Here is a 55,699-nt window from a genome sequence, read left to right as displayed (position 1 = left end):
AAGGAAGCTGAATTTCAAAAAGCCCGAACATGGAAAGGGCGAGGATGAAGAAGATAACGGCCACCGTGCCGACCGCATAAGGCGATTGCAGCACGATCTGCAGGTTCTGGCCCGACCATGCAGCCGCAATGCCGAGCAGGCCAAAGGCCGCTGCCATGGCGACGACATAGGTGAGCGACAGGGCAAAGCCGCGGCGTGGCGTCAGCGTCTCGCCGGAGCGGGCGAGCGTGGCGCTCAGGATCGGATACATGGGCAGCACGCAGGGTGTAAAGGCCAGCAGCAGCCCGAAGACGAGGAAGCTTCCCACCACCCAAAGCGCGCCGCCATCTTTCAGCAGCGAAGCGATCATGCCGCCGGAAGCGGCTTCCTGCGAAACTTTGAAGCCGCCGGCGGACGCTTCCGCCGGCTTGTCGGAAGCAGGCCCGGATTGCGGCATTTCGGCAAACAGGCCGAAACCCGAGGCGGCAGCCGTGATCTCCAGCGTGTCGAGATTTACCTTTCGGGTTTCAGGCGGATAGCAGATCGAATCCTTCTTGCAGCCCTGATAGGTCAGCAGGATTTCGGATGCCGAACCGGGGGCGATGTGCGCCTTTGCCTCGCTGTAGTAAACTTCCGAGATCCCGAAATTGGGATCGTCCTCCTTCGTTCCTTCCACGGTGTTCAATGTGACAGGCGCATCGCCATTCGCGGCTTTCGCTTCGATATGGTCGCGATAGAGGTAGTAACCGTCGGCGATCTTCCACTCGAAGCTTACGCCACCGTCCGCGGAGGGGAGGGCTTTGAGGCGAAATGCCTCGTCGGCCTGCAACAGGTCTAATTGCTGGGCGGCAGCCGGAAAAAGGCCGGCAAGGAAAAGCAGGGTCGCAAGGGCGGTAATCAGTATTCTCAACGTTCAGTTCTCTCGCTGACTTTGATGCGGAAGTGTCAGGCGGTAAAAGCTTGCAGGCGGGCGATCAGATGCTCGGTCGTGAAATTGCCGACCGAACGGGTGTTGGCGTGTTCACGCCCGCTGCGCGTATCGACGATGAAAACGGTTGGCGGGCCATCGACCTTCAGATGCCGCAACAGGGCGCGATTGTCATCTGACATGGTGGTGATGTCGATCTTCAGCAGGCCGAAACCGTGCATCAGCTTCGCCACCCGCCGGTCCGGCAGGATCTTGTCGTCGATAACCTTGCAGAAGGCGCACCATTCCGCACCGACATCGACAAGCGCTACGGCCTTTGTCTTTGCCAGATCATCAAGCGCTGCCTGATACTGGGACAGGCTTCCGATAAGATAAGTGGCGGCGGGGGCGGCAGTCGGCGAGGAGAGCACGCCAGCGCCGGCGAGCGCCATCATGCCGCTGAGAAATGTCCGCCGATGAAGCGGCGTTTGTGCATGCAGGCTTCCGATGAGCCGATTTTCGGGATCAGGACGGGTATCGCACATGCTGTCAACGCTGCTCCTTTGGCCGGACCGCCGCACAGATGGGAGGGTGCTGTTGCGGGCGGGCTTCGCGGGGCAGTTTCCGGGCGAAGCTTAAGCCAGACTTAAACGCATGGGCTGCCTTACGGCTCCGAGCCGAGGCGATAGCCCAGCCCTCGCACCGTTTCGATGAGACCCGGCCCCAGCTTGGAGCGCAGGTGATGGATATGCACCTCGATGGTGTTGCTCTCCACCTCTTCCTGCCAGCCATAGAGCTTGTCTTCCAGCTGTGCCCTGGACAGGATCGCACCGGGATGGCTCATCAGGGACTGAAGGATGGTGAATTCGCGCCGCGACAGGCGCACCTGCCGCCCTGCCTGCTCGACCGTCTGGCTGGATGGCATCAGCATCAGGTCGCCCCATTTCAGATCTGCGCTGGAGCGACCATTGGAGCGGCGGGTCAGCGCCCGCAGCCTTGCCGCGACCTCGTCCAGATCGAAAGGCTTGCCCAGATAGTCGTCGGCACCGCTGTCGAGACCGCTGATGCGGTCGGCAACCGTGTCGCGTGCCGTCAGAAGCAGCACTGGTATCTGGTTGCGGGCTGAGCGCAGCGATTTCAGGATATCGAGACCCGATCCATCGGGCAGCATCAGGTCGAGGACGACGGCATCGAAGGCGGTCGAGTCCAGCGCAGCCGTCGCTGCCTCGCAGGTGCCCACCGCATCGGTGGTGAAGCCCGCAAGCGCCAGGCCCACTTTTAGCCCGTCGCGCAAAATGTCATCGTCTTCTACGATCAGCAGCCGCATCGCTTCCTTCCGCCAACGGACCTTCACTCGTAAGCTTGGCTTAAGGCAAGCTTAAGGAAACGCGATCTGAAGCCGGTCAGCGTTTTGCAACGGGTAGCAAATCAACTATCGTCGCGACACTGTTTGGATCTCAGGAGATCGGCGTGGGCATCAGCTTTGGATCGAAATACAGCCATCTGCGCCACGGCTTCGGTTGCCTGTGCCACAGCCCGATGGTTGCTGAAATCAACGCGCGGCTTGCCGGTGGCGCGTCCAGACGATCGGTGCTGAGGGGCATTGCCGCGGCAGTCGGCGCTGCGGCGGTTGGATTGCCTGCCTTTGCTGCGGAGGGAAAGCCGGTGCTTTTTAAGAATGTCAGAATATTCGACGGCAAGTCCTCTGCCTATATTGAAGGGCGCAATGTTCTGATCTCGGAAAATCGCATCGAAAGCCTTGTAGGGCAGGATGAGACGGTGACAGATGCCGATGTGATCGACTGTGCCGGCAAGGTGCTGATGCCGGGCCTCATCGATGCGCACTGGCATTCCATCCTTGCCGGCATCAGCCAGATCGCGGCGATGACGGCGGATATTCCTTATGTGCATCTCGTTGCCGCGCAGGAGGCCGAACGGACGCTCATGCGCGGCTTCACCACGGTGCGCGACGTCGGCGGGCCGTCCTTCGCGCTGAAGCGGGCGATCGATGAAGGGCGGCTGGCGGGCCCGCGCATCTATCCGAGCGGCGCGATGATCTCGCAGACCTCCGGGCATGGCGATTTCCGCATGCGCACCGATCTGCCGCGCACGGCGCAAAGCAATCTCAGCACGGCCGAGGCGGCCGGCATATCCGCGATCGCTGATGGCGTGCCGGAAGTGTTGCGCCGCGCCCGCGAGCAGCTCATGCTGGGCGCCAGCCAGCTCAAGATCATGGTGGGCGGCGGCGTGACGTCGACCTTCGATCCGCTGGATTCACTGCAATTCACCGAGGCCGAGATCAGGGCGGCCGTCGATGCGGCGAGCGACTGGGGCACCTATGTGTGTTCCCACGTTTACACCTCCGCCGGTATCCGGCGGGCGCTTGACTGCGGCGTGAAGAGCATCGAACACGGCCAGCTCGCGGACGAGGAAACCGTGCAGCGCATTGCCGATGCGGGTGCGTGGTGGAGCCTGCAACCCTTCCTGGCGGATGAGGATTCCAATCCCGGCGGAACGCCCGAGCAGCAGGCGCAGCGTCGCGAGATCGCGGAAGGCACGGTGCGTGCATTCGAGCTTGGCAAGAAGCACAACGTCAACATGGCCTGGGGCACCGATATTCTTTTCAACCCCAAGGGCACTGCGGCGCAGGGGCGGCATCTGGCCAAGATCGCACGCTGGTTCGACAATCATGAGGTGTTGTCGCTGGCCACCAGCCGCAACGCCGCCTTGCTGGCATTGTCTGGTCCCCGCAACCCCTATCGGGGTAGACTGGGGGTGATCGAAAATGGCGCCATCGCCGACCTGCTTGTCGTGGATGGCGATCCGTTGCAGGATATCTCCGTTATTGCCGACCCCGAAAACAGTCTGAAGCTCATCATGAAGGATGGGCGCATTCACAAGAACACGCTCGGAGCCTGAGGCGATCATGAAAAAGAAAGCAACGGCCGGCCTTGCGGCCTTTCTTGCTCTCGCCACGTCCTGTGCTTTCGCCGCAGACATATTGCCGGTCGAGGCGCCGGAAGCGGTGGATGCCGGCCGCCCGCTCTGGGCATTGCAGATCACCCCCTACATGTGGGCTGCGGGCCTCAAGGGCGACATTTCGCCATTTCGGCGGGCGCCGACGATCCCGGTCGAAAAGAGCTTCGGCGATATTTTTGACGATCTGAACTTTGGCGGCTTCGTCAATCTGTGGGCCCGCTACGATCGTTTCGTCTTTTCAGGCGATGCCATGTACACGTCAACGACGGATGCGCACAGCTTCGGCAGTATCCCGCAGCTTCCCGGCTGGACGGGCCCTTATCCGAGCAGTGCGGATGTGGACGTGGACACAAAGCAGTTCACCTCAACGCTGACCGGTGGCTATCGTGTCTTAGACGTTTCCGGCACAACGCTGGATCTGCTGGGCGGACTTCGCATCTGGCATGTGTCCAACCGGGTGAAGGTCGGCGGACTGGTCAACAACACCTATGTCTCGGCCTCCCACAAGGAAAGTTTCAGCTGGGTCGACCCGGTGATCGGCGCGCGGCTGTTCCATGGGCTGACAGACCGGCTTTCCTTCCACCTTCAGGCCGATGTCGGCGGCTTCGACGTGGGGTCCAAAATCACCTATCAGGCGCTGGCGACATTCAACTACATACTGACCGATCACCTTTCCACTTCCGTCGGCTACAAGGTGCTTGGCGTGGATTACCGCCATGATGGCCATGTCTTCGACACGAAGCTGCATGGCCCGGTTCTGGGCATGACCTACCGGTTCTGAAGCCTTACAATTCGATGCGCTGCCCGCTGGAGGCGGCGATCGCGTGGATGGCTTCCTCGATCGTCAGCGCGTCTGCGAAGGAGGGGTAAGCCTCCTTGCCGTCTGCGATGGCGCGCAGGAATTCCGCCGCCTCGATCACCTTGAGATCGTTGAAGCCCAACTGATGGCCGGCGGCCGGCGTGAACTGCCCGTAGGGCGGATGCGCCGGGCCGGTCAGGATGGTGGTGAAGCCTTGCGTGGCCGCATCGCCCTCGTTGCGGAACAGTTGCAGCTCGTTCATCCGTTCCTGATCGAAGCGGATCGTCCCTTGCGTTCCATGCACTTCAAACACCATGCTGTTCTTGCGCCCCCATGCCGAGCGCGAGGTGGAAAACAGGCCCTGCTGGCCGCCAGCGAAGGTGAGGATGGCGGAGGCGATGTCGTCATTCTCGACAGGGCGCGGCGCGCCGCCCTCGGGCGAAGGGCGCGTTTCGTGCACGGTGCGGATATCGCCGATAACGCTGGCGATCGGCCCCATCAGGCCAATGGCCATGGACAGCATGTGGCAGCCCATGTCGCCCAATGCGCCAAGCCCGGCCTCCGCCTGCGTGGCGCGCCAGGTCCAGGGCAGGTTGGGGTCGGCCTGATAGTCCTCGTCGACGAAGCCGCGAAAGTGGATCAGGCGACCGATGGCGCCGTCGCCGATCAGCCGGCGTGCATGCTGATAGGCGGGATTGCGGATATAGTTGTAGCCGACCATGGTGCGTCGGCCGCTTTTTTCGGCCGCTCGCGTCATGGCGCGGGCCTCGTCCAGCGTCAGCGCCATCGGCTTTTCGCAATGGACATGCTTGCCGGCTTCAAGCGCGGCAATGGCCATTTCGGCATGCAGCTTGTTGGGGGTGGTGATGCACACGATGTCGATGGCGGGATCGCTGACCAGCGCGCGCCAGTCGTCGGTGGCGCGGGCAAAGCCGAATTGTTCGGCCATGGCGGATGCCTTCTCGGCCGGCGTGTCGCAGAGAAGCTCCAGCCGTGGGGCCGGCACGTCGCCGAACACCGCCCTGACCGCGCCATAGGCCAGAGCATGGCATTTTCCCATGAAACCGGTGCCGATGAGGCCGATGCCGAGGGGGCTCATGAGTCGCCGCCGACTTCCGCCACCCGTACCGCGCGGCCTTCCTGCACGGATTTCAGTGCCGCCTCGGCCAGAAGCAGTGCCGCCAGCCCGTCGGCACCGGATGGCGAGGGGTCCTTGCCGTCGCGGATCGTGGCAATGAAGGCGGCGATCTCGGCTGCATAGGCTTGCGTATAACGGGTCATGAAAAAATCATGCAGCGGCGGCAGGCGGTAACCGTCGGCGGTGGCCAGTTCGACCGAAACCGGGCGCTGGTTCTGCGCCGAAACCGCGCCCAGCGAGCCGTGGACCTCGATGCGCTGGTCGTAGCCATAGCTGGCGCGGCGCGAATTGGAGATGGAGCACTGACGCCCCGAGGTGGTCGTGAGCACCACCGATGCGCTGTCATGATCGCCCAGACGGCCGATTTCCGGATCGACCAGCACCGAGGCCGCGGCATAGACGGTCTCGATTTCCTCGCCGAGCAGGAAGCGGGCCATGTCGAAATCGTGGATGGTCATGTCACGGAAGATGCCGCCTGAAGAGGCGATATAAGCAGGTGGCGGCGGGCCGGGATCGCGCGAGATGATCTGCACTATTTCGACCGTGCCGATGCGACCCTCGTCGATGGCTTGCCGCACCGCCTGAAAATGCGGATCGAAGCGGCGGTTGAAGCCGACCATTAGCCTGGCGCCGGTGTCTTCCACCGTCTTCAGGCAGGCTCGCACACGCGCCACGGAAAGATCGACCGGCTTTTCGCAGAAGATCGCCTTGCCGGCGCGGGCGAAAAGCTCGATCAGATCGGCATGGGTGTCGGTCGGCGTACAGATGACGACCGCGTCGATGCTCTTGTCGGCGGCGATGTCCGCTATGGAGCGCACCGGCGCGCCGTAGCGTTGCCCAAGGTCATCGGCGGCCTGCGCGACCGGATCGGATATTGCCGCCAGTCTGGCGTCGTGGTTCGAGGCAATAGCCTGCGCATGCACCTTGCCGATGCGCCCGGCGCCCAGAAGAGCGAAACTGATCGTCATGACTGTCCTCGACAAATCGGACGCCACCGGATTTATGCAAACCGCTCCGGCATTGCCCGCCTGAGTGAATTAGAATAAAAATTCCAAAATCACGGAATATGGATCGTGTCAAGGAGCAAGCGATGGACCATGACGATGCAGGCGCGCCGCATACGGTCGAAGCCTTCTATGAAAGGCTGAGGCGTGACGGCCACGACCTGCCCAGGCGGCTGCGCCAATGCGCCGATTACGTTGCGGCCCATCCGGACAAGGTGGCGGTGTCGACGGTCGCCGAGCTTGCGGAAGCGGCGGACGTGCCGCCTTCGGCCTTCATGCGCTTCTGTCAGGAACTCGGCTTCTCCGGTTTCTCGCACATGCAGAAGCTGTTCCGCGAGGAATATACCCAGAAATGGCCGAACTACGCGACGCGCCTGACCAAGCTGCGCGACAGCGGCAATGATACGCCGGCGGCCCTGCTGGCCGAATTCGCCGAGGCTGGCCGCAATTCCATCGAGAACCTTGCCCGCACCGTCGATGCCACCCTGCTCGACGAGGCCGTGGCCATGCTGGCACAGGCGCGCACCATCCATCTGGTCGGCAACCGACGCGCGTTCCCTGTCGCCTCCTATCTTGCCTATTCCTTCGAGAAGATGAGCGTACCCGCCATCCTGCACAGCGGTGTCGGCAATCTGAAGCTCGACCATCTGCTGGCAAGGGGCGACGCCATGATCGCCATCAGCTTCGCGCCCTATACGGCCGACACGGTCGAACTGGCCGAGGAGGCGGAACGGCGGGGCGTCGGGATCGTGGCGCTGACCGATCTGCCGACCAGTCCTCTGGCCCGGCTCGATGCGGTCAGGTTGTTCGTGTCGGAGATCGATGTCGGCGCGTTCCGCTCGCTTTCGGCGGCGCTGACGCTGGCCATGGCGCTGTCCGTCGCCGTCGGTGCGCATCGCCGCCGTCCCAAAAATGGAAAATGAATGTTGCTTTTTGTAGAAAATGGAATAATTATGTCATTTATGATCCCGGACCGTCCGGGATCGCTGCGCATGTAGCGGCTTCCGGAGGAGGAAGCCGGCATGCGGACGAAACGGGGAGGTTTCAATGAGAAGGACGTTTCTGGCACTCGCAGCGGCGGTATCGACCGCCTTTGCGGGTCTTTCCACGCCGGCTCATGCCGAGGGCGAGCGCTTCGTTCTGGTCAGTCATGCGCCGGACAGCGACAGCTGGTGGAACACCATCAAGAATGCCATCACGCTTGCCGGCCAGCAGATGAACGTGACGGTGGAATACCGCAATCCGCCGACCGGCGATCTGGCCGACATGGGCCGCATCATCGAGCAGGCGGCGGCTTCCAATCCAAACGGCATCATCTCGACCATCGCGGATTATGACGTGCTGTCCGGGCCGCTTTCCAACGCGGTGGCCAAGGGCATTCCGGTCATCACCATCAATTCGGGCACCGAAGAGCAGTCGAAAGAGATCGGCGCGCTCCTGCATGTCGGACAGCCTGAAAAGGCGGCGGGCCATGGCGCGGGCGAGAAGGCCAAGGCTGCGGGCGTCACCAAATTTGTCTGCGTCAACCACTACATCACCAACCCGGCCTCGGTGGAGCGCTGCCAGGGCTATGCCGAGGCGCTCGGCGTGGAACTCGGCTCGCAGATGATCGATTCCGGCCTTGATCCGGCCGAAGTGAAGTCCAAGGTGCTGGCCTACCTGCAAAGCAATCCCGACACCAACGGCATCCTGACGCTGGGTCCGAATTCCGCCATCCCGACGATTGCGGCGTTGCAGGAAAACGGTAAGGCAGGAACGATCCATTTCGCCACCTTCGATCTTTCGCCTGAGATTTCGGCGGCGATCAAGGACGGCACCATCGCCTTCGCCATCGACCAGCAGCCCTTCCTGCAAGGTTACCTGCCGGTGGTGATCCTGACCAATCTCGCCCGCTACGGCGTGGTGCCGGGCAACTCGATCAACTCCGGTCCGGGTTTCATCACCAAGGACAATATCGAGCTCGTGGAAAAGCTGGCCGGCGAATATCGCTGACCTCATGATGCGGGCGCCGGAGGCGATGCCCCGGCGCCCGCCTGCTCAACCCTGTTCTGAAGCGGTCCGGCGTACGCCCTGTCCGGCGCCGCGTCCGCACGGCCATTTCCGGAGGACGGCATGACCGAACAAGCCCCCCGACCCAAACCCGCCGCACCCGGTACGGCAGATAGCAGCGCGGCCGAGATCATCGCGGACGAGCGCGTCAGGCCGATCTCGCCGCTGCGCAAGGCGCTGATCCGGCCGGAGCTCGGGGCCATCTGCGGCACCATACTGGTCTTCGTCTTCTTTTTCGCCATTGCCCGCAACAGCGGCATGTTCGCGCCCGAAGGCGTCATGAACTGGGGCGTGGTGGCGGCGCAGTTCGCTGTTATCGCGGTCGGCGCCTGCCTTCTGATGATCGCCGGCGAATTCGACCTGTCGGTTGGTTCGATGATCGGCTTTTCAGGCATCATCATCGCGCTGTTGTCGGTGACGTGGCAATATCCGGTCTGGGTCGCGATCCTCGCCGCCTTTGCGATCGCGCTCGCCATCGGCGCGCTGAATGGCTACCTCGTCATCAGGACCGGCCTGCCGTCCTTCATCGTCACGCTCGCCTTCCTCTACATATTGCGCGGGCTGACGATCTTCATTTCCATCACCACGACGCGCCAGACCATCATTGGCGGTGTGCGCGAGGTGGCGGCGGGCGACCCGCTGGCATGGCTGTTCGGCGGCAAGGTGCTGGGCGGGCTTTTCGTATGGCTGGCCGATATGGGCCTGATCGGCAAGTTCGTGGCCGGGCCGCGCGCCGGCCAGCCGGTCGTGGACGGCATCCCGATCCTCATCATCTGGGCGCTGGTGCTGGTCGCCTTCGGTCACATCCTGCTCACCCGCACCCGCTTCGGCAACTGGATCTTCGCCTCCGGCGGCGATGCGCAGGCCGCACGCTATGTCGGCGTGCCGGTCGATCGGGTGAAGATCCTGATGTTCATGTTTTCCGCCTTCTGCGCCACCGTCTTCGCCACCTGTCAGGTGATGGAATTCGGCTCGGCGGCGGCCGATCGCGGCCTGCTCAAGGAGTTCGAGGCGATCATCTCGGTGGTGATCGGCGGGGCGCTGCTCACCGGCGGCTACGGCTCGGTGATCGGGGCGGCCCTTGGCGCGCTGATCTTCGGCGTCGTCCAGCAAGGCCTGTTCTTCGCCGGTGTGGAAAGCTCCCTGTTCCGCGTCTTCCTCGGCGCCATCCTTCTGATGGCCGTCATCCTCAACACCTATATCCGCCGCATGATCACGGGAGAGCGCTGAGATGACAAATCCGCTCATCGAACTGATCGACATCGAAAAGCACTTCGGGCCGGTGATCGCTCTGAACGGCGTGTCGATCTCCGTCCTGCCAGGCGAATGCCACTGCCTGCTGGGCGACAATGGTGCGGGCAAGTCCACCTTCATCAAGACCATGTCGGGCGTCCACAAGCCGACGCGCGGCCGCATTCTCGTCGAGGGCAAAGAGGTCGCCTTCGCCAGCCCGCGCGACGCCATGCAGGCCGGTATTGCTACGGTCTATCAGGACCTCGCCATGATCCCGCTGATGTCGGTGACGCGCAATTTCTGGATGGGGCGCGAGCCGGTGCGCAAGATCGGGCCGCTCAGCTTCTTCGATTTCGAGAAGGCGAACGCCGTCACCATGGAGGAGATGCGCAGGATGGGTATCAACCTGCGCGAGCCGGATCAGGCGGTGGGCACGCTGTCGGGTGGCGAGCGGCAGACGGTGGCGATCGCGCGCGCCGTCTATTTCGGGGCGAAAGTGCTGATCCTCGACGAGCCGACATCGGCGCTCGGCGTGCGCCAGACCGCCAATGTGCTGTCGACCATCGCGCGGGTGCGGGAAAAGGGCATCGGTGTCGTCTTCATCACCCATAATGTGCGCCACGCGCTGGCTGTGGGCGACCGCTTCACGGTGCTGAACCGCGGGCGCACGCTGGGCACCGCGCTGCGCGGCGAGGTGAAGCCGGAAGAGCTTCAGGACATGATGGCGGGCGGGCAGGAACTGGCCGAACTGGAGGGCTCGCTGGGCGGCACGGTATGACGAAAAAGCTCGATGTCATCACCATCGGCCGGTCGTCGGTCGATCTCTACGGCGCGCAGGTCGGCGGGCGGCTGGAGGACATGCGCTCGTTCAACAAATATGTCGGCGGCTCGCCCACCAACATGGCGGTCGGCACCGCGCGGCTCGGCCTGCGCTCGGCTCTGATCACCCGCGTTGGCGACGAGCATATGGGCCGTTTCATCCGCGAGCAGCTTGCCGCCGAGGGCGTGGACGTGCGCGGCGTGGCGACAGACCCGGAGCGGCTGACGGCGCTGGTGCTTCTCGGCATCCGCGACCAGCACCAGTTCCCGCTGATCTTCTATCGCGAGAACTGCGCCGACATGGCGCTGTCGGAAGACGACATCGATCCGGCCTTCATCGCCGAGGCACGCTCAGTGGTGGCGACAGGAACGCATCTGTCCTACCCGCGCACGGAAGCGGCAGTGTTGAAGGCTCTGCACCTTGCCCGCGAAAACGGCGCGCGCACCGCGCTCGACATCGATTACCGCCCGAACCTGTGGGGGCTTTCCGGCCATGGCGATGGCGAGAACCGTTTCATCGCATCGGATAAGGTGACCGCCAGACTGCAATCGACGCTTGCCCTGTTCGACCTGATCGTCGGCACCGAGGAGGAGTTCCACATCGCCGGCGGCAGCACCGACACGGTGGACGCGCTGCGCAAGGTGCGCGAGATCACCGATGCGGTGCTTGTGTGCAAGCGTGGGCCGATGGGCGCCTCCGCCTTCACCGGCGCCATCCCCGCAACGCTGGATGAAGGCGCTGCCGGCCCCGGCTTTCCGATCGAGGTGTTCAACGTGCTGGGAGCGGGCGACGGCTTCATGTCCGGCCTGCTGAAGGGCTGGCTCGACGATGAGGACTGGCCGACAGCACTGAAATACGCCAATGCCTGCGGGGCGCTGGCGGTGTCGCGCCATGGCTGCGCACCCGCCTATCCGAGCTGGCAGGAACTGAATTTCCTGCTCGAACGCGGCGTGCGCAATCCCGCTTTGCGCCATGACCGCGAACTTGAGCAGATTCACTGGTCCACCAACCGCAAGGGCGACTGGCCGGTGATGCGCGTCTTTGCCTTCGATCACCGCAGCCAGATGGAGGCGCTGGCCGACGAGTTGGGCATCGGCCACGAGCGCATCGGCATCTTCAAGCAGCTTTGCCTTGATGCCGCGCTCAAGGTCGCTGCCGGGCGCGGCGGCTATGGCATCCTGTGCGACGGGCGGCTCGGGCAGGAGGCGCTCTATCGCGCGGCGGGGCAGGGGCTGTGGATCGGCCGTCCGGTGGAGGTTCCGGGCTCGCGCCCGCTGGAGCTGGAGATAGGGCCGGACCTCGGTTCGGACCTTGCCGAATGGCCGGCCGAACATGTGGTGAAGGTGCTGTGCTTCTATCACCCGGACGACGACGAGGCGACGAAGCGCTCGCAGGAGGAAACGGTGATCCGTCTTGCCGATGCCGCCCGCGCCAACGGGCTGGAGTTCCTGCTGGAGATCATTCCCTCGAGGGTGGGAGCGGTGGGTGACGACACCACGGCGCGCGTCATCCAGCGCTTCTACGACATCGGCGTTTTTCCTGACTGGTGGAAGCTCGAACCGATGACATCGCCGCAGGCATGGGCGCTGGCATGCGAAGTGATCGAGCGCAACGATCCCCACACGCGCGGTATCGTCGTGCTCGGGCTGGAGGCGGAAATCGCGGACCTGCGCACGAGCTTTGCCGAGGCCGCGCGCTTCGATCTGGTCAAGGGCTTTGCCGTCGGACGTTCCATCTTCGCCGCCCCGGCGCGCAAATGGCTGTCCGGCGTGATCGGCGACGCGGAGACGGTGGAAGAGATGGCGGGCATCTATGCAGAGCTGTGCGCGGCGTGGGACGATGCAAGGCGCGATGCGCAGACAGGGAGCAGGCCATGAAGACGATCCGGCTCACGGCGGCGCAGGCGATGGTGCGCTATCTCGCCGCGCAGAAGAACGAGGAAGGCGAGGCGCTCATTCCCGGCTGCTGGGCGATCTTCGGCCACGGCAATGTGGCCGGTATCGGTGAGGCGCTTCATGCGGCGCGCGACACTTTCCCGACATGGCGCGGCCATAACGAGCAGGGCATGGCCCATGCTGCCATTGCTTTCGCCAAGGCGAAGAACCGCCGTCAGGCCACGGCGGTGACGACTTCCATTGGCCCCGGCGCGCTCAACATGGTGACGGCCGCCGCACTTGCCCATGTCAACCGGCTGCCGGTGTTGCTGATCCCCGGGGACGTGTTCGCCAGCCGCGCGCCCGATCCGGTGTTGCAGCAGGTCGAGGATTTCGACGACGGCACCGTCTCAGCCACTGACTGCTTCCGCCCGGTCAGCCGCTATTTCGACCGTATTGCGAGCCCGCGCCATCTGCTCACCGCCCTGCCGCGCGCCATGGCCACGCTCACCGACCCCGCCCGCTGCGGGCCGGTGACGCTCTCCTTCTGTCAGGATGTGCAGGCCGAGGCCTTCGACTGGCCGGAGACGTTCTTCAAGGACCATATCTGGCGCAGGCGCAGGCCGCGCCCCGATCTGGACGAACTCGAACGGGCGGCGGTGCTTGTGCGGGCGGCGCGCAAGCCGCTGATCGTCGCCGGCGGCGGTGTCCACTATTCGGGAGCCTGCGGGGTGCTGGAGGCATTTGCCGAAACCCATTCCATTCCCGTTGCGGAAACGCAGGCGGGCAAATCTGCCCTGCCGTGGGATCATCCGCTCAATTTCGGCTCCATCGGTGTCACCGGTTCGTCGGCGGCCAATGCGATTGCGGAAGAGGCCGATCTGGTGATCGGCATCGGCACCCGCTTCCAGGATTTCACCACCGGCTCATGGGCGCTGTTCCGCAATCCGGAGCGGCGCATCCTGTCGGTCAATGTCGAGCCCTATGACGCCGCCAAACATGGCGCGACGGCGCTGGTGGGCGATGCGCGCGAAACACTTGTTGAACTGGGGCAGTTGCTGGTGGGTCATCGCGCGCCGGCTCCGGATCTTGGCTTGCGCGAACGCTGGCTTGAGGCCGTGGCGGCGGCAACGGCCATGCCGGAAGGCAATGCGCTGCCTTCGGATGCGCAGGTGATCGGTGCCGTGCAGCGCTCGCTCGATGATGAGGCCATCGTCGTCTGCGCCGCCGGCGGCTTGCCGGGCGAACTCCACAAATTGTGGAAGGCGGCGCGGCCCAACGGCTATCATCTCGAATACGGCTTCTCGACCATGGGTTACGAGATCGCCGGCGGGCTTGGCGTAAAGATGGCCCAGCCGCAGCGCGAGGTCGTCGTCATGGTCGGCGACGGCTCCTACATGATGATGAATTCCGAGCTTGCGACCTCGGTGATGCTGGGCCGCAAGCTGATCGTGGTGGTGCTCGATAACCGCGGCTTCGCCTGCATCAACCGCCTGCAGATGGCGACTGGCGGCGAGAGCTTCAACAATCTGCTCGACACCGCCCGCCACGATGTGCCGAGCGACATCGACTTCGTCGCCCATGCGGCCTCGATGGGCGCGATCGCCGAGAAGGCGGATTCCGTCGCCGCGCTGGAAGCCGCCATGGCCCGCGCCCGTGCTTCGGATCGCACCCATGTCATCGTCATCGACACCGACCCGATGCCGACCACCGAGGCAGGCGGGCACTGGTGGGATGTGGCGGTGCCGGAAGTCTCCACCCGGCCGCAGGTCGAGGCGGCGCGCAGGGCCTATGAGGCGGCGCTGGCCCGCCGCGACGAGAACTGAACCTTTTTCGGAACCACACGCATGATCCTCTACGGCACCAATCCCATCGCCTGGTCGAATGACGACGACCATTCCATCGGCGCGCATATCTCGCTGGAAACCTGCCTGCAACAGGCCGGCGAGATCGGTTTCGACGGCATCGAAAACGGTCACAAATTCCCGAAGGAGCCGGAGGCGCTGAAGGCGGTTCTGGCCGAGCACGGCCTGCGCTTCGTATCAGGCTGGTATTCGCTGATGCTGCTGGAGCGTTCGGTGGAAGACGAAAAGAAGGCGATCCAGCCATGGCTTGATTTCCTCAAGGCCATGGGCTCGCCGATCTGCATCGCCTGCGAATGCTCCAACACCGTGCACGGCAACGACCATGTCGCGCTCAACGACCGCCCTAGGCTTGATGCCGGGGCGATGCAGCGCTTCGGCGCGGTGGTGGAAGAGGTGGCGCGGTTCTGCGAGGCGCAAGGCATTCTGCTCGCCTATCATCACCACATGGGCACGGTGGTCGAATCCGAGGCTGAGATCGATGCCTTCATGGCCGCGACCGGGCCGTCGACCCGGTTGCTGTTCGACACCGGCCACGCTTTCTTCGGCGGCGGCGATCCGGCGGCTATCATCGCCCGCCATATGGGCCGCGTCGTCCATATCCACGCCAAGAACGTGCGGCCCGATGTGATGCGCACGGTGCGCGAGGAAGGCCTGAGCTTTCTTGAGGGCGTGCGGCGCGGGGTGTTCACAGTGCCGGGCGACGTCGAAGGCGCCGTCGCCTTCGAGCCGGTGCTGGAAGTGGCGGCGCAGGCCGGCTACTCTGGCTGGGTGGTGGTGGAGGCGGAGCAGGACAGCGCAATACGCGACCCCGTCACCTATCAGAGCATGGGGCTGCGGGCGCTGAAAGATATGGCGCGGCGCACCGGACTGGACCAGAGCGGGACCACATGAAGATACTCGATGCCGCCCATCCTTTCTATCGCCCGCTGTGGCGGCGCATCGCCATCGTGGCGCTGGCCTTCGCGTGGGCGGCTTTCGAGCTGTCGAATGACGAGACCGTATGGGCGATGGTGTTCGGCGCCATCGGCCTCTATTGCGGTTGGGCGTTGCTGGTGGCTTACAAGCCGGTGATCGGGGATGGTGAGAAGAATGGCTGATCTGCTGCGCAAACCTTCCGGCACAGGCGGCAAGGTGCATGACATCACCCCCCAATCGGCCGGCTGGTCCTATGTCGGCTTCGGGCTTCATGTCCTGTCGCCGGGGGATCGGGCACAAGAGTTCACAGGCGAGCGCGAGGCTATCCTCGTGCTGGTCGAGGGCAAGGCGCGCATTGAAGTGGACGGGCAGGATTTCGGCCTGCTCGGTGACCGGATGGACGTGTTCGAGCGTAAAAAGCCGCATTGCGTCTATGTGCCGAACGGCGCGAACTGGCAGGCGGTGGCGGAAACGCCCTGCACGCTGGCGGTGTGCACCGCGCCGGGCAAGGGTGGGCATCCGGCCCGCCTGCTCACCGATATCGGCTTCGAGGAACGCGGCAAGGGCACCAACACCCGCTTCATCCATCCCATCGCCATGGAAGGCAGCGACGTGGCCGACAGCCTGCTGGTGACGGAAGTGTTCACGCCCGCCGGCCACTGGTCGTCCTATCCGCCGCACCGGCATGACGAGGACGATTTTCCGAACATGACCTATCTGGAAGAGACGTACTATCACCGTCTCAACCCGAAGAGCGGCTTCGGCATCCAGCGCGTGTTCACCGAGGACAGCGCGCTGGACGAGACCATGGCGGTCGCCGACGGCGATGTTGTGCTGGTGCCGAAAGGTCATCACCCCTGCGGGGCACCCTATGGCGTCGAGATGTACTATCTCAACATCATGGCCGGGCCGCTGCGCAAATGGCGCTTCCGCAACCATCCCGATTTCGACTGGATCGCCAGACGCGACGCCTGAAACCGGAAGGGGGAAGGCGAATGCCTTCCCCCTCCCTTCCGTATTTAGAGCATTTCTGCGAATCGCAGAAACGCTCCAATCTTCTTGCATGGGCCGCATTTATGCGACGCCAGATGTTTCCATCTGGCTGCAAAATGCTCTAGTGGCTGCTGTGCCCGTCTTCGGCACCATGGCTGCCATGATCGCCATGGTGCTCGGGCTCGCCGCCCATGGCATCGACCGCGAATTCCACGTCGACCTTGCCTGCCTTCTCGAAGGTGAGGGTGCCGGCGAACCTTTCGCCCTTTTTCGGCTGCGCCTTCAGGCCCATGAACATCAGGTGATAGGAGCCGGGCTTCAGCTCGACCTTTTCGCCGGGCGCGACTTCCAGACCGTCGGGCAGCTGGCGCATGGTCATCACGCCGTCATTGACGGCCATTTCATGGATTTCGCCCTTTTCCGATATGTCGGAGGAAACGGCGATCAGGCGGTCGGCTTCCTTGCCATGGTTGGTGACGGTCAGGTAACCGCCGGCCACCTTGGCGCCGGCCGGGGTCTCGCGTGACCATGGGTGGCCGATTTCAAGCTCGCCGAGCTTGTATTCATGCGCGGAGGCCGGGGCCATGGGCATTGAAAGCGGCAGCATGACGCCAAGGGCGAGTGCAGCAAGGCCGCGACGGGTGAGGGTGGCGCGTGCGGGAACGTGCGAACGGAACATTGGATCTTCTCCGAAACTGATGCGCAACTGATGGCGCGGAAAATTGCATGATGGGCGGCGACCTCGCGGGCGCCGGTTAGAGCAGTTCCAGAAAAAGTGCGAAGCGGTTTGTGTCAGGAACTGCGTAGAAACAAAGAGGCAGAGCATTGGAGGTGATCTTTTTCACCGGAAATGCTCTGAATCATGCAGTTTGCGGAGGTGCGCGGGGATTGGCCGGCGAGCGCCGGCGCGCAAAGGACAGATGATCCGGCACGCCGGTGCCGAAGCTCAGTGTCTGGAAGCCGAATCCGGTTTCGAGGGACACAGGTGCCGGCGGGCTGGCCAGCAGAGGTGCTGCCAGATTGCAGCCGAGCACGCAGCAATCCGGCATATGGGCAGGCTGCGATCCGTCAGGAAGCTCGCCAATGCCCTCATGGGTGCAGATGACATTGCCGAAGGCGTCGAGTTGCAGGCGCTGTGGACCTGCAGCCATGGCATAGGCGCCGAGCAGGGATTGGAGCGCAAGGAACCATGCTGCGGCGAAGGCCACGGCCATGTTCACTGTTTTGCGTCCTGCTTTCACCTGAGCCCGTCTCCGGCTGATCGATGCCAGACCTACCATAACCTGTCGCACGGGCAAGCAGCCACTTTGTCGCCGCTCAGAGCTTTGTCCACGCCCCATTTTTCTTCGAGGATTTCACGCAGGCTTCGATGAAGGCCATGCCCTCGACGCCGTCATGGACCGTGGGGAAGACGACATCCTTTGATGGCTTGCGCCCATTGCGGGCAGCGCGGATCGCGGCTGCCGCCTCGCGATAGATGTTGGCGAACCCTTCCAGATAGCCTTCCGGGTGGCCGGCGGGAATGCGGGTGAGCCGGTTGGCACTGGCAAGCGCGCCCGCTCCGCCGCGCGTCAGCAGGCGTTTCGGCTCGCCGAAGGGCGTGTGCCACAGATAGTTCGGATCGGCCTGCACCCATTCAAGCCCGCCCTTCGAGCCGTAGATCCTGAGCTTCAGCCCGTTCTCATGCCCCGGCGCGACCTGGCTCGCCCACAGCATGCCCTTGGCGGGCGGGGCGTTGCCTTTCGCCCTGAAGCGCAAAAGCACGTTGAGATTGTCATCCAGCAGGCGGCCGGGAACGAAGGCATCGAGATCGGCAGCGAGGCTGTCCAGCTCCAACCCGCTCACGAAGCGGGCGAGGTTATAGGCATGGGTGCCGATGTCGCCCGTCGCGCCGCCGGCTCCGGCCTGCTTCGGGTCCGAACGCCACGACGCTTGCTTGTTGCCTTCGGCTGACACATCCTCGGTCAGCCAGTCCTGCGGGTACTCGACCTGCACGAGACGTATGTCGCCCAGCGCACCCGTGGCCACCATCTCGCGTGCCTGCCGTACCATCGGATAGGCGGTGTAGTTGTGGGTGAGCACGAACAGTTTTCCGCTTTTCTCCACGAGTGCGGTAAGCTTTTTCGCTTCGGCCAGCGTGGTGGCCAGCGGCTTGTCGCAGATCACATGGATGCCGGCTTCCAGAAAGGCTTTGGCAGCTGGGAAGTGGTGGTTGTTGGGCGTGACGATGGACACTGCCTCGATGCCGTCCGGGCGCTTCGCCTCGGCCTTCGCCATCTCGGCATAGGAGGCATAGCTGCGTTCGGGGTCGAGCCCCAGTTCTTCGGCGGACGCTTTGGCACGTTCGGGGTTGGAGGACAGCGCGCCGGCCACCAGCACGAACTCTCCATCCATGCGCGCGGCGATGCGATGCACCCCGCCGATGAAAGCGCCCTGACCGCCGCCCACCATTCCGTAGCGAATTGGGCCGTAGCGTATCGGACCCTGAACCTTGTCGCTCGCCATGCCGTTCTCCTCCTCAGATGCCCATCATGGCGCGCAGCAGCTTGCGGTCGGTGGTGCTGGCGGCGAAATCGTCGAAAGCCTTGTCGGTCACGCGGATGATGTGGTCGCGGATGAAGGGTGCGCCTTCGGCAGCGCCGTCTTCCGGATGCTTCAGGCAGCATTCCCATTCCAGCACGGCCCAGCGATCATAGCCATATTGGGCCAGTTTCGAGAAGATGCCCGCGAAATCGACCTGCCCGTCGCCCAGCGAGCGGAAGCGGCCGGCGCGGTCGATCCAGCCCTGATAGCCCGAATAGACGCCCTGCCGCCCGTTCGGGTTGAACTCGGCATCCTTGACGTGGAAGGCGCGGATGCGCTCGTGATAGATGTCGATGAAGGCCAGGTAGTCGAGCTGCTGCAACAGGAAGTGCGAGGGGTCGTAGTTGATGGCGCAGCGTTTGTGCCCGCCGACCGCTTCGAGGAACATCTCGAAGGTGGCGCCGTCGAACACGTCCTCGCCCGGATGGATTTCAAAGCCGATGTCGACACCCTGTTCCTCATAGGCATCGAGAATGGGCTTCCAGCGCCGCCCGAGTTCGGCAAAGGCTTCCTCTACCAGGCCGGCGGGGCGCTGCGGCCACGGATAGAGATAGGGAAAGGCCAGCGCGCCGGTGAAGCTCACCGACACGTCGAGCCCGAGATTGCGCGAGGCTTTTGCACCCAGAAGCATCTGCTCCACGGCCCATTCCTGCCGTGCGTTCGGATTGCCGCGCACCTGCTCGGGCGCGAAGGAATCGAATTGCGCGTCATAGGCGGGATGCACGGCCACGAGCTGGCCCTGAATATGGGTGGACAACTCTGTAATCTCGACGCCTGCTTCGGCGCAGATGCCCCTGATCTCGTCGCAATAGTCCTTCGAGGTGGCGGCGCGGCGAAGATCGAACAGACGCGCATCGCCGCTCGGGATCTGGATGCCTTCGTAGCCGAGCCCCGCCGCCCATGCCGCGATGGCTGGAAGCGAGTTGAACGGGGCTTCGTCCCCGGCGAACTGTGCCAGGAAGATCGCGGGGCCCTTCATCGTGGTCGGCATGATTGTCTCCTTGCTCGCGAGGTCGCGCGGAACTGTCTTCACAGACCTTGCCGGCTTTTTCAATCGGTTCATATCGCGAAAGCCGGTCATTCCCTACGGGCGGGTGATGGGTTAAGAGAGGATATGGCTTACATTCCCGCTTCCGACCGCTATGAGACGATGATCTACAATCGCTGCGGGCGCTCCGGCCTGAAGCTGCCGGCGATCTCGCTCGGGCTGTGGCAGAATTTCGGCGATACGACACCCCATGCCACGCGTCAGGCGCTGGTGCGCAGGGCTTTTGATCTCGGCATCACCCATTTCGATCTCGCCAACAATTACGGGCCGCCCAAGGGCGCTGCCGAAACGGCTTTCGGCGAGATTCTGCGCACCGATTTTTCCGGCTATCGCGACGAGCTCATCATCTCGACCAAGGCCGGCTACGACATGTGGCCCGGCCCCTATGGCGAGTGGGGCAGCCGCAAATATGTGCTGGCCAGCCTCGACCAGAGCCTCAAGCGGATGGGGCTCGACTATGTGGACATCTTCTATTCGCACCGCTTCGATCCCGATACGCCGCTTGAGGAAACCTGCGGCGCGCTCGACCATGCTGTGCGGTCGGGCAAGGCGCTCTATGTCGGGATCTCGTCCTATAATTCGCAGCGCACCCGCGAGGCTGCCGACATTCTCAGGCAGATGGGCACGCCCTGCCTGATCCACCAGCCCAGTTATTCGATGCTGAACCGCTGGGTGGAGGATGACGGGCTGCTCGACACGCTGGATGGGCTGGGCATCGGCTCCATCGTGTTCTCGCCTTTGGCGCAGGGCATGCTGACCACCAAATATCTTGCCGGCATTCCGCAGGACAGCCGGGTGAAGAAGGGCGGACCGCTGCGCGAATCCTTTATCAACGAGGAAACGCTGGCCAATATCCGCGCGCTCAACGCCATTGCCGAACGGCGCGGGCAGACGCTGGCGCAGATGGCGCTGGCATGGGTGCTGCGGGGAGGGCGCGTTACGTCGGCGCTGATCGGGGCGAGCCGCGTCGAGCAGATCGATGATTGCGTGGGCGCGCTTGCGAATCCCGATTTTTCGGACGCGGAGCTTGCCGAGATCGACACCTATGCGCGCGATGCCGACATCAATCTGTGGGCGGCTTCAGCCGAGCGCGAGGGGCCTGCGCGCAAGTAAGTCGCGCGATTGCTTCCCCTGCCGGCAGGCGGTAGCCATTAAGCCACATAATTACTACATAGAGGGAGGCGCGTTGCGGAACTGTCCCTGCGCGCGGCCGGATAAGGCAGGGTTATGGCGGTAAGAAGCAGTCTCACAAAGAACCAGTCGTGGGTGCTCGAAAAGCTCGAGGCGGCCGGGGCGCCGCTCAGCGCCTATACGCTGCTCGACCAGTTGCGCGAGAAGGGGTTTCGCGCGCCCCTGCAGGTCTACAGGGCCCTCGATGCCCTGGTGAAGGAAGGGCTCGTCCACCGGCTGGAGAGCCTCAACGCTTTCGTCGCCTGCGCCGAGCCGCATGACCACAGCCATTCCATGACGACATTCGCCATCTGCGATACCTGCGGGCAGGTGGCAGAGCTTTGCGATCACGATGTCAGCCACAGGCTGGAAGACTGGGTGCGATCAACCGGCTTTGCGCCGAAGCATGCCGTCATCGAGTTTCGCGGCATCTGCGAAAGCTGTCGCAACAAGGCGGCCTGAGACGCATGGCGGCTGCCCCGCTCGCCCACGCGCCGTTCGCGGAATAATGGCAGGCGAAAAAGAAAAACAGGCGCGGGAAAGCGGTGCGCGGGTGGCCTATCTGGTCTGCGCGCTGTTTGCTTTCATCGCTGCCCTCTTCGGCAGTATCGCCGTCTATCTGCTCCTGACCACGGAAGGTCCGCAGGACATTGCCGGCATTTTTATCGGCTTCGTCTGGGTGTTCCTGTCGGTCATCGTGGAGATACTGGTGATCGCCCGCGCCGGCCTGTTCAGGCAGAGCGAAGAACCGGCGGAACCCTTGCCGGAAGATGCTTCGGAACGAAGCGTGTTTTACGGTGCCAGCTATGAAGCGAGCGCGTCGGCTGAGGCCGAGGTCCGCGACCCGCGGATGCGGCTCGGCCTCACCGTCTTCATGCTCGGTTCCGCCCTTTGCCTGTTCATCGTCGAGATCATGCTCTACCGCGCAGGGCGCTCGACAATGGTGGGCTTCGCCTTCTCATGCCTGCCGGTGATGTTCATGTGCTATTGGGCAGCGCTCAAATTTCACGAGCCGAGCGCGCCAGAGCGTGGGCCACGAGCCGGTCGATGATCTGCGGATAGCTGACCCCGCTTGCCGCCATCGCCTTGGAATACATGGAAATATCGGTGAAGCCGGGGATGGTGTTGAGCTCGTTGACGAGGATGCGCCTGTCTGCGGTCACGAAGAAGTCGGCGCGCGCCATGCCGTCGCATCCGAGCGCGCGGAAAGCTCTGGCCGCCAGCGCGCGCAATTCGTCTTCGACGCCTTCTGCAAGTTCCGCCGGAACCCGGATCGCGGCGCCGTCGGCGTCGATATATTTGGCATCATAGGTGTAGAAACCGTGGCTTTCGGCCGGTGCGATCTCCCCTGTGCGGGACACGAAAAGGCTGCCGTCCGGCGCTTCGAGCACGCTGCATTCCACCTCGCGGCCGTCGATGAATTCCTCGGCAAGCAGCTTGGTGTCGTGCCGGAAGCCTTCGGTCAGCGCGGCCTGATAATCCGTTTCATCGGAGACCTTGCTGACGCCGACGGAAGACCCCTGCCGTGCCGGCTTGATGAACAGCGGCAGTCCGAGTTTCGCCCTGAGGTCCGCGAAGGAGGGCGCCGCATCGGGCAGGATGGTGACGGAACGCGCGGCGGGCACGCCTGCTTCATTGAACAGCCGTTTGGCGATGTCCTTGTCCAGCGCATTGGCCGAGCCGATGATACCGCAGCCGACCAGCGGCACGCGCGCCACCTCAGCCAGTCCCTGCACCGCGCCGTCCTCGCCATGCAGGCCATGCAGAACCGGGAACAGAAGGTCGATTTTCTCGACCTCATGCGGGGTGCCGTTTTCCGGGATCGCAAGAAGGCGGCCTTTTCCGCCGGGCAGGAGGCTGATTTCCGTGCCGCTGTCTGGCTTTGCCAGCATGCCGTCTGCGTAGCTGCTCAGCAGCCATTGGCCTTCGCGGGTGACGAAAACCGGAACCGCATCATATCTGGCAGGATCGAGCGCCCGCATGACATTGGTGGCAGAGAGTACCGACACGTCATGCTCGGCCGAGCGCCCGCCGAAGAGAACCGCGATGCGCAATTTGCTGGAGGCCATGTCCTGCCTTTCTTGGTGAGGAATCAGCGTATAAAAATGCCGAACTGACTAAGAACAGATGAAAGAGACAGAAAAATGCCGCCACCCATCAAGGTCGACCTGGTCGCTCATGATCCGCAATGGGCAGCACTGGCGCGGGCGGAGGCGGAGCGCATTTCGGCGGCGGCGGGTTCGTGTGTGGTCGCCGTGCATCATATCGGCTCGACTTCTATTCCCGGCATCCACGCCAAACCTGTCCTCGACCTGCTGCCGGTGGTGCGCGATCTGGAGGCGTTCGATGCCTGCCGCCCTGCAATCGAGGCGCTGGGCTATGAATGGTGGGGCGAATACGGGCTGCCGGGGCGGCGTTACTGCACGAAGTCGGACCCGCAAAGCGGCCAGCGGCTGGCGCAGGCGCATTGCTATCTGGAAGGCTCGCCGGAAGTCATACGGCATCTGGCATTCCGCGATTACCTGCACGCGAATGCAGACATCGCCGCCGAATATGATCGCCTGAAGCAGGACTGCCGCGACGCGCATCCTCACGATTCGCACGCCTACTCGGATTGCAAGGATGGCTGGATCAAGCGCATCGAAGCGCAGGCGCTGCAGGAGTGCAGGCCGGCGTGAGGGCCGGCGCTCAAGGCTATCCCCTGCGATCAATGACTTTTGCGCCACCCGACATGCGGTCCCGATAGAGCGGCAGGAACCACAGCGCCAGCGGCCCGAAGACCATGCGGTAGAGCGCTTGTGTGAACTCCAGCTTTCGCCCGCTCGCCTGCACCACTTTCAGCCGCACCAGGAGCTTGCCCGGCGTGGCCATCAGGCGGCTGCTTTCAAAGCCCGGAAAATACCAGAGCAGCACCACGATCATCCACAAAAGGGTTGCGCCCATGAGGAGTGTCGGCGGCTGTCCGGCAGGCGCGTCCATGTATCCGGGAAGAAAGGCGGCTGCCAGAAACAGCGGCGACAGCGCCATCGTCAACATGAGAATGATGTCGATGACGCCGGCGGTGAGCCGCCTGAGCATCATGGCCTTAGCGCCCTTTCCGGCTCGAAGCTTCCATAGTCAATGCGCTTCGTCCCAGTTGTGGGCGGCGCGCGCATCCACCTTGAGCGGAACCGACAGCGCGCGCGCCGGCATCGGCGCGTTTTCCATCACCTCGCAGATCACGGGAATGGTTGCCTCGACCTCGTCGTCGGCCACCTCGAAGATCAGTTCGTCATGGACCTGCAACAGCATGCGGGCCGAAAGCTTCGCGTCTGCCAGCGCCGGCTCGATGCGCACCATGGCGCGGCGGATGATGTCGGCCGCCGTGCCCTGCAGGCGGGCATTGATCGAGGCGCGCTCGTTGAAGGCGCGCACCGAGGGGTTGGGCGAGCGGATTTCCGGATAGTGGATGCGCCGGCCGAACACGGTCTCCACATAGCCGTTCTCGCGCGCATAGGCCTTGGTTTCCTCGATATAATCGCGGATGCCGGGAAAGCGCTCGAAATACTTCTTGATGTAGGCGCTTGCCTCCTCGCGCGGGATGGAAAGCTGGTTGGCGAGACCGAAGGCCGAAATGCCGTAGATGATGCCGAAGTTGATCGCCTTGGCGCGGCGGCGCACTTCCGAGGGCATGCCTTCCACCGGCACGCCGAACATTTCAGACGCGGTGGTGGCGTGAATGTCGGCGCCTTCCGCGAACGCCTGCTTGAGCTGGGCGATGTCGGCCACATGGGCAAGCACGCGCAGCTCGATCTGGCTGTAGTCGGCCGAGACCAGCCTGTAGCCCTTGTCCGCGACGAAGGCTGTCCTGATCTTGCGGCCCTCGGCGGTGCGCACGGGGATGTTCTGCAGGTTCGGGTCGGAGGAGGAGAGTCGTCCCGTCGTGGTCGCGGCGAGCGCGAAGTTGGTGTGAACGCGGCCGGTCTGCGGATTGATATAGCCGGGCAGGGCGTCGGTATAGGTCGATTTCAGCTTGGTGAGCTGGCGCCAGTCCACGATCTTGCGCGGCAGCTCATGGCCTTCCGCCGCGAGATCTTCCAGCAGTTGCGCGGAGGTGGACCACTGGCCGGTCTTGGTCTTCGAGCCGCCTGGCAGGCCCATGCGGCCGAACAATATGTCGCCGAGCTGCTTCGGCGAGCCGATGTTGATGCGCTCGCCGATCAGGCCGTAGATTTCCTCCTCGATAGCCGCCGCACCCTGCGCCAGCTCGCCGGAAAGCCGCGACAATATCTGCCGGTCGACCGAGATGCCGCGCTGCTCCATGCGCGCCAGAACCGGAACCAGCGGGCGTTCCAGCCGCTCATAGACGGACACCAGGCCCTTGGCGGCCAGCCGTGGCTTCAGCACCTGCCACAGGCGCAGCGTCACATCGGCATCCTCGCCGGCGTAGCGGGTGGCCTTGTCGATGGCGACATTCTCGAAGCCGATGAAGCTCTTGCCGGTGCCGGCCACCTCGCCGAACTGGATGGTCTTGTGGCCGAGCCATTTTTCCGCGAGCGAATCCATGCCGTGGCCACGCGCCGCCCCGCCATCAAGCACATAAGAAAGCAGCATGGTGTCGTCATAGGGGGCGATATCGACGCCGTAGCGGCTCATCACGACCAGATCATATTTGAGGTTCTGGGCGATCTTGAGCACCGAGGGCGCTTCCATCAGGGGCTTGAGTGCTGCCAGCGCCTCGCGCACCGGCAGTTGACCTTCCACCGGGCCGCCGCCCAGCAGGTCGCCCGCGCCTTGCCTGTGGCCCAGCGGCACATAGGCCGCGCGGCCCGGCCGCGGGGCCAGGGAAAAGCCGACCAGTTCGGCCTGCATCGGGTCGAGCGAGGTAGTCTCGGTGTCGAAGGCGACGACGCCCGTCTCGAAGGCCTCTGCGATCCAGTCCGTCAGCGTCTGAAGATCGGTGATGGTGTGATAGGCGTCGACGTCGATCTTTTCCGCCGTCGCCGCCTCGGCGCGCCGGTCGGCGAGCCGGGCAGGGGTGTCGCCTTCGTCCGCCGCGGGAGCGGTTTCGGTTCCGGCTTCGTCCGTTGTTGCGGACGCCACTTCATCCATGTCCGGGCCGTGGGCGGTGTCAGCGCGCTCGACCGGCACATCGGCGGCCTCGACCTCGCCGGCTTCCGTGCCGGTTGCCTCGGCCACGCGCCGCGTCAGCGTGGTGAACTCCATCGCCTTCAGGAAGGCGACCAGCTTCGGTCCGTTGGCGGGTTCGAGCGCAAAGTCGTCCGGCACCTCATTCACCGGAACGTCGCGCTTCAGCGTCACCAGTTCGCGAGACAGGCGGGCTTTCCCGGTGTTCTCGATGATGGACTCGCGGCGCTTCGGCTGCTTGATCTCGCCGGCACGGGCAAGCAAGGTGTCGAGGTCGCCATATTGTTCCAGAAGCTGTGCCGCGGTTTTGGGACCGATGCCGGGAATGCCGGGAATGTTGTCGACCGAGTCGCCCGTCAGCGCCTGCAGGTCGATCATCTTTTCCGGCGGCACCCCCCATTTCTCGATGACTTCGGGGATGCCGATCTGATGATCCTTCATCGGATCATACATCGAGACGCTGGGGCTGACGAGCTGCATCAGGTCCTTGTCCGAGGAGATGATGGTGGCGTCGGCGCCCGCTTCCTCGGCCATGCGGCAGTAGGTGGCGATCAGATCGTCGGCCTCGAAACCCTCCATTTCCACGCAGGGCAGGTTGAAGGCGCGGGTTGCGTGGCGGATCAGCCCGAACTGCGGAACGAGATCCTCCGGCGGCGCCGAGCGGTTGGCCTTGTATTCCGGGTAAAGCTCGTTGCGGAAGGTTTTCGAGGAATAGTCGAAAATGACGGCGAAATGCGTCGGCGTTACCCCGACATCGGTGTCGCGCGCGTCGCGCATCAGCTTCCACACCATGTTGCAGAAGCCGAGCACGGCATTGGTCGGCAATCCGTCCGATTTACGGGTCAGTGGCGGCAATGCGTGATAGGCGCGGAAAATGTAGCCCGAGCCGTCGACAAGAAAGAGATGATCGCCTTTTTTCATGCCGCATGGATAGCGTGGCGGGGCGTTGCGGTCCATCGCAAAGGCGGGTTATGCCCCGCCGAGCACGCCATTGCTGACAGAGGATGGCTGCATCACAGGCATGTTACAAAGTTGTAATCTTTGTGCCCTTGAATCGCCATCTTCCGATCCACAAATAGCATGCATCGGCAGTTTTCGCCGAAGTCCGGAAACAAGGCCCGTCCCCCGCCTTACCGGACGAATGCGGCAGCCTATCCCCCTCTCCGGGCTGCCGCACCGTTTGAAGTAAAGCCGCCGTGGTTCCCCCCTCCGCCACGGCGGCGCTTCTTTTTGCTTTCGGCCGCAGATGTCGTGCCGGCGCCCCCAACAACTGCCTTTCCGTTTCGATCCGACAGCTTTAGGCTGCGCGCAGAATCGAAAGGCCTGAAAACATGTCCAAACTCCCCCCCGTTCTTGCCCCGGTCCTTGAGCGACTCGACCAGTCTCTGGACGAGAGCCTTGATCGCCTGTTTGCGTTGCTGCGCATTCGCTCGATCTCGACCGACCCGGAATTCGCCGCCGACTGCCGCAAGGGTGCCGAATGGCTGGTTGAGGATCTCAAAAGCATCGGCTTCGATGCTTCGGTGCGCGACACGCCCGGCCATCCGATGGTCGTTGCCCATCATGAAGGTCCGGAAGGCAGCCCGCATGTGCTGTTCTATGGCCATTATGACGTGCAGCCGGTCGATCCGCTGGAGCTGTGGCATGACGACCCCTTCGCGCCGGCGCTGAAGGAGGTCGAGCCCGGCCGCAAGGTCATCACCGGACGCGGCTCGGCCGACGACAAGGGCCAGCTCATGACCTTCGTGGAAGCCTGCCGCGCCTGGAAGGCGGTGCATGGCGGCCTTCCCTGCCGCATCACGCTTTTGTTCGAGGGCGAGGAAGAAAGCGGTTCGCCGTCGCTGAAGCCGTTCCTTGAAGCCAATGCGGAAGAGCTGAAGGCCGATTTCGCGCTGGTGTGCGATACCGGCATGTGGGACCGTGACACGCCTGCCATCTCCACCGCGCTCCGCGGACTGGTGGGCGAGGAGGTGGTCGTCCATGCCGCCGATCGTGACCTGCATTCAGGCGAGTTCGGTGGGGCCGCGGCCAACCCGATCCGCATCCTGTCGCGGGTTCTTGCCGACATTCATGACGAGAACGGCCGCGTCACCATTCCCGGCTTCTACGATGGTGTCGAGGAAACGCCCTCGCAGGTGCTGAAGTCGTGGGAGACGCTGGGCGAAACCGCCGAAACCTTCCTCGGGCAGGTGGGATTGTCGATTCCGTCGGGCGAAAAGGGCCGCTCGGTTCTCGAACTGGTCTGGGCACGGCCGACGGCGGAGTTCAACGGCATCACCGGCGGTTACACCGGCAAGGGCTTCAAGACGGTGATCGCGTCGCAGGCCTCGGCCAAGGTGTCGTTCCGCCTCGTGCACAAGCAGGACCCGGCAAAAATCCGTGCCGCCTTCCGCAAATTCGTCGAGGAGCGCATTCCCGCCGACTGTTCCGTGGAGTTCCACCAGCATGGCGGCTCGCCGGCAATCCAGCTTTCCTACGACTCGCCGTTCCTCGCCAAGGCCAAGGACGCGCTGTCCGACGAATGGCCGAAGCCTGCGGTGATGATCGCCATGGGTGGATCGATTCCCATCGTTGGTGATTTCCAGACCTATCTCGGCATGGAATCCCTGCTTGTGGGCTTTGGTCTTTCCGACGACCGCATCCATTCGCCCAACGAGAAATACGAGCTGTCCTCCTTCCACAAGGGCCAGCGCTCCTGGGCGCGCATTCTCGCCGCGCTGACGACGAAGTGAGGGTGGCATGAGCACGATCCGTTTCCACAAGGGCGATCTGCCCGATCTCGCCCACTATGATGTCGATGCGGTGGCCATCGACACCGAGACGCTCGGCCTCAATCCTCACCGCGACCGTTTGTGCGTGGTGCAGATTTCGCCCGGCGACGGCACGGCCGACGTGATCCAGATAGCGGCGGGCCAGAAGGAGGCGCCGAACCTCGTCAGTCTGCTTGCCAACCCGAAGGTGACGAAGCTGTTTCACTTCGGGCGCTTCGACATCGCGGTGCTGTACAATGCCTTCGGTGTCATGGCCGAGCCGGTGTTCTGCACCAAGATCGCCTCGCGGCTGACCCGCACCTACACCGATCGTCACGGGCTGAAGGATATCTGCAACGAATTGCTGGGCGTGAGCATCTCCAAGCAGCAGCAATCCTCCGACTGGGCGGCGGAAACGCTGTCGCCCGAGCAGCTTGAATATGCCGCTTCGGACGTTCTCTATCTTCACCGTCTGCGCGACGTTCTCGCCGGCCGGCTGAAGCGCGATGGCAGGGTGGAGGAAGCCGAAGCCTGCTTCCACTTCCTGCCGACACGCTCGAAGCTCGATCTGATGGGCTGGGAAGAAACGGATATCTTCGCGCATAGCTGACAAAGAAGCTGAGAACCGGTTCGTACCGGAACTGTCCGGTGGCGCAGCGCGTTGCAGCTTTGCCACCGGACAGGCATTCAGGCAGAGAGGAAGACCACATGGCAGAGCGTGAACCCATCGCCAGCGCCCCTAAGGACGGATCGCGCGTAACCGTTTACTGGACCGACAGCGACGGCGTCATGAACGAATCCCTTGCCCGCTGGGATGCTGAGGACCAGGCATGGTGGGCCTATACGGATTCAAAGACACAAAAGAAGGTCGAACCGGCCAGCTGGCGTCCGGAAAATTCGGATGATGAAAATTCTGATGAAGCTGGCGACGAAGAATAGCAGCGCCAAGGCTTGACGCCTGTCCGCCCCGCCCAATGTAACGGGGTGGCGGTGGTGTGCTTATTCTCATACCCTGCATTTGTTGAAACCCGGGTTGATTCGGGGCACAGCGCTCCGCCTCGGCCATTTCTAATGGAGGGAACGTCGTGGGTCCGGAAGGTCTTATTGTCTTTCTTATCGTAGGTGCGATCGCAGGCTGGCTCGCGGGACTGATCGTCAAAGGGTACGGCTTCGGCCTGCTTGGTAACATCGTGGTCGGTATCGTCGGCGCGTTCATCGCCGGCTGGCTCTTGCCGAAGGTTGGCATCGTTATCGGCGGCGGTGTCATCGCCAACATCATCAATGCGCTGATCGGCGCAATAATCCTGCTGTTGCTGATCCGTGTTGTGAAGTCGGCCTGAAACTGACCGGAAAGCGTGTCCATGAACAGAAGCAACCTCTACCTCCTCATCGGCGCGCTGGTCGTCGTCGTGATCGGTCTCAGCATCTATGTCTATCGGGAGGAAACGAAACCTGCCGGCGTCGAACTCAGGATCGATGAGGGCGGCGTTTCCATCGAGCAGAACTGATGAACATGCGCCGCCCCGCGATCGTGAAGATCACGGGGCGGCTTTTTTTCTGATCCTTCGGGCGGAAGGCTCCGCGTTGAGCGGCTCACGTTGTCGGGCGATGCAGCGTCGAACGCGTGGTCGCAACCATCGGCGCCGGGCCGCTGTCGACCAGCAATCCGGTGATGCGCGCGAAACCGGCGAATGATTTTCGGGCTTCTTCCGCGCTCATCTGGGCGGCCATTGCCGCTGCGCAACAATTCAGAGCGCAACGGTAGACAGGGCCACGCCGGCCTATCGGCCATTCACGCAGAAAAACGAGCGCATCGGTCACATTTTCGATGGTGTGAACGGGCTGGCCACGCCCCAATGAGACGCGGACAGGCGAAAAGAACTGCAGGCGATCCATCGGCAACCTCCCTCGACATCAAACACTGGTGGAGAATCGATGGTTAACGCCGCAGATCGGCCGTGGTTCCCGCAAACGGATGCCTGTAACCGAAAGTGATCGGGATGGCGCAGCATCGCCTTGGGCGCGGCAGCTTGTCTGGCCATTTGGCTCATGCCCGAAACTTGACCTGCATCAAGGCCGTGCGGTTCCGCATGATATGAACTGCCATCATTATCCGTTCGGTCTGTGCACTTGCGAGCCTTATGCGGCTCTGGTTTTCTGACAGGACACAACAAGAGGTTTAGCCATGTACACCCACATCCTCATCGCCACCGACGGATCGGAACTTGCCCAGAAGGGCATCGATCATGGATTGTCGCTGGCCAAGGCCTTGTCCGCCAAGGTCACGTTCGTGATGGTTACGGAGCCTTTCCCCGTCGCTGCCGGCGCGACAGCCTCGGGCTGGGTTGCCGGTCCGAATGATATTTCCCGTTACGAGGAAGGCCAGAAGGACTTCGCCGGCGGCATTCTGGAAAAGGCGCGCGCGGCGGCGGAAAAGATGGGTATCAAGGCCGATGTCGAGCATCTGGCGGACCGCTGGCCCGCCGATGCAATCATCGAGATTGCCGAGGAAAAAGACGCCAATCTGATTGTCATGGCCTCGCACGGCCGCCGCGGCCTCGGCCGCCTGCTGCTGGGCAGCCAGACGGTGGAAGTGCTGACCCACTCCAAGGTGCCGGTCCTGGTCGTTCGCTGATTCACTTCGGGGAGCGGGAAGGCGCTTTCAGCCGCCCTTCATTTCCTCTGGTATCGTTTCCGCTGGCGGGTAACCGCCGGCGGAAGGCGACGCCTCATCTGCCGACGGTCTTGTCGATCGGTTGCCGTTTTCGCTATAGGCGAAGCATGGAGGCCCGATCATGCATATACTGGTAGCCGTTATCGGCATATTCGCGGCTGCGGCATTCTGGTGGTATCGGCTCAAATATATGAGCGACGCCGCCAATGAGGTGGCGGATGCCGTCGGCAAGGTGCGCGGCAACATGCGGCGCAACAAGCTGCGCAAGAAGGCCGCCATCGCACCGGTCGCAGTCATCGATCACCCTGTGACGGCTGCCGCCACCGTGGTCATGGCGATAGCGGCGGAAGACCGGCCGGTGACAGATATCATCGAGACACGCGTGCGCGAGCAGATCGCCCTGATAGCCGGAAGCGACAAGCAACTCGACGAAGCGATCGCCTATGCGAAATGGGCCAGCGATCAGGTTGCCGACGTGCCGACGGTCATCGACAAGACGGCCGAATTCCTGAAGCCTCTTCTCGACGAGACCGAGAAGGAGCAATTGCTCTCAATGGTTTTTGCCGCGACGCGGGAAGCCGAGCGCCATGCCATGTTCAGGGAGCGGACCGGGCGTCTGCGCCGCAAGCTGGGGCTCGAAACCGTTCACTGACGCGGCGTTTACCTGTAAGCAGTAACCCGATGCTGCGGGCTGCTGTTGCGTCGAAGGTGGCGTTTTTTTGAAACCATCGACGGGCAAGGCAAACTCTCAGCCCGGAATTCTGCCGGTATCGTTGACTGGCCTGCCCCGCACGGCGAAGGCTGTGACCTGCGACACGATGTTCCGCTGGGTCAGCCATTTGTTTGACATTGATCAACCGGGCCGACGCCCTACCTTCTATGTTTGGGAAGCAAACCACAGGAGGCGACATGTCAAACACCCCGCATACCCTCGGCGAAGAATTCCCCGGCAAGCTCGATGCAATTCATGCTCTCAAGGCGCAGGATCCGGAGTTCGCCCGTGTCCTCGAAGAGTATGACGACGTCAACGATCAGATACACAGGTCCGAGACGCGTATCGACACGATCAGCGACGATGCCGAAACGGAACTGCGCCGCCGCCGCCTTGCTCTCAAGGACAAAATTGCCTCCGCGCTGAGCTGATAGTAAATCAGCGCAAATTATGTTCGGTGTAGCGGTGACTTAAGCATAATCCTTACCTATCGTAAGGTTATATCCGATGCCACTCAGATATTTTTCTCCTCTGAGTGGCTTCATTTCATTTTGTGTATGTTTAATTTATTATTAACTATTCAAATATCTGTATTTTATGGAATTTTGATCTTCGTAACGAAATGTGTCTTTTATGTTACAGACATTTTACGACGACGATCGTAAGTTAATTTCACGATTTCAACTAAGAGGTTTTGTCATGAGAAAAGTTCTCTCTCTTGCTGCTGTTGCAGTCATTCTTGCTTCGGGTGGCGCTTATGCTGCTGATGCGATTGTTTACAGCGAGCCTGCCCCGGTGGCCCCGGCGTCCTTCTATAGCTGGACCGGCGGTTATGTCGGCTTCAACCTTGGCTATGGCGGTGGCAAGGCAAAGCATCCGTTCAGCGTCACCGACACCACGGGTACGCTGGCCAGCGGTTCGCTGAATATGAACTCCAGCGGTTTCCTTGGCGGCGTTCAGGCGGGCTGGAACTTCCAGGCCGATCAGATCGTCTATGGTGTGGAGGCTGATTTTCAGGGTGGAAACGTCAAGGGCGAAACCAATATCTCCGCCAATGTGCTTGGCGCTGGCACTCTTGATGCTGCCATCGGCACGAAGCTGAACTGGTACGGCACGGTCCGCGCCCGTCTCGGCTATACGGCGACCGACCGCTTCCTCGTCTACGCCACGGGTGGTCTCGCCTATGGCGAAACCAAGAGCTATGCCAAGGGCGATCTGGGCGGTACCGCCTTCAACGAAAGCGTGAAGAAGACGAAGACCGGCTGGACTGTGGGTGCGGGTGCGGAATATGCCGTGACCGACAACTGGACCGTGAAGTCGGAATATCTCTACACCGATCTCGGCAAGGCGAATGTGTTCTCGGACACCATCGGTGGTGCTGATGTCAACATTGACCGGAAGTTCAACTTCCATACGGTCCGGGTTGGCTTCAACTACAAGTTCTGATCTGGTTTCTCTCTGGAGCGTTTCCAGGAAAAGTGGAGATACTTTTCCGGTTCGGAAATGCGCCAAAACAAAGACTTAGAGCCGTTCAATGATTCCGTGAAACACTGAACGGCTCTGAAATCGAAGCCCCGGCAATCAGCCGGGGCTTTTTTTGTTCAGATGCCGGCACTGAAGAACCTGATATTGGCATTTGCGACTTAAAGATATAAACATTCCTTTATATCCTATTGACTTCGGACTGCAATTGCAGGAAGGTGCGCGTGCCTAGGTTCTCCGGTCGTTGCGTGCAACGCGCCGGGGCTAAGAGGGAAGCCGGTGCCTCGTCTTTTCGGGAAAGCCGGAGCTGCCCCCGCAACTGTAAGCGGCGAGCTGATGTCCAGCATGTCACTGGGGTGAAACCCCGGGAAGACGGGCAGCAGCGCCGACCCGCGAGCCAGGAGACCTGCCTTGGCGAAATAACGTCCACGGGCGGGGTGTCCCGGTGTGCCGTAGCGGAGACCGCGTCGCGGTCGATCCTGCTATGTGTCCGCTGACCCATGCCCCCAACTTATTGGGGTAAGTCATGTCTCAAACCGCAATTTCCGATGCTTCCCCGGGAGCGCCGCCTGTCGATCGCCGACCGGCCGCGAGGAATAACGATTTCACGTTTCGCCTTAAGAGCGTTCGTTTCGATGAGGATTATCGTCCCGCGGACAGCACGCGTATCACGACCAATTTCGCCAATCTGGCCCGGGGCGAGAACCGTCAGGAAAACCTGCGCAATGCCCTGAGGATGATTGACAACAGGTTCAACGCACTGGCGCATTGGGACAACCCCAAAGCTGATCGTTATTCTGTCGAGCTTGAGATCATTTCGGCTGAGATGACCATTGGCGATGAAGGCGACAGCGATGCCTTCCCGCTTATTGAAATATTGAAAACGATTATCGTTGATCACAAGACCAATGAGCGCATCGAGGGCATTGTAGGGAATAATTTTTCCTCTTACGTGCGCGACTATGACTTCAGCGTGCTGCTGCCGGCGCATAACAAGGATCGGGCTGAATTCAGCATTCCCGATGATTTCGGTGATCTTCATGGAAAATTGTTCAGGTGCTTCCTGAACTCAAATGCCTATAAAGAGCATTTCAACAAGCCTCCGGTCATTTGCCTGAGCGCGTCAAGCAGCAAGACATACCGCCGGACAGAAAACCGTCATCCTGTATTGGGCGTTGAGTATCAGCAGGGCGAGCTATCTTCGACCGATCTGTATTTCAAGAAGATGGGGTTGAAGGTTCGCTATTTCATGCCTCCGAACAGCGTTGCGCCGTTGGCCTTCTATTTTGTCGGCGACCTGCTCGGTGACTACACCAATCTGGAGCTGATCAGCACCATCAGCACGATGGAGACTTTCCAGAAGATTTACCGGCCCGAGATCTACAACGCCAATTCTGCTGCGGGGGCACACTATCAGCCAAGCCTGAAGCATCAGGACTATTCACTGACCCGGATTGTCTACGATCGCGAAGAACGCAGCCGGCTGGCCATCGAGCAGGGAAAATTTGCCGAAGAGCACTTCATCAAACCATACAGGGCCATTCTTCAGCAGTGGTCCGCCAACTACGCTCTTTGATTGAACGGAAACAAAAGGTCATCTGTCTTGAAAACGCTTTTGCCTACATCAACAGCCGGCAGCCTGCCAAAACCCTCCTGGCTTGCGGAACCTGAGAAGCTCTGGTCGCCATGGAAGCTGCAGGACGAGGAACTGGCCGAGGGCAAACGGGACGCTCTGCGCTTGTCTCTGGACGATCAGCGACAGGCGGGCATCGACATCGTCAGCGACGGCGAGCAAACGCGCCAGCATTTTGTCACGACGTTTATCGAAAACCTCAACGGTGTCGATTTCGAGAAGCGTGAGACGGTCCGAATTCGCAATCGCTATGATGCGAGTGTGCCGACGGTGGTCGGCGATGTTTCCCGCCAAAAGCCGGTTTTTGTCGAAGATGCCAAATTTCTGCGTCGGCAGACCACGCAGCCCATCAAATGGGCTCTGCCCGGTCCGATGACCATGATCGATACGCTCTATGATGCCCACTATAAGAGTCGCGAGAAACTGGCCTGGGAGTTCGCCAAAGCCCTCAATGAGGAAGCCAGGGAACTGGAGGCTGCCGGCGTCGATATCATCCAGTTCGACGAGCCCGCATTCAACGTCTTCTTTGATGAGGTGAATGACTGGGGGGTGGCGACCCTCGAAAAGGCAATGGAAGGGCTCAACTGCGAAACTGCGGTGCACATCTGTTATGGCTACGGCATCAAGGCCAATACAGACTGGAAAACGACGTTGGGATCGGAGTGGAGGCAGTACGAAGAATCTTTCCCCAAACTCCAGAAATCCAGCGTCGATCTGATCTCGCTCGAATGCCACAACTCGCATGTTCCAATCGACCTGATTGAACTCATTCGAGGTAAGAAGGTGATGGTGGGTGCCATTGACGTGGCGACGAATACCATCGAGACGCCGGAAGAAGTCGCCAGCACTCTGCGAAAGGCTCTGCAGTTCGTTGATGCCGACAAACTCTATCCCTGCACGAACTGCGGCATGGCGCCGTTGTCTCGTCAGGTCGCGACAGGCAAGCTGAAAGCTTTGAGCGCAGGCGCGGAAATCGTCCGCAGAGAACTTTCGGCTTAGAGCATATCTGCTTTTCCCTGAACCGCAGAAATGCTCTATCTCTTTGTTTTGGAAGCATTTATGCGATGCCAGATGTTTCCATCTGGCTGCAAAAATGCTCTGGAGCCTTTCCCGGATCGGTCTGGCCGTTTTGTCTAAATGGTCATTCCGATCCTGCGCTTGAGGGTCCGGTGGGTGAGGGCTGCTCCTCCCGCACCGGATTTCTTCCTCCGGCCGTAATGCGGTAGATTGCGTGACGCCGATCGAAAGAACCGTTTCGCTGACTGAACCATTGTGAACAGAGCGGCAACGGATGAAAGCCAAGCATTTGAATATGCTGCACATTGGTTTTCCCGGAATTAACCCGCCCTTAAATTGCCTTAACTAACCTTCACCTCATCGCCATTGGCTGGGGGAAGGTACGGCATCGCGCATGGCGAACCGCAGGAACAGACGCATCGAACCAAGCTTCGGGGAACCGGCGCGCGACGCTTCCGTTGCGGGTTTCTCCCTGCGTGAAGAGGACCGGGTCGTGCCTGCCGGCCGCAAGCCGCGTTCTCGTAAGGCGGACAGGGCGGAAAAGCCACGGCGTTCCGCAAAGGCGCGCTCCGCGCGCGGCGGGCGGGGCAGGCGCCGCGGCCTGTTCGGCCTCTTCATGCGCATGGTGTACTGGTGCTTCGTGCTGGCGATCTGGGCCGGCATCGCCGCTGCCGGCATGGTCGTTTACTATGGCGCCAAGATGCCGGCCGCCACCACATGGTCGATCCCCGACAGGGCGCCCAACATCAAGATCGTGTCGGTCGACGGACGGCTGATCGCCAACCGCGGCATGAGTGGCGGCGAGGCGGTGCACCTTTCGGAAATGTCGGCCTATATCCCGAAGGCGGTCATCGCCATCGAGGACCGCCGTTTCTATTCGCATTTCGGCATCGATCCGCTGGGTCTCGGCCGTGCGATGGTCACCAACCTGATGCATGGGCGGCTCTCGCAGGGTGGCTCGACGCTGACCCAGCAGCTGGCCAAGAACCTGTTCCTCAAGCCCGACCGTACGCTGGAGCGCAAGGTTCAGGAGGTGCTGCTGGCGCTGTGGCTGGAACACAAGCACACCAAGGACGAAATTCTGGCCATGTATCTGAACCGGGTCTATTTCGGTTCGGGAGCTTATGGCGTCGAGGCCGCATCGCGGCGCTATTTCGGCAAGAGCGCGCGCGACGTGACCCTGTCGGAAGCCGCTTTGCTGGCGGGGCTGCTCAAGGCGCCGTCACGGCTGTCTCCGGCGCGCGACCCGAAGGCTGCGGAAGCGCGCTCGCAACTCGTGCTGGCCGCGATGCAGGATGAAGGGCTGGTCAGTTCCCGCGAGATGACCCATGCCATGAGCGCGCCCGCTGCGCGCGTGCCGTCCTACTGGACGGGTTCAGAGAACTACGTTGCCGACACGATCATGGAGGAACTGCCCGACCTGATCGGCGAGGTGGAGGGCGACATCATCGTCGACACCACCATCGATCTCGATCTTCAGAAGCTTGCCGAGCGTTCCATCCGCCGGCTGATCGACGAGAACGGCAGGAAGCTCGACGTCAGCCAGGGCGCGCTCGTTTCCATCGACAATTCCGGCGCGGTGCGCGCCATGGTTGGCGGTTACGATTATTCGACCAGCCAGTTCGACCGTGCATCCGGCGCTAAACGCCAGCCCGGTTCGGCTTTCAAGCCGTTCGTCTATGCCGCTGCACTGGAAGCAGGGCGCACGCCAGATAGCGTGCGCAACGATGCGCCGATCCAGATCGGCAAGTGGAAGCCGGTGAATTACGGCGGCAAGTATTATGGCAAGGTCACGCTGTCGACCGCGCTCGCCAAATCGCTGAACTCGGTTGCCGCCCAGCTTGCCATGGAAGTAGGCCCGCAGGCGATCATCGAGATCGCCAATCGCATGGGCGTGCAGTCTGATCTTCAGAAAAACGTTTCCATCGCGCTCGGCACATCGGAAGTGACGCCGCTGGAACTGACCGCTGCCTATGTGCCTTTCGCCAATGGCGGCTATCGCCCGCAGGTGCATTTCGTGAAGCGCGTGACCAATGCCAAAGGCAAGGTGCTGTATGAATTCACCGGAGGTTCCGCACCGCGCGTGCTGAAGCCTGAGATCGTCGGCATGATGAATTCGATGATGGCGGGCGCGGTGGAGGTCGGCACGGCGCGCAAGGCGGCCTTCGCATGGCCGGCGGCCGGCAAGACCGGAACCAGCCAGAATTCGCGCGACGCATGGTTCGTGGGCTACACGGCCAATCTCACCACCGGCGTGTGGTTCGGCAATGACGATGCGCGGCCTATGAAGAACGTCACCGGCGGCGCGCTTCCGGCGCAGGCATGGCACGAATTCATGGTGGCCGCGCATGAGGGCGTACCGGTGGCGCGCCTGCCGGGCGGCTGGCAGCGCGCGCCCGTTGCCCCCGCCATTCCGGAGATTGCCATCGGCGAGCCGGCTGAAACGGTATCGGCACCTGCACCTGTCAGCGTGCGCCCGGCAGAGCCGGTCCAGCGCGCGGCCCCGGTTCCGCCCGCAGCGGTCGCGCGGCCCTCCGTTCCTGTCGCCGGTGGCGGCAATGGTGGCGGAAACGCGCATCCTGCCATGCCATCTGATCGCGCACCGACGGCCTCGATCCGGCGTCCGGTCCCGCCGGGCGAGGTCGGGGCGCCGATGAAGAAGGGCACGACGTCGATCCTCGATATTCTGACCGGCGGCTGATATTTCGCCGTTCCGTACAAGAGTTGTCTCTCGTGTGGCTCTCGCCAGAACCTTCGCGTTCGGCTAGATGTCTGTTCATACATCAACGGGTCGGTTTCGTCGTGACGCATACAGACAGCAGGAAGACCATCGTTCTGACCGGGGCCAGCCGTGGCATCGGCCATGCGACGGTGAAGCGTTTTTCCATGGAAGGGTGGCGCGTCATCACCTGCTCGCGGCAGGCTTTCGCGGAGAATTGCCCATGGCCGGCCGGGCCGGAAGACCATATCAAGGTCGATCTGGCCGATCCCGAGGATGTCGGCATCGCGGTGGCGGAAATCCGTCACAGGCTGGAAGCGAATGGCGGCCAGCTCAATGCGCTGGTCAACAATGCCGGTATTTCGCCCAAGATGCCGAAGAACCAGCGCATGGATTCGCTCGACACGCCCATGCATGTGTGGCGCGACGTGTTTCAGGTGAATTTCTTTGCGCCGATCATGCTGGCGCGCGGCTTGTTCAAGGAACTCGCCGCCGCCAGGGGCTCGGTGGTCAATGTCACCTCCATTGCCGGTACGCGCGTGCATCCTTTCGCCGGCACGGCCTATGCCACGTCGAAGGCGGCGCTGGGCTCGCTGACGCGCGAGATGGCGCATGACTTCGGGCCACACGGCATTCGGGTCAACGCCATCGCGCCGGGCGAGATCGACACGGCAATCCTGTCGCCGGGCACCGAGAAGATCGTCGAGACCATTCCGCTGCGGCGCCTGGGCACCACGGCGGAAGTGGCGGATATCATCTACTTCCTGTGCTCGGGCCAGTCGTCCTATGTGACGGGCTCCGAAATCCACATCAATGGCGGCCAGCACGTCTGAGCCCAGCTCGCGGCAAAGCGTGCCGCGGTTGCCGTTGCTGGAATGATTTTCTTTTCAGACGCGTTTCGGGGCAAAAAACATTGCCTGCCGCAAAGGCAGGCGCGAGCCCGTTCCTTCGCTCCAAACCCCTGTCAGGCTAGAAATACCAGCCTGTACAGGGTTTTACCGCGATGCCGCACGATTTTCCCAAGCTGAACGCTTTTCCCGTCTTCATGAAGGTCGAAGGCGAGGTCGTTGTCATCGTCGGAGATGGCGAGGAAGCGCTTGCCAAGGCAAGGCTGCTCGGCCAGTCATCCGCTGCTTTGCGGATCGTCGCACCCGACGCATCCCAGGATTTGCTGGACTGGATTTCCGCCAATCACGCGGCCCACATTTCGCACGTATACGCGCGCGCACACCTCGCGGGGGCGACGCTCGTCTTCGCGGCCAGCGGCGACGAGGAGCTTGACCGCCGGGTGGTGGAAGACGCCCGCGCCCTCGGCATCAGCGTCAATGCTGTCGACCGGCCGGAACTGTGCGACTTCTTCACCCCGGCGCTGGTCAACCGCGCGCCGGTCGCCATTGCCATCGGCACTGAAGGAGCGGGGCCGGTTCTCGCCCAGATGATCCGCGCGCGCATCGACCGCATGCTTTCGCCGTCGCTCGGTACGCTCGCCTCGCTGGCGGTCGGTTTCCGCGACGCGGCCGAGCGGCTGCTGCCCAAAGGCTTGCCGCGCCGCCGTTTCTGGCGCGAGTTCTTTGAAGGGGCGCCCGCACGCGCCGTGGCGGGCGGCGATGTTTCCCGCGCCCATGCGGCGGCATCCGCCATGCTTGGCAATCCGGAGCGCAATTTCGGCCATGTCGCGCTGGTGGGCGCCGGTCCCGGCGCGGAAGACCTGCTGACGCTCAGGGCCCAGCGCCTTCTGATGGAGGCCGACGTGATCCTGCATGACGCGCTGGTTCCCGAGGCCGTAGTGGCCATGGGCCGTCGCGACGCCGAGCGTATCGCGGTCGGCAAGCGCAAGGGCTGCCACTCGAAGAGCCAGTCCGAGATCAACGCGCTTTTGGTGGAGCTTGGCCGGGAAGGCAAGCGGGTGGTGCGCCTGAAAAGCGGCGACCCGCTGGTGTTCGGCAGGGCTGGGGAGGAAATGGCTGCGCTGCGCGAGGCCGGCATTTCCTATGAGGTTGTGCCGGGTGTGACCGCGGCCTTCGCCGCTGCCGCCGATTTTGAACTGCCGCTGACGCTGCGCGGCGTCACCTCGTCCATGGTGTTTACCACCGGCCACGATCTCAAGGGCGGATCGCTGCCGGACTGGGCGAAGCTCGCTATCTCGGGCGCCACGGTTGCCGTCTATATGGGTCGCTCGGTTGCGGCGGAAGTTGCGGGACGGCTGATCGCGGCCGGCCTTTCGCCGGATACGGCGGTCGCCGTGGTCGAGAATGCCAGCCTGCAGGGTTGCCGACGTTTCCACGGAACGCTGGCCGATCTGCCTGCGCTGGAAGAGCGCCACGACCTGACCGGCCCGGTGATGACCATCATCGGAGACGCGGTGGCGGGGGCCGACTTCAGCCGTTCGCAGGCGCTTGCTGCCGTTCCGTCCCGCCAGCGCGTTTCGGAGGAGGCCGCACCATGAAGATTCTGACCGCAAACCGGCTGAGCGACGGCGAGGTCGTCTGGTATGCGCATGGCCGATGGGTCGAGACCATTGCTGAGGCCGAAATCGCCGGGGACAAGGAAGCCGAAGCCGCGCTGGAAAGTGCCGGCGCGCAGGGCCTTGCAGGCAATCTCGTGGTCGATGTCAATCTGATCGACGTGGAAATCGTCTATGGCACCGTCCGCCCCCTCAGGCTGCGCGAGCGTATCCGCGCCGCCGGTCCCACAACCCGCAACGATCTGGGCAAGCAGGCCCGTACGCAGCACGCGGCGTAAGCCGGAGGACCACCGATGTACCGTTATGATGAGTTCGACCACGAATTTGTTCAGGGAAGGGTTGCCCAGTTCGCCGATCAGGTCGAGCGACGGCTTTCAGGCGAGCTGACGGAAGATCAGTTCAAGCCGCTCCGGCTCATGAACGGTGTCTATCTCCAGCTTCACGCCTATATGCTGCGCATCGCCATTCCCTATGGCACGCTGCATCCGCGCCAGTTGCGCATGCTGGCCCATATCGCGCGCACCTACGACAAGGGCTATGGGCACTTCACCACGCGCCAGAACATCCAGTTCAACTGGCCTGCATTGTCGGACGTTCCGGCCATCCTTGCTGATCTGGCGCAGGTCGAGATGCATTGCATCCAGACCAGCGGCAATTGCATACGCAATGTCACGGCCGATCATTTCGCCGGTGCCGCGGCCGACGAGGTTGCCGATCCGCGCCCCTATGCGGAGATCCTGCGCCAGTGGTCGTCGGTGCATCCCGAGTTCTCCTACCTGCCGCGCAAGTTCAAGATCGCGGTGACCGGGGCAGAGCGCGACCGTGCGGCCATCAAGACCCACGACATCGGACTGCACCTGAAGAAGAACGAGGCGGGCGAGCTGGGCTTTGCCGTCTATGTCGGCGGCGGCCTCGGCCGCACGCCCATGGTGGGCAAGAAAATCCGCGATTTCCTGCCGCAGGAACATCTCCTGTCCTATGTGACGGCGATCCTGCGCGTCTACAATCTGAACGGCCGGCGCGACAACAAGTACAAGGCGCGCATCAAGATCCTCGTCCACGAGACCGGAACCGAGGAACTGGCAAGCTGGGTCGAGGCGGAATGGCAGGCGCTGAAGGATGGCGAGCTGAAGCTGCCGGATGCCGATGTGGCCGCGATCAGGGCCTATTTCGCGCCTCCCGAGCTTCCGCCCCGTCCGGAGGGCGACGAGGCGGTGCGTCTGGCCCGGCTCGATTCGCGCCCCTTCTCCGAATGGCTCGGCCAGAACGTGACCACGCACCGCAATCCCGACTATGCGGCCGTGACCATCTCGCTGAAGGGGATAGGCGAAGTTCCGGGCGACGTGACCGACAAGCAGATGGAGGCGGTGGCCGACCTTGCCGAACGCTTCGCCTTCGACGAGGTGCGGGTGACGCATGAGCAGAATCTGGTGCTGCCGCATGTGGCGCGCGCCGATCTGAAGGCCGTCTATGACGCGCTGGTCGAGACCGGGCTTGCCACGGCCAATGCAGGCCTGATCAGCGACATCATCGCCTGCCCCGGCCTAGACTATTGCGCGCTCGCCAATGCGCGCTCCATTCCCGTCGCGCAGCAGATCTCGACGCGGTTTTCGTCGCTGGAGCGTCAGCGCGAGATCGGCGAACTGAAGCTCAAGATCTCGGGCTGCATCAACGCCTGCGGCCATCACCATGTCGGCCATATCGGCATACTGGGCGTGGAGAAGAAGGGCGCGGAGCTTTACCAGATTACGCTGGGTGGCTCTGCCGACGAGAACACCAGCGTCGGCGAGATCATCGGCCGCGGCTTCGGGCCCGACGAGATCGTCGATGCGATCGAAACGCTGGTCGAGACCTATCTGGCGATACGCAGCGCGCCTTCGGAAAAATTCCTCGACGTCTATCGCCGTGTCGGCGCGGCGCCGTTCAAGGAGGCTCTGTACGGGGCCGAAGCAAAGGCTGCCTGAAGTGGACGCTTTCGATGCCGCTGCCCTCGAAGCGCGCCATGGGCAGCTTTCGGCTCTCCGCACCATCGAGCTGGCGGTGGGGAGCCTGTTTTCCGGAGAGGTCGCCGCCGTTTCGTCCTTTGGGGCGGACTCGGCGGTGCTCCTGCACCTGATCGCGCAGGTGGACCGGGATGTGCCGATCGTGTTCCTCGATACGGGCAAGCATTTCGAGGAAACCCTGCGCTACCGCGATGCGCTGGCCGAGGATTTCGGCCTGACCGATATCAGGGTGATCCATCCCGATGCGGCGGTGCTGCAGCGCGTCGATCCGTCGGGCCGCCTGCATGAAAGCGACGTCGAAGCCTGCTGCCATGTGCGCAAGGTGGAAACGATGGCACGGGGGGTGGAGCCGTTCCGGGCCTGGTTCACCGGCCGCAAGCGCCATCAGGCACAGACGCGCGCCGCCCTGCCGGTATTCGAGGCGGTGGGGCCGCGCATACGCATCAACCCTCTGGCAAGCTGGGGGGCGGCCGACCTCGCCGATTACATGCAGGCGCACGAACTGCGCGAAAATCCGCTGGTCGCTTATGGTTATCTGTCCATAGGCTGCTTTCCCTGCACCCGTCCGGTGGAGCAGGGGCAGGATGCGCGCAGCGGGCGCTGGGCAGGGCAGGCCAAGACCGAATGCGGTATCCATCTTGGCGGTCTGGAACAGACCCTCGGCCAAACCAGCCAGTCAGGCCCGGCCATTCAGTCAGGAAAGACAACATGAGTGAGCAAGCGACGGGGAGCGAACACAAGGCAACCCCCGAAATTCGTCTGTGGACTCCGCAGGGTTTCCGGGACGATGAGTGGATACACGCCGAGACTGCCGAGGCCCTTGCCGGCAACAGCCGCGTGATTCTGCCGCTGCAGGCCTTTCTCGATCTCGATCCGCAGGAGCGCGCGCTCAACCACGAGCGTCTGGGGGTGATCCTGCAACCGGGAGAACAGCTCGACGCGATTGCCGGCCTTCTCGATGCGCTGTCGCTGGTGGCGCTGGCCTTCCCGGCCTACAGCGACGGGCGCAGCTACTCCAAGGCGGAACTGCTGCGCAGCCGGCACGGGTTTACGGGCAGGGTGCGCGCGGTGGGCGATGTGCTCGTCGACCAGCTTCCGCATATGCTGCGCGTCGGCTTCGACGAGTTCGAGATTTCGAACCGGGTTCTGCTGGAACGGCTTGAAAAAGGCGAGATTGGCGGGTTGTCGGTCCACTCCCAGCCGGCAGCGACATCGGGCGCTGCCGCTGCGGGCACCTATTCATGGCGCCGGAGGGCGGTGCAGTAACCTGCCACGCAGGCCACGGTGTGAAGCGCGGGGCGGGGTCATCGCTCCGGAGCTTCTTCGTGCTGTGCTTCCATAGCCTCCAGTCGGCAGATGAGCGCCTGCAACTGTTCCGGTATGTCTCTGGCGACCTTGAAGGCGGGCAGGGAGCGCAACAATCCACGCGTGTTGTGGCTGCGGACCTGACGGCGTATGGTTTTCGCCAGGTTCTGCCGCACCGTTTCCTGTGGCCGTTCTTTGCCTGTTCGGGTCATCGCTTCAAAATCCTTTCGGTTTCGAAACTCCCTGTATCCGTCTAAGGTTCCCCCTTTGCCGGGGTGTTGGGACACAGCTCAGCGCAACAAGGTAAAATTTGAATTAAATACGTTTGTTGGCGGGGAAGGCATCCGGCGCGCCGGGGGCCTTGATTTTTGAGTGTCGAACCTCGATATCGGACCCAACTTCGAAACTTCGAAAAGAATGGGAATACGCCATGACTGACCAGGCCAAAGACGAGCGCACGCCCGACGAAACCGAGGCCGCAGAAGCTTTTGCCGAGCAGACGGTGGAGGGTGCCGAAGGTGATTACGAGGCACTTGTCCGTCTGATGAAGGAAAACGAGGAGCTGAAGGATCGGGCTCTTCGCGCCGCCGCCGAGGTGGAGAACATGCGCCGCCGTGCTGCCCGTGACGTGCAGGACGCGCGCTCCTACTCCATAGCCAACTTCGCCCGCGACATGCTGACGGTTGCAGACGACCTGCAACGTGCGCTGGAAGCCATCCCGGCAGAAGCCAAGGCATCCGACGATGCGGGTTTCAAGGCGCTGATCGAGGGCGTTGAGATTACCGCGCGGGGTCTGATCGGCGCGCTGGAACGGCATGGCGTGAAAAAGCTTTCGCCGGAAGGCGAGCGGTTCGATCCGAATTTCCACGAGGCGCTGTTCGAGATTCCGAATCCGCAGGTTGTCGCAGGCACCGTTCTGCAGGTCGTGCAGCCGGGATATTCGATTGGCGAGCGGGTTCTGCGCCCGGCCAAGGTCGGCGTCTCGAAGGATGGACCGAAGCAGGCCAATGGTTCTGCCGGCGAAGGAAATCAGGGCTGATAGCCTTTGGTCCCGCAGCATTGCGGGACCGTTGCCCTTCAGGGGCTTCCACAGCCGGGAGCGGCTGCTACTGTAGCGCAGTCACCTGCCACCGGGGATGAACGCCCTGCCATGAACCTCGTCACCATCCTCGATTATTCCGGCGTTGCCGTTTTTGCGGCAACGGGCGCGCTTTCGGCTTCACGCAAGCAGATGGACATCATCAGCTTCATGTTTCTGGCCGGGGTAACGGGAGTTGGCGGTGGAACCTTCCGCGATCTCGTTCTCGACGTGCCGGTCTTCTGGATCGCCAACCACGACTATATTCTGGTGTGCGCGGCAGTTGCTGTGCTGGTGTTCTTCACGGCGCACCGGGTTGAATCGCGCTACAAGCTCCTGCTGTGGCTGGATGCCATCGGCCTTGCCGCATTTGCGGTGATGGGGGCGGCAAAGGGGCTCGCGGTTACCGGCTCGCCGGTCGTGGCCATCATCATGGGCATGTTGACGGCCACTTTCGGCGGCATCCTGCGCGACGTTCTGGCGGGGGAGCAGTCGGTGCTGCTGCGCCCCGAAGTCTATGTGTCGGCAGCACTCATGGGCGCCGGCGTCTATACGCTGGGCGATCTCGCGGGCTTTGCGCCTCTCATCTGCCAGCTCGGCGGCTTCATCGCCGCCTTTGCAGTGCGTGGCGGCGCGATCCGTTTCGGCTGGCACATTCCGGCCTACAAGAGCCGCCCCGGCCGGAAGCCCGAGGATATTCCCTGAACGGAACGCTGATCTTCAGGCGGCGTAACTCTGGCCGTCGCCGCCGTAATAGCTGATGTAGCGAGCGGCGATTTCCTTGACCGGCATGACGATGAACACATCGACGGTCGAAAAATCGCGGTCGATGACGCAGCCGTCGCCGATACGCGCGCCGATGCGCAGATAGCCTTTCACCAGGGGCGGCATGGCGGTGATTGCCGCCTTGGGATTAACCTCTTCGACCGGCATCATGGCCATCGGATGATAGCGGCGGCCGACGGCCCGCACATCCCAGTCTGCACTGGTGCGGCAATGATGGGCCATATAGGTCAGCGCCTCGGCATGGGCCGCGGGATCGATGCCGGGGAAGGAAGCGCAGCCCACCATGACGTCAATGCCGTAGTGATTGAGATAGGCCCAGATACCCTGCCACAGGGCCTCGATGGTGCGTTTCGACCTGTATTGCGGCAGCACGCAGGAGCGGCCAAGCTCGAGGAAACGCAGATCGGGGTGGCGGGCGACCAGCCTGCGCAGCTCGAATTCGTCTTCCGAATAGAAGCCGCCCGCTGCCGTCGCCATTTCCTGCCGCAAGAGGCGGTAAGTCCCGACGATGCGCCTGTGCTCGGGGCCGGTCAGGCTGTTGTCCAGAACCAGAAGATGGTCGCAAAGCGGATCGAAGCGGTCCGAATCGCGCCTGTCGATCTGGTCCAGGCTGCTGCGGGCGCCCAGCTCGTCATAGAAGATGCGGTAGCGGATTTCCTGTGCGGCCTCGATCTCGGCCTCGTTGCGGGCCAGCCGCACTTCCAGAGTGCCTATACGGCCCAGAGGGCCGATCGGGCCTGCGAGTGACGGGGCCTGCGGCCCGGTGGCCGGTCCGGTAACGAGCGTGGAGCCCAACCTGGTGTGACCTTGCGGCATCGCTGTCTGCACGGGCGATTCTCCTTCGAGCCATCCCTCGTGGCGCGGGGATACGATTGTGGTGCAACAGGATTGTGACACTAACGTGATATGGCGTGATCGGCAACAAAGCAGGACCTGTGCCGCACCAATGTTCATGTGGACATCAGGTCCTGAACGGCGGCAAGCAGATCACGCGGATCGAGCGGCTTTGTCAGGAAGGCGGTGGCGCCATGGGCGAGCACGGCATGGCGTGTCTTTTCCTGATTGTCAGCCGAAAGCACCAGAATCGGGACCGTGGGCATCCCATGCAGCTTCTCATGCCGCCTGATGTGGGCGATGGCATCCATGCCGTCCATCACCGGCATGTGCAGGTCCATGAGGACGACGTCATGGCGTCCCGCGCCGGTGTCGGTCGCGGTGAGCCTGTCCACTGCCTCCTTGCCGGTCGTGACCATCTCGAGGCGATGGCCGGCACTGCCGAGTGCGGCGCGAACCAGCAGGGCGTTGATTTCGTTGTCTTCGGCAATCAGGACGGAAAGGACGCCGGATTTGTTTTCCTGTGCCGGATGCGTACGCGTTCCGGGCTCCTGCAGGTGCTGTTCACCTGCGCTGTCGTAACTGCCGCCGGCAAGCACCTTCAGCAGTGTTGCGCCCCGCACGGGACGGGCGAGGAAACCACCATATCCGCCGGCCAGATATTCGCAGAGCCGGCCACGGTCGTTCGGCGCCATCAGGATGATGGCGCGGCTGGAGGCGAAAACATCGTCGCGCAGCGCCTGAACGGCGCGTCTGTCGCTGCCTTCCAGCGTGGCGTCCACCATCAGCGTGTCGCAGCCCTTGGCCAGCTTTCGTGCGGTTTCGGGGTTTTCGGCAATTTCGGCGGAGCCGCCGAAGGCGCGGATCGTCCGCGCGATCACATCCGCCTCGACCCTGTTGTCGGAGAGGATCACGACATTGCGGCCTGCCAGCGCATCCTGCCGTGGGTGCGGCGGAGCGGTCGCCTCATGCGCCGGCAGTTCGAAAATGAACTCCGTTCCCTCGCCGGGCGTGCTGGACACGGAGATCGTGCCGCCCATCGCCGTCACCAGCCGTCTGGAAATCGCAAGGCCGAGCCCTGCGCCACCATGCCGGCGCGTCGAGGTTCCGTCGGCCTGCTCGAATTCGAGGAATATGCGTTCGAGATCGTCTTGCCGCAGCCCCGTGCCGGTATCGCTCACGGCGAAGCGGATGCGATTGCCGCTGCGGGTGATGACAAGCGCCACGCCGCCGCTTTCGGTGAACTTGATCGCATTGCCGAGAAGGTTGAGCAGCACCTGCCGCACCCGTCCCGGATCGGCGGTGATCATCTGCGGGACATCGGGCGCGACATGGCAGCCGAGACCGATACCCTTGCCATGGGCGCGGTCGGCCAGAAGCTCGACGACATTGTCGGCCAGCTCGCGCAGCGAAACCGGCTGCGGCTCGGGATCGAACCGGCCGGCCTCGATCTTGGAATAATCCAGAAGATCGTCGATCAGCGCCAGCAGTGCGCTGGCCGAGGTGGACACGGCGTTGACATAGGTGTGCTGCTCGGGTGACAGGCTGGTATCCGATAACAGCCGCGCCATGCCCATGATGCCGTTCATCGGCGTGCGGATCTCATGGCTGACGGTGGCCAGGAAGCGGGACTTCGCCTGATTGGCGAATTCCGCCCGCTCGCGCGCCGCGATGAGCGAGGTTTCAGCCTGCTTGCGGGCGGTGATTTCGCGGGCGATGGCGTGATGCGAAACGGCGCCGGTATCCTTCTCGCGCACCGAAAGCTCGACCCATGAGAACCAGCGCTGGCCCTGCGGCGTGGTCATGCAGGCATCCGTCGAGCGCAGGCATTCATTGTCGGTGAATGCAGCCTCCGGCGTAACAGTGAACTCCATGCCGATATCGGCAAGCGTCATGCCGCGCAGATCGTGCATCTCCCTGCCGACAAGTCCGGTGAAGACCCGATTGGCGTAGACGATCCTGCCGTGCCGGTCGCGGTGCACGACGATGTCGCCGAGCGCGTCGATGAGGCCGTGGAAGCGCTCTTCGCTTTCCTGCATCTCCCACATTTGGTCGGAGAGTGTTTCCAGTCGGGTGCGAGCCTGAGCGGTCTCCCTGTCCAGTTGCTGCCGGGTGCGGCGTTCCTTCGACAGGATCAGCTCATGCAGCAGAATGCCAACAAAGCCGGTGGCAAGCATGGCAAGACTGAGGAAAGCGGGCGCGCCGGTGAGGTGGGCAAGTCCGGCGAACAGGAGAACGAACAGCCAGCTTGCGACGGGCAGGTTGCGGGAAACGGGCGTGGCGGAGAGATCGGTTCCGAGCGCTTCGGGCGACAGCGGCGGGGGAACGACACGAAGGCGGTGGCCGCCCGTTTCGTGCGCCTCGTCCCCTCCTGTCCGGTTGTGGTCCATCTCCGCCGTCATACACAAAACAATGACAGGCAGAGCTTAGGGAAGGCTTCGGCAAACCCGCGCAATTTTACCGATTGCGCGGGTTTTGATCAGTCGTCGTGCGATCTGACCTCGTAGCGCCAGCCGATGAACTCCTCCACCACCACCAGAAAAGCGCCGACGCTGATGAAGACATCCGCCAGATTGAACACGGCGAAGGACCAGTGCGGCGTGTGGAAGAGGATGTAGTCCACGACATGGCCGTAGATGGCGCGGTCGATGACGTTGCCCATCGCACCGCCGAGGATGAGCGCAAATCCAAGCCGGGCGAAGAGCTGGCGCGGCGTGCTGCGCAGCGCCAGATAGACGATGAAGGCCGATACGACGAGCGAGATGACGATCAGCCCGGTGTCGCCGAAGGAAGACAGCATCGAGAAGGCGATGCCGGTGTTGTAGGTGCGAAACAGCGCCAGAAACGGCAGGAGGTCGATCTTCTCCTGAAAGGGAAGTCCGCTTTCGACCGCGTATTTGATCCACTGGTCGAGCACGATGGCGACGATGGCGAGGATCGCATAGAGGCCAAGACCCTTGCCGGCGGCAGATGGGGCAGGGGTGGAACTCATGGGGCGGGCGCCTCCAGCGAGAGTGCCCCGCGGCGGATCTCGAACAGCATCACGCCGGTTGCCACTGCGAGGTTGAGCGAATCGGCGCGGCCGGCCTGCGGAATGCGCAACAAGCGGTCGCAGTTTTGCGCCAGATCGTCAGGCAGGCCCTGCTGCTCGTTGCCCATCATAAGCAGCACCGGCTTGTCCGAGAAGTCGACCGAGCGATAATCGACCGCGCCTTTCAGATGCGTGCCGGCGACGAGGCCCGGAAAGCCCTTGCGCCAGGCAAGGAAGGCTTCCACACTGGTTTTCGCGACTGGAACGGCGAAGATCGAGCCCATGGTGGCGCGCACCGTTTCCAGCGAGAATGGATCGGTGGTGTCGCCGACGAGGATGACGCCTTTGGCGCCGACCGCATCAACGGTGCGGATGACGGTGCCGAGATTGCCCGGATCGCGCACCCGGTCGAGCGCCACCCAGACATCGCCCCTGGCTGGCCGAATGTCTTTCAGCGGAACCAGACGCTGCGTGAACACGCCGACCACCATCTGCGGATTGTCGCGGCGGGTGATGGAGGACAGCACTTTCTCCGAGACTTCCAGCACGTCGCCGCCAGCGGCCACGGTGCGGGCGGCGACCTTTTCGACCGCCGCATTGCCGCGTCCGGCCTTGGCGAAGATCAGCGTGCGGATTTCCCAGCCGAGATCGAGCGCGTCGATGACCAGCTTCAGCCCCTCGGCCATGAAGGCATTGTTCTGGTCGCGGAATTTCTTCAGAGCCAGCGCCTTGATGTCCTTGACCAGCGGATTGGACAGGCTGGTGACTTCCTTGACCCGTCCGACCGGACGGCGTTTTTCATGTTCGCTCATCTGGCGACCCATCTGGAAAAGAGCGAGGTGGAAAGCGCGCGGCCGGCCGATTTCTCGCGGATGATCAGTTCTCCGGATTCCACGGCGCCGCCCATGCCGGCGAAGGTGTCGCGCATCAGCGCATGGATGGCGAAGAAGGAGGCGCGGATCGAATAGGCGGTGAGCACGACGGCCAGCGGCTTCGGCGTCAGGATCGAGCGGCAGATGTCGGCAAGTGCGGGCAGATGCTCGAACAGTTGCCACACTTCGCCCTTGGGTCCGCGCCCATAGGCGGGCGGATCGAACAGGATGATGTCGTAGCGGCTGCCGCGGCGCTCCTCGCGCTCGGCGAATTTCATCGCGTCCTCGACGATCCAGCGGATCGGCTTGTTGGTTAGCCGCGCCACTTCCTGATTTTCGCGGGCCCAGCCGATCGCCTTCTTCGAGGCGTCGACATGGGTGACCTCCGCCCCGGCGCGGGCGGCGACCAGCGAGGCAAGGCCGGTATAGCCGAACAGGTTGAGCACCTTCACCGGCCGCCGGGCATTTTCGATGAGGGCGGCCATATGGTCCCAGTGGGAGCCCTGTTCGGGAAAGACGCCGACATGGCGAAACGAGGTGAAGCGGCCGAGATAATCGATGCCGTCATGCTTCATCGGCCATGTTTCGCCGAGCGGATTGCGGGGAAACTGCCAGCGGCCCATACCTTCCTCATCGGTGTTGCCGGTGAAAATGGCGTCGGCGCGGCCCCATTCCCTGTCGGGCAGGGCAGGGCGCCAGATCGCCTGTCCCTCCGGGCGCACGATGCGATAGGGGCCGTATTGCTCCAGCTTGCGCCCGTCGCCGCTGTCGAGCAGTGCGTAGTCGTCGCTGGGCGCGACCTCGAGGATCAGCGGCAGCCTTTCGGCCGGCAGCGGGCCTTCGCGGCGCACAAGCTGGCGCTTCGGCTGGTGCTGCGGCTCGCGTTCCTGCTCGGGACGGGCGTCTCGCTCCGGTCGCGGCCTTGCCTCATGGCTCCTGTTGCGCGTGGCTTTCAAGCGAATGCTCCGGTGGAAATATGCCTGCGCTTCTGCCATAGCGGCAGACGGGTCGCAACATGGCCCGCACCCATTGTGAGGGCAAGATGCAGGCAACCGGCATGAAAAGGGCTGCTCTGGCGGCCGCCACGCTCCTCTGTTCCTGCGTCGTTTCGCCATCGCTTGCCGATGCAGTGGCCGCGCGGCTGGCCGAAACGGTTGTCGAGGCGCAGGTGGAGGAAGGCGTCCTGAAGGGGTACATGCTCCTTCCCGGCGACCGGTCAGGACAGCCGGTGGCCGTCATCATCCCGGGCTCCGGTCCAACCGACCATGACGGCAATAATCCGCTCGGCATCAAGGCGGGCTATCTGAAGATGCTGGCAGAGGAACTGGCCGAAAAGGAAATTGGTTCGATCCGCATCGACAAGCGTGGCATGTTCGCAAGCACCACCGGTTTTCCCGACGCCAATGACGTGCGCATGACGGACTATGCGGGAGACGCCATTGCCTGGCTGAAGGTCGCGCGCGAGAAGGCGGGAACGGACTGCGCCTGGCTGGTGGGCCACAGCGAGGGCGGTCTGGTCGCCCTGATCGCCGCGCAGATGGCGGGGCCGGACCTGTGCGGCGTGGTGCTCGTCTCCGCGCCCGGCCGTCCGCTGGGCGAGATCCTGCGGGAGCAATTTACGGGGAACCCTGCCAACCGGCCTGTCCTGCCCCAGCTTCTGGAGGCGACCAGAACGCTGGAACGCGGCGAGAAGGTCGATGTCGCCAGCCTTCCCGGGATCGTGCGGCCGCTGTTTCCGGAAAGCATTCAGGGCTTTCTCATCGATCTGCTGAGCTACAAACCGGCAGAACTGATTGCAAAGCTGAGGGTGCCGGTGCTGATCGTGCAGGGCGACAATGATCTTCAGGTGAGGGTGGTTGATGCAAAAAACCTGTCACAGGCCCAGCCGTCGGCGCAGCTGAAGATTTTCCCCGGTATGAATCACGTACTGAAAGAGACGCCGAAGGATAATCTCATCGCCAATTTTGCCGCCTATGGCGATGCCGAAATGCCTCTGGCTGCGGGCTTGTCCGATGAAATAGCCGGGTTCATCGCCGGCAGGCGCTGAACCGTTCCGTGTCGACTCAGGCGCTCGGGTGCGGTAGCGCCGGATTGCGAGGGGCCGGATTGTTCGGGTTCGCGGCAGCCGGACGCGCGCCTGCTGCCTGCTTCAGGCTTTCGGCCTCGATCGCGCGCTGGCGGGCCAGCTTGCGGTAGCGCCCCTGCCGGAACCATGTGGCCAGGCTTCCGATCAGCATGCCGAGCGCCAGTGCGGCGAACAGGAACACGAAGAAGGGCAGCGTGTAGGTCAGCGCCGGATTGCCGGGGTTGAACGGATCGACGGTGAACGCAACCGGAGCGCGGTTCGCCACCGCCAGCGCGATCAGAATGATGGCCAGCGGCACGAAGACGAGAACGAGAGCGAAGCGATTGAACATTGGAAATTCCTGACGCCTGGAGCATTTTGCAGTCAGCGAAGTCGTCTGACGTCGCATAAATGCGGCTCAAACAAAGAGATAGAGCAGCGGCCCGGATTTATCCGGACGTCAGTCGCTCTAAAGCGTGTCGCGATCTCTCAGAGTTGCCGCTTACGCTTTAAGTTCCTGTTTTTACGCATGTCGTTGTCCCGAAGGCGGTTCCCGCTTTCGGGCGACAGGCTTTAGTCCTCCGCGTTCAGCCTTTCACGCAGTTCCTTGCCGGTCTTGAAGAAGGGAACCCACTTCTCCTCGACCTCGACCGCTTCGCCCGTGCGCGGGTTGCGTCCGGTGCGGGCGGGGCGGTTCTTCACCGAGAAGGCGCCGAAGCCGCGCAACTCCACGCGGTTGCCCTCCGCCAGCGCATCGGTGATCTCATCAAACACCGCGCTGACGATGTTTTCGACATCGCGCAGGAAAAGATGCGGGTTGCGAGAGGCAATGATTTGCACGAGTTCAGACTTGATCATGCGGGCAATCCCCTTGCGGACAACATGCGGTCGAAATTATGCAGATGATTTCATTCGCTTTTTTCATTTGAAAGCGGGACTGTCAAGGGTGCCAGACCGACACCAGCCCGTCAAGGAACAGCCGCTCCATGCCAAGCTCCCTGACCACGTCGCCGCTTTGCTCGGGCAGACCCAGAGCGCGCGCGATGTTGCGTACCAGCGATTGCGACAAAAGAAGGCTTGCGGTTCCCTCCTTAGGCTTCCACTCGATAACCCTGAGATCGGGCGCAACGCCCTTGCTTTCCAGCCACGCCACGGCTTCTTCCTCTCCCCCGAGAGCGTCGACGAGCTTGTTCTGCAAGCCCTGCCGGCCGGTGAAGATCGATCCGTCGGCGAGCGCAAGCGCCTGCTCGCGGGTCATCGACCGGCGGTTGGCGACGATGTCGACGAACCAGTCGTAGCTGTCCATGATCAGGCGGCGCACCATGGCGCGCTCTTCCTCGTTGGTCGGCTTGAAGGGCGAGGGCGAGGCCTTGAGCGGCGAGGATTTCACCTCTTCCAGCTTGATGCCGATCTTGTCCATCAGGCCGGTGACGTCCGGATACTGGATCAGCACGCCGATCGAGCCGACGATCGAGGACTGGCGGGCCACGATATGATCCGTGGCGCTGGCGATCATGTAGCCGGCGGAGGCCGCCAGCGTGCCGACTTCCGCGACCACCGGCTTTTCAGCGGCGATCTTGCGCACGGCCTCGTAAATGGATTCCCCGCCGGTCGTGGTGCCGCCGGGCGAGTCGATCTGGACGATGACGCCGGCGACGCGCGGCGATTTGCGAATCTTCTCCAGCCGTTCGAGCAGCTTGTCGTCCTGGGTGATGGTGCCCGTGATCCGGACCTTGGCGATATGGGAGCCTGAGCCGGTGCCATCGCCGCCAAACCAGGCTGCGATGCCGC

58 protein-coding genes and 1 riboswitch (2 of these 59 only partly in view) are annotated in these 55,699 nt (G+C 62.8%); of the genes, 36 read left to right on the top strand and 22 right to left on the bottom strand.

The genetic code is table 11. The features are described 5' to 3' along the window. From dsbD to HNR59_RS15645, 3 genes are all read right to left on the bottom strand, one after another. Positions 1–889: the 5' end (the start) of a protein-disulfide reductase DsbD gene (gene dsbD / locus HNR59_RS15655; protein WP_246374740.1), read on the bottom strand. 953 nt of this gene lie to the left of the window's left edge; 889 of the gene's 1,842 nt are visible here — the first part of the coding sequence; its start codon is at positions 887–889; its stop codon lies off the left edge, out of view. Positions 890–924: 35 nt separating this feature from the next. Then, the gene (locus HNR59_RS15650) at positions 925–1,341 is read right to left on the bottom strand and encodes a thioredoxin family protein (protein WP_183831953.1); all 417 of its coding nucleotides are present in this window, start codon (positions 1,339–1,341) and stop codon (positions 925–927) included. Between the two features lie 209 nt (positions 1,342–1,550). Beyond that, complete coding sequence (locus HNR59_RS15645) at positions 1,551–2,213, bottom strand: response regulator (RefSeq protein ID WP_183831952.1); 663 nt, start codon at positions 2,211–2,213, stop codon at positions 1,551–1,553. Positions 2,214–2,356: 143 nt separating this feature from the next. On the opposite strand from HNR59_RS15645, the gene HNR59_RS15640 reads away from it, so the two are divergent. After that, on the top strand, positions 2,357–3,805 hold the full coding sequence (locus HNR59_RS15640; RefSeq protein WP_343060844.1) for a metal-dependent hydrolase family protein: 1,449 nt from the start codon (positions 2,357–2,359) through the stop codon (positions 3,803–3,805). Between the two features lie 7 nt (positions 3,806–3,812). Then, positions 3,813–4,646 (top strand): hypothetical protein, encoded by an 834-nt coding sequence (locus tag HNR59_RS15635; protein WP_183831951.1) that lies wholly within the window; start codon positions 3,813–3,815, stop codon positions 4,644–4,646. Positions 4,647–4,650: 4 nt separating this feature from the next. Here the strand turns inward: HNR59_RS15635 and HNR59_RS15630 are convergent, their stop codons facing one another. Next, a complete protein-coding gene (locus HNR59_RS15630; protein ID WP_183831950.1) occupies positions 4,651–5,763 on the bottom strand; it encodes a Gfo/Idh/MocA family protein in 1,113 nt (370 codons plus the stop codon). Continuing rightward, positions 5,760–6,770 carry an inositol 2-dehydrogenase gene (gene iolG / locus HNR59_RS15625; protein ID WP_183831949.1) on the bottom strand — a complete coding sequence of 337 codons (1,011 nt, stop codon included), beginning with the start codon at positions 6,768–6,770 and terminating at the stop codon, positions 5,760–5,762. The genes HNR59_RS15630 and iolG overlap by 4 nt, the downstream gene beginning before the upstream one ends. Positions 6,771–6,892: 122 nt before the next feature. On the opposite strand from iolG, the gene HNR59_RS15620 reads away from it, so the two are divergent. From HNR59_RS15620 to iolB, 9 genes are all read left to right on the top strand, one after another. Then, positions 6,893–7,729, top strand: coding sequence for a MurR/RpiR family transcriptional regulator (locus tag HNR59_RS15620; protein ID WP_183831948.1), 837 nt, complete (start codon positions 6,893–6,895; stop codon positions 7,727–7,729). A gap of 124 nt (positions 7,730–7,853) precedes the next feature. Next, positions 7,854–8,798, top strand: coding sequence for a sugar ABC transporter substrate-binding protein (locus tag HNR59_RS15615; protein ID WP_183831947.1), 945 nt, complete (start codon positions 7,854–7,856; stop codon positions 8,796–8,798). A gap of 189 nt (positions 8,799–8,987) precedes the next feature. Then, positions 8,988–10,085 carry an ABC transporter permease gene (locus HNR59_RS15610; RefSeq protein ID WP_343060845.1) on the top strand — a complete coding sequence of 366 codons (1,098 nt, stop codon included), beginning with the start codon at positions 8,988–8,990 and terminating at the stop codon, positions 10,083–10,085. A gap of 1 nt (position 10,086) precedes the next feature. Beyond that, positions 10,087–10,866 carry an ATP-binding cassette domain-containing protein gene (locus tag HNR59_RS15605; protein WP_183831945.1) on the top strand — a complete coding sequence of 260 codons (780 nt, stop codon included), beginning with the start codon at positions 10,087–10,089 and terminating at the stop codon, positions 10,864–10,866. Next, positions 10,863–12,785, top strand: a complete 1,923-nt coding sequence (locus tag HNR59_RS15600) for a bifunctional 5-dehydro-2-deoxygluconokinase/5-dehydro-2-deoxyphosphogluconate aldolase (RefSeq protein ID WP_183831944.1) — start codon at positions 10,863–10,865, stop codon at positions 12,783–12,785. The genes HNR59_RS15605 and HNR59_RS15600 overlap by 4 nt, the downstream gene beginning before the upstream one ends. Next, on the top strand, positions 12,782–14,608 hold the full coding sequence (gene iolD / locus HNR59_RS15595) for a 3D-(3,5/4)-trihydroxycyclohexane-1,2-dione acylhydrolase (decyclizing) (protein WP_183831943.1): 1,827 nt from the start codon (positions 12,782–12,784) through the stop codon (positions 14,606–14,608). Before HNR59_RS15600 ends, iolD begins: the two co-directional genes overlap by 4 nt. Positions 14,609–14,629: 21 nt before the next feature. Next, positions 14,630–15,538, top strand: coding sequence for a myo-inosose-2 dehydratase (gene iolE, locus HNR59_RS15590; RefSeq protein ID WP_183831942.1), 909 nt, complete (start codon positions 14,630–14,632; stop codon positions 15,536–15,538). Further along, complete coding sequence (locus HNR59_RS15585) at positions 15,535–15,744, top strand: hypothetical protein (RefSeq protein ID WP_183831941.1); 210 nt, start codon at positions 15,535–15,537, stop codon at positions 15,742–15,744. The genes iolE and HNR59_RS15585 overlap by 4 nt, the downstream gene beginning before the upstream one ends. Beyond that, positions 15,737–16,537, top strand: coding sequence for a 5-deoxy-glucuronate isomerase (gene iolB / locus HNR59_RS15580; protein ID WP_183831940.1), 801 nt, complete (start codon positions 15,737–15,739; stop codon positions 16,535–16,537). The genes HNR59_RS15585 and iolB overlap by 8 nt, the downstream gene beginning before the upstream one ends. Before the next feature lie 139 nt (positions 16,538–16,676). Here iolB and HNR59_RS15575 read toward each other — a convergent pair whose 3' ends face one another. The 4 genes from HNR59_RS15575 to HNR59_RS15560 form a co-directional block, all read right to left on the bottom strand. Next, complete coding sequence (locus HNR59_RS15575; RefSeq protein ID WP_183831939.1) at positions 16,677–17,234, bottom strand: copper chaperone PCu(A)C; 558 nt, start codon at positions 17,232–17,234, stop codon at positions 16,677–16,679. 181 nt (positions 17,235–17,415) lie between these two features. Further along, the gene (locus HNR59_RS15570; protein WP_183831979.1) at positions 17,416–17,769 is read right to left on the bottom strand and encodes a DUF2946 family protein; all 354 of its coding nucleotides are present in this window, start codon (positions 17,767–17,769) and stop codon (positions 17,416–17,418) included. 103 nt (positions 17,770–17,872) lie between these two features. Continuing rightward, on the bottom strand, positions 17,873–19,060 hold the full coding sequence (locus HNR59_RS15565; protein ID WP_183831938.1) for a Gfo/Idh/MocA family protein: 1,188 nt from the start codon (positions 19,058–19,060) through the stop codon (positions 17,873–17,875). 13 nt (positions 19,061–19,073) lie between these two features. Next, positions 19,074–20,129, bottom strand: coding sequence for a sugar phosphate isomerase/epimerase family protein (locus tag HNR59_RS15560; RefSeq protein WP_183831937.1), 1,056 nt, complete (start codon positions 20,127–20,129; stop codon positions 19,074–19,076). Between the two features lie 123 nt (positions 20,130–20,252). Here HNR59_RS15560 and mgrA point away from each other — a divergent pair, with 123 nt between their 5' ends. The 3 genes from mgrA to HNR59_RS15545 all read left to right on the top strand — a co-directional run bounded on the left by mgrA (position 20,253) and on the right by HNR59_RS15545 (position 22,407). Beyond that, positions 20,253–21,299, top strand: coding sequence for an L-glyceraldehyde 3-phosphate reductase (mgrA, locus tag HNR59_RS15555; protein WP_183831936.1), 1,047 nt, complete (start codon positions 20,253–20,255; stop codon positions 21,297–21,299). Positions 21,300–21,413: 114 nt separating this feature from the next. Further along, on the top strand, positions 21,414–21,818 hold the full coding sequence (locus tag HNR59_RS15550) for a Fur family transcriptional regulator (RefSeq protein ID WP_183831935.1): 405 nt from the start codon (positions 21,414–21,416) through the stop codon (positions 21,816–21,818). 46 nt (positions 21,819–21,864) lie between these two features. Next, positions 21,865–22,407 (top strand): hypothetical protein, encoded by a 543-nt coding sequence (locus tag HNR59_RS15545; protein WP_183831934.1) that lies wholly within the window; start codon positions 21,865–21,867, stop codon positions 22,405–22,407. Here the strand turns inward: HNR59_RS15545 and HNR59_RS15540 are convergent. Next, a complete protein-coding gene (locus HNR59_RS15540; protein WP_183831933.1) occupies positions 22,355–23,425 on the bottom strand; it encodes a D-alanine--D-alanine ligase family protein in 1,071 nt (356 codons plus the stop codon). The two genes, HNR59_RS15545 and HNR59_RS15540, sit on opposite strands and share 53 nt — an antisense overlap. A 75-nt stretch (positions 23,426–23,500) precedes the next feature. On the opposite strand from HNR59_RS15540, the gene HNR59_RS15535 reads away from it, so the two are divergent. After that, positions 23,501–24,034, top strand: coding sequence for a GrpB family protein (locus tag HNR59_RS15535; RefSeq protein WP_183831932.1), 534 nt, complete (start codon positions 23,501–23,503; stop codon positions 24,032–24,034). A gap of 16 nt (positions 24,035–24,050) precedes the next feature. Here HNR59_RS15535 and HNR59_RS15530 read toward each other — a convergent pair whose 3' ends face one another. Both HNR59_RS15530 and polA read right to left on the bottom strand, forming a co-directional pair. Then, positions 24,051–24,437, bottom strand: a complete 387-nt coding sequence (locus HNR59_RS15530; RefSeq protein WP_183831931.1) for an RDD family protein — start codon at positions 24,435–24,437, stop codon at positions 24,051–24,053. 36 nt (positions 24,438–24,473) lie between these two features. Beyond that, a complete protein-coding gene (gene polA, locus HNR59_RS15525) occupies positions 24,474–27,404 on the bottom strand; it encodes a DNA polymerase I (RefSeq protein WP_183831930.1) in 2,931 nt (976 codons plus the stop codon). 410 nt (positions 27,405–27,814) lie between these two features. On the opposite strand from polA, the gene HNR59_RS15520 reads away from it, so the two are divergent. The 5 genes from HNR59_RS15520 (at position 27,815) to HNR59_RS15500 (ending at position 30,741) form a co-directional block, all read left to right on the top strand. Further along, positions 27,815–29,215, top strand: coding sequence for a M20/M25/M40 family metallo-hydrolase (locus HNR59_RS15520; RefSeq protein ID WP_183831929.1), 1,401 nt, complete (start codon positions 27,815–27,817; stop codon positions 29,213–29,215). Between the two features lie 7 nt (positions 29,216–29,222). Beyond that, positions 29,223–29,843 (top strand): ribonuclease D, encoded by a 621-nt coding sequence (locus HNR59_RS15515; RefSeq protein WP_183831928.1) that lies wholly within the window; start codon positions 29,223–29,225, stop codon positions 29,841–29,843. 98 nt (positions 29,844–29,941) lie between these two features. Continuing rightward, entirely contained in the window at positions 29,942–30,172 is a 231-nt protein-coding gene (locus HNR59_RS15510) for a hypothetical protein (RefSeq protein WP_183831927.1), read from the top strand. Between the two features lie 146 nt (positions 30,173–30,318). After that, positions 30,319–30,573 carry a GlsB/YeaQ/YmgE family stress response membrane protein gene (locus HNR59_RS15505; RefSeq protein WP_183831926.1) on the top strand — a complete coding sequence of 85 codons (255 nt, stop codon included), beginning with the start codon at positions 30,319–30,321 and terminating at the stop codon, positions 30,571–30,573. Between the two features lie 21 nt (positions 30,574–30,594). Continuing rightward, a complete protein-coding gene (locus HNR59_RS15500; protein ID WP_183831925.1) occupies positions 30,595–30,741 on the top strand; it encodes a hypothetical protein in 147 nt (48 codons plus the stop codon). Positions 30,742–30,826: 85 nt separating this feature from the next. On the opposite strand, the gene HNR59_RS15495 is transcribed toward HNR59_RS15500, so the two are convergent. Then, positions 30,827–31,129, bottom strand: a complete 303-nt coding sequence (locus HNR59_RS15495; protein ID WP_183831924.1) for a DUF982 domain-containing protein — start codon at positions 31,127–31,129, stop codon at positions 30,827–30,829. A 289-nt stretch (positions 31,130–31,418) separates the two neighbouring features. Between HNR59_RS15495 and HNR59_RS15490 the strand changes: the two genes are divergently transcribed. From HNR59_RS15490 to HNR59_RS15435, 13 genes are all read left to right on the top strand, one after another. Beyond that, positions 31,419–31,868, top strand: a complete 450-nt coding sequence (locus HNR59_RS15490) for a universal stress protein (RefSeq protein WP_183831923.1) — start codon at positions 31,419–31,421, stop codon at positions 31,866–31,868. Between the two features lie 160 nt (positions 31,869–32,028). Beyond that, positions 32,029–32,559 carry a hypothetical protein gene (locus tag HNR59_RS15485; RefSeq protein ID WP_183831922.1) on the top strand — a complete coding sequence of 177 codons (531 nt, stop codon included), beginning with the start codon at positions 32,029–32,031 and terminating at the stop codon, positions 32,557–32,559. 257 nt (positions 32,560–32,816) lie between these two features. Then, positions 32,817–33,050, top strand: a complete 234-nt coding sequence (locus HNR59_RS15480) for an HP1242/YdcH family protein (RefSeq protein WP_183831921.1) — start codon at positions 32,817–32,819, stop codon at positions 33,048–33,050. A gap of 268 nt (positions 33,051–33,318) precedes the next feature. Next, positions 33,319–34,065 (top strand): outer membrane protein, encoded by a 747-nt coding sequence (locus tag HNR59_RS15475; RefSeq protein WP_183831920.1) that lies wholly within the window; start codon positions 33,319–33,321, stop codon positions 34,063–34,065. Between the two features lie 249 nt (positions 34,066–34,314). After that, positions 34,315–34,529: riboswitch (cobalamin riboswitch) on the top strand. Between the two features lie 98 nt (positions 34,530–34,627). Beyond that, entirely contained in the window at positions 34,628–35,677 is a 1,050-nt protein-coding gene (locus tag HNR59_RS15470) for a DUF1852 domain-containing protein (protein ID WP_183831919.1), read from the top strand. 27 nt (positions 35,678–35,704) lie between these two features. Further along, positions 35,705–36,733 carry a methionine synthase gene (locus HNR59_RS15465; RefSeq protein WP_183831918.1) on the top strand — a complete coding sequence of 343 codons (1,029 nt, stop codon included), beginning with the start codon at positions 35,705–35,707 and terminating at the stop codon, positions 36,731–36,733. A 412-nt stretch (positions 36,734–37,145) separates the two neighbouring features. After that, positions 37,146–39,452, top strand: coding sequence for a transglycosylase domain-containing protein (locus HNR59_RS15460; RefSeq protein ID WP_183831917.1), 2,307 nt, complete (start codon positions 37,146–37,148; stop codon positions 39,450–39,452). Between the two features lie 101 nt (positions 39,453–39,553). Then, positions 39,554–40,303 (top strand): SDR family NAD(P)-dependent oxidoreductase, encoded by a 750-nt coding sequence (locus HNR59_RS15455; RefSeq protein ID WP_183831916.1) that lies wholly within the window; start codon positions 39,554–39,556, stop codon positions 40,301–40,303. 170 nt (positions 40,304–40,473) lie between these two features. Then, positions 40,474–41,916: a siroheme synthase CysG gene (gene cysG / locus HNR59_RS15450; RefSeq protein ID WP_183831915.1), complete on the top strand. Its 1,443-nt coding sequence runs from the start codon at positions 40,474–40,476 to the stop codon at positions 41,914–41,916. Next, positions 41,913–42,212 carry a DUF2849 domain-containing protein gene (locus HNR59_RS15445; protein WP_183831914.1) on the top strand — a complete coding sequence of 100 codons (300 nt, stop codon included), beginning with the start codon at positions 41,913–41,915 and terminating at the stop codon, positions 42,210–42,212. The genes cysG and HNR59_RS15445 overlap by 4 nt, the downstream gene beginning before the upstream one ends. Before the next feature lie 15 nt (positions 42,213–42,227). Next, positions 42,228–43,898 (top strand): nitrite/sulfite reductase, encoded by a 1,671-nt coding sequence (locus HNR59_RS20805; protein WP_246374738.1) that lies wholly within the window; start codon positions 42,228–42,230, stop codon positions 43,896–43,898. Between the two features lies 1 nt (position 43,899). Beyond that, on the top strand, positions 43,900–44,649 hold the full coding sequence (locus HNR59_RS15440) for a phosphoadenylyl-sulfate reductase (RefSeq protein WP_425488668.1): 750 nt from the start codon (positions 43,900–43,902) through the stop codon (positions 44,647–44,649). Beyond that, the gene (locus tag HNR59_RS15435; RefSeq protein WP_183831912.1) at positions 44,646–45,203 is read left to right on the top strand and encodes a DUF934 domain-containing protein; all 558 of its coding nucleotides are present in this window, start codon (positions 44,646–44,648) and stop codon (positions 45,201–45,203) included. The genes HNR59_RS15440 and HNR59_RS15435 overlap by 4 nt, the downstream gene beginning before the upstream one ends. A 38-nt stretch (positions 45,204–45,241) precedes the next feature. Here HNR59_RS15435 and HNR59_RS15430 read toward each other — a convergent pair whose 3' ends face one another. Next, on the bottom strand, positions 45,242–45,454 hold the full coding sequence (locus HNR59_RS15430) for a hypothetical protein (protein WP_183831911.1): 213 nt from the start codon (positions 45,452–45,454) through the stop codon (positions 45,242–45,244). Positions 45,455–45,672: 218 nt separating this feature from the next. Here HNR59_RS15430 and grpE point away from each other — a divergent pair, with 218 nt between their 5' ends. Continuing rightward, positions 45,673–46,281 carry a nucleotide exchange factor GrpE gene (grpE, locus tag HNR59_RS15425; RefSeq protein ID WP_183831910.1) on the top strand — a complete coding sequence of 203 codons (609 nt, stop codon included), beginning with the start codon at positions 45,673–45,675 and terminating at the stop codon, positions 46,279–46,281. Positions 46,282–46,392: 111 nt separating this feature from the next. Beyond that, positions 46,393–47,025: a trimeric intracellular cation channel family protein gene (locus tag HNR59_RS15420; protein ID WP_183831909.1), complete on the top strand. Its 633-nt coding sequence runs from the start codon at positions 46,393–46,395 to the stop codon at positions 47,023–47,025. Between the two features lie 15 nt (positions 47,026–47,040). Here the strand turns inward: HNR59_RS15420 and olsB are convergent, their stop codons facing one another. From olsB to HNR59_RS15395, 5 genes are all read right to left on the bottom strand, one after another. Next, positions 47,041–47,934, bottom strand: coding sequence for a l-ornithine N(alpha)-acyltransferase (gene olsB / locus HNR59_RS15415; protein WP_343060843.1), 894 nt, complete (start codon positions 47,932–47,934; stop codon positions 47,041–47,043). A 122-nt stretch (positions 47,935–48,056) separates the two neighbouring features. After that, entirely contained in the window at positions 48,057–50,330 is a 2,274-nt protein-coding gene (locus HNR59_RS15410) for an ATP-binding protein (protein ID WP_183831908.1), read from the bottom strand. An 89-nt stretch (positions 50,331–50,419) separates the two neighbouring features. Then, the gene (gene lspA / locus HNR59_RS15405; RefSeq protein WP_183831907.1) at positions 50,420–50,932 is read right to left on the bottom strand and encodes a signal peptidase II; all 513 of its coding nucleotides are present in this window, start codon (positions 50,930–50,932) and stop codon (positions 50,420–50,422) included. After that, the gene (locus tag HNR59_RS15400) at positions 50,929–51,783 is read right to left on the bottom strand and encodes a TrmH family RNA methyltransferase (RefSeq protein ID WP_183831906.1); all 855 of its coding nucleotides are present in this window, start codon (positions 51,781–51,783) and stop codon (positions 50,929–50,931) included. The genes lspA and HNR59_RS15400 overlap by 4 nt, the downstream gene beginning before the upstream one ends. Then, the gene (locus tag HNR59_RS15395) at positions 51,780–52,799 is read right to left on the bottom strand and encodes an RsmD family RNA methyltransferase (protein ID WP_246374736.1); all 1,020 of its coding nucleotides are present in this window, start codon (positions 52,797–52,799) and stop codon (positions 51,780–51,782) included. Before HNR59_RS15395 ends, HNR59_RS15400 begins: the two co-directional genes overlap by 4 nt. A 101-nt stretch (positions 52,800–52,900) precedes the next feature. Between HNR59_RS15395 and HNR59_RS15390 the strand changes: the two genes are divergently transcribed. Further along, a complete protein-coding gene (locus tag HNR59_RS15390) occupies positions 52,901–53,890 on the top strand; it encodes an alpha/beta hydrolase (protein WP_183831904.1) in 990 nt (329 codons plus the stop codon). Between the two features lie 16 nt (positions 53,891–53,906). On the opposite strand, the gene HNR59_RS15385 is transcribed toward HNR59_RS15390, so the two are convergent. The 3 genes from HNR59_RS15385 to sppA form a co-directional block, all read right to left on the bottom strand. Beyond that, entirely contained in the window at positions 53,907–54,260 is a 354-nt protein-coding gene (locus HNR59_RS15385; protein ID WP_183831903.1) for a DUF1049 domain-containing protein, read from the bottom strand. Between the two features lie 221 nt (positions 54,261–54,481). Continuing rightward, on the bottom strand, positions 54,482–54,766 hold the full coding sequence (locus HNR59_RS15380; RefSeq protein ID WP_183831902.1) for an integration host factor subunit beta: 285 nt from the start codon (positions 54,764–54,766) through the stop codon (positions 54,482–54,484). Positions 54,767–54,848: 82 nt separating this feature from the next. Further along, positions 54,849–55,699, bottom strand: the 3' portion of a protein-coding gene (gene sppA, locus HNR59_RS15375) for a signal peptide peptidase SppA (protein WP_183831901.1). The gene runs 100 nt beyond the window's last position; 851 of the gene's 951 nt are visible here — the last part of the coding sequence; the start codon falls outside the window, past its right edge — the gene reads right to left on this strand; the stop codon is at positions 54,849–54,851.

The organism is Aquamicrobium lusatiense (genome assembly GCF_014201615.1).
GTDB lineage: Bacteria > Pseudomonadota > Alphaproteobacteria > Rhizobiales > Rhizobiaceae > Mesorhizobium > Mesorhizobium lusatiense.
This window is presented reverse-complemented; position numbering and strand designations above follow the sequence as displayed.

Coding starts and splice junctions, on each gene's coding strand:
- HNR59_RS15650 (WP_183831953.1), bottom strand. CDS start 1,341: ATGATGGCGCTCGCCGGCGCTGGCGTGCTCTCCTCGCCGACTGCCGCC.
- HNR59_RS15645 (WP_183831952.1), bottom strand. CDS start 2,213: ATGCGGCTGCTGATCGTAGAAGACGATGACATTTTGCGCGACGGGCTA.
- HNR59_RS15635 (WP_183831951.1), top strand. CDS start 3,813: ATGAAAAAGAAAGCAACGGCCGGCCTTGCGGCCTTTCTTGCTCTCGCC.
- HNR59_RS15630 (WP_183831950.1), bottom strand. CDS start 5,763: ATGAGCCCCCTCGGCATCGGCCTCATCGGCACCGGTTTCATGGGAAAA.
- iolG (WP_183831949.1), bottom strand. CDS start 6,770: ATGACGATCAGTTTCGCTCTTCTGGGCGCCGGGCGCATCGGCAAGGTG.
- HNR59_RS15620 (WP_183831948.1), top strand. CDS start 6,893: ATGGACCATGACGATGCAGGCGCGCCGCATACGGTCGAAGCCTTCTAT.
- HNR59_RS15615 (WP_183831947.1), top strand. CDS start 7,854: ATGAGAAGGACGTTTCTGGCACTCGCAGCGGCGGTATCGACCGCCTTT.
- HNR59_RS15605 (WP_183831945.1), top strand. CDS start 10,087: ATGACAAATCCGCTCATCGAACTGATCGACATCGAAAAGCACTTCGGG.
- HNR59_RS15600 (WP_183831944.1), top strand. CDS start 10,863: ATGACGAAAAAGCTCGATGTCATCACCATCGGCCGGTCGTCGGTCGAT.
- iolD (WP_183831943.1), top strand. CDS start 12,782: ATGAAGACGATCCGGCTCACGGCGGCGCAGGCGATGGTGCGCTATCTC.
- iolE (WP_183831942.1), top strand. CDS start 14,630: ATGATCCTCTACGGCACCAATCCCATCGCCTGGTCGAATGACGACGAC.
- HNR59_RS15585 (WP_183831941.1), top strand. CDS start 15,535: ATGAAGATACTCGATGCCGCCCATCCTTTCTATCGCCCGCTGTGGCGG.
- iolB (WP_183831940.1), top strand. CDS start 15,737: ATGGCTGATCTGCTGCGCAAACCTTCCGGCACAGGCGGCAAGGTGCAT.
- HNR59_RS15575 (WP_183831939.1), bottom strand. CDS start 17,234: ATGTTCCGTTCGCACGTTCCCGCACGCGCCACCCTCACCCGTCGCGGC.
- HNR59_RS15570 (WP_183831979.1), bottom strand. CDS start 17,769: ATGGCCGTGGCCTTCGCCGCAGCATGGTTCCTTGCGCTCCAATCCCTG.
- HNR59_RS15565 (WP_183831938.1), bottom strand. CDS start 19,060: ATGGCGAGCGACAAGGTTCAGGGTCCGATACGCTACGGCCCAATTCGC.
- HNR59_RS15560 (WP_183831937.1), bottom strand. CDS start 20,129: ATGCCGACCACGATGAAGGGCCCCGCGATCTTCCTGGCACAGTTCGCC.
- mgrA (WP_183831936.1), top strand. CDS start 20,253: ATGGCTTACATTCCCGCTTCCGACCGCTATGAGACGATGATCTACAAT.
- HNR59_RS15550 (WP_183831935.1), top strand. CDS start 21,414: ATGGCGGTAAGAAGCAGTCTCACAAAGAACCAGTCGTGGGTGCTCGAA.
- HNR59_RS15545 (WP_183831934.1), top strand. CDS start 21,865: ATGGCAGGCGAAAAAGAAAAACAGGCGCGGGAAAGCGGTGCGCGGGTG.
- HNR59_RS15540 (WP_183831933.1), bottom strand. CDS start 23,425: ATGGCCTCCAGCAAATTGCGCATCGCGGTTCTCTTCGGCGGGCGCTCG.
- HNR59_RS15535 (WP_183831932.1), top strand. CDS start 23,501: ATGCCGCCACCCATCAAGGTCGACCTGGTCGCTCATGATCCGCAATGG.
- HNR59_RS15530 (WP_183831931.1), bottom strand. CDS start 24,437: ATGATGCTCAGGCGGCTCACCGCCGGCGTCATCGACATCATTCTCATG.
- polA (WP_183831930.1), bottom strand. CDS start 27,404: ATGAAAAAAGGCGATCATCTCTTTCTTGTCGACGGCTCGGGCTACATT.
- HNR59_RS15520 (WP_183831929.1), top strand. CDS start 27,815: ATGTCCAAACTCCCCCCCGTTCTTGCCCCGGTCCTTGAGCGACTCGAC.
- HNR59_RS15515 (WP_183831928.1), top strand. CDS start 29,223: ATGAGCACGATCCGTTTCCACAAGGGCGATCTGCCCGATCTCGCCCAC.
- HNR59_RS15510 (WP_183831927.1), top strand. CDS start 29,942: ATGGCAGAGCGTGAACCCATCGCCAGCGCCCCTAAGGACGGATCGCGC.
- HNR59_RS15500 (WP_183831925.1), top strand. CDS start 30,595: ATGAACAGAAGCAACCTCTACCTCCTCATCGGCGCGCTGGTCGTCGTC.
- HNR59_RS15495 (WP_183831924.1), bottom strand. CDS start 31,129: ATGGATCGCCTGCAGTTCTTTTCGCCTGTCCGCGTCTCATTGGGGCGT.
- HNR59_RS15490 (WP_183831923.1), top strand. CDS start 31,419: ATGTACACCCACATCCTCATCGCCACCGACGGATCGGAACTTGCCCAG.
- HNR59_RS15485 (WP_183831922.1), top strand. CDS start 32,029: ATGCATATACTGGTAGCCGTTATCGGCATATTCGCGGCTGCGGCATTC.
- HNR59_RS15480 (WP_183831921.1), top strand. CDS start 32,817: ATGTCAAACACCCCGCATACCCTCGGCGAAGAATTCCCCGGCAAGCTC.
- HNR59_RS15475 (WP_183831920.1), top strand. CDS start 33,319: ATGAGAAAAGTTCTCTCTCTTGCTGCTGTTGCAGTCATTCTTGCTTCG.
- HNR59_RS15470 (WP_183831919.1), top strand. CDS start 34,628: ATGTCTCAAACCGCAATTTCCGATGCTTCCCCGGGAGCGCCGCCTGTC.
- HNR59_RS15460 (WP_183831917.1), top strand. CDS start 37,146: ATGGCGAACCGCAGGAACAGACGCATCGAACCAAGCTTCGGGGAACCG.
- cysG (WP_183831915.1), top strand. CDS start 40,474: ATGCCGCACGATTTTCCCAAGCTGAACGCTTTTCCCGTCTTCATGAAG.
- HNR59_RS15445 (WP_183831914.1), top strand. CDS start 41,913: ATGAAGATTCTGACCGCAAACCGGCTGAGCGACGGCGAGGTCGTCTGG.
- HNR59_RS20805 (WP_246374738.1), top strand. CDS start 42,228: ATGTACCGTTATGATGAGTTCGACCACGAATTTGTTCAGGGAAGGGTT.
- HNR59_RS15435 (WP_183831912.1), top strand. CDS start 44,646: ATGAGTGAGCAAGCGACGGGGAGCGAACACAAGGCAACCCCCGAAATT.
- HNR59_RS15430 (WP_183831911.1), bottom strand. CDS start 45,454: ATGACCCGAACAGGCAAAGAACGGCCACAGGAAACGGTGCGGCAGAAC.
- grpE (WP_183831910.1), top strand. CDS start 45,673: ATGACTGACCAGGCCAAAGACGAGCGCACGCCCGACGAAACCGAGGCC.
- HNR59_RS15420 (WP_183831909.1), top strand. CDS start 46,393: ATGAACCTCGTCACCATCCTCGATTATTCCGGCGTTGCCGTTTTTGCG.
- HNR59_RS15410 (WP_183831908.1), bottom strand. CDS start 50,330: ATGGACCACAACCGGACAGGAGGGGACGAGGCGCACGAAACGGGCGGC.
- lspA (WP_183831907.1), bottom strand. CDS start 50,932: ATGAGTTCCACCCCTGCCCCATCTGCCGCCGGCAAGGGTCTTGGCCTC.
- HNR59_RS15400 (WP_183831906.1), bottom strand. CDS start 51,783: ATGAGCGAACATGAAAAACGCCGTCCGGTCGGACGGGTCAAGGAAGTC.
- HNR59_RS15390 (WP_183831904.1), top strand. CDS start 52,901: ATGAAAAGGGCTGCTCTGGCGGCCGCCACGCTCCTCTGTTCCTGCGTC.
- HNR59_RS15385 (WP_183831903.1), bottom strand. CDS start 54,260: ATGTTCAATCGCTTCGCTCTCGTTCTCGTCTTCGTGCCGCTGGCCATC.
- HNR59_RS15380 (WP_183831902.1), bottom strand. CDS start 54,766: ATGATCAAGTCTGAACTCGTGCAAATCATTGCCTCTCGCAACCCGCAT.